Source organism: Phocaeicola sartorii JCM 17136 = DSM 21941 (genome assembly GCF_054653615.1).
The window spans coordinates 346,030-403,700 of record NZ_BAAIFW010000005.1; the positions used below are offsets into that span (position 1 = coordinate 346,030).

General features: G+C 44.0%; 47 protein-coding genes, 2 tRNA genes, 2 pseudogenes and 1 CRISPR repeat array (2 of these 52 only partly in view). Of the genes and pseudogenes, 24 read left to right on the forward strand and 27 right to left on the reverse strand.

What is annotated here, in order from left to right; translation table 11 throughout:
* From ACYQ0C_RS01600 to ACYQ0C_RS01610, 3 genes are all read left to right on the forward strand, one after another.
* Positions 1-898: the 3' portion of a RagB/SusD family nutrient uptake outer membrane protein gene (locus tag ACYQ0C_RS01600; protein ID WP_025076765.1), read on the forward strand. It extends 545 nt beyond the left edge of the window; 898 of the gene's 1,443 nt are visible here — the last part of the coding sequence; its start codon lies beyond the left edge, outside the window; it ends in the stop codon at positions 896-898.
* Between the two features lie 32 nt (positions 899-930).
* Entirely contained in the window at positions 931-1,968 is a 1,038-nt protein-coding gene (locus ACYQ0C_RS01605) for an alpha/beta hydrolase family protein (RefSeq protein ID WP_016275314.1), read from the forward strand.
* 236 nt (positions 1,969-2,204) lie between these two features.
* Complete coding sequence (locus ACYQ0C_RS01610) at positions 2,205-3,281, forward strand: porin (protein ID WP_016275315.1); 1,077 nt, start codon at positions 2,205-2,207, stop codon at positions 3,279-3,281.
* Positions 3,282-3,327: 46 nt separating this feature from the next.
* Here the strand turns inward: ACYQ0C_RS01610 and ACYQ0C_RS01615 are convergent.
* Positions 3,328-3,400, reverse strand: a tRNA-Pro gene (locus ACYQ0C_RS01615).
* Between the two features lie 126 nt (positions 3,401-3,526).
* Here ACYQ0C_RS01615 and ACYQ0C_RS01620 point away from each other — a divergent pair.
* Positions 3,527-3,599: transfer RNA gene (locus ACYQ0C_RS01620), tRNA-Phe, on the forward strand.
* A gap of 239 nt (positions 3,600-3,838) precedes the next feature.
* Here the strand turns inward: ACYQ0C_RS01620 and ACYQ0C_RS01625 are convergent.
* The 18 genes and pseudogenes from ACYQ0C_RS01625 to ACYQ0C_RS01710 form a co-directional block, all read right to left on the reverse strand.
* A complete protein-coding gene (locus ACYQ0C_RS01625; protein ID WP_159106251.1) occupies positions 3,839-5,497 on the reverse strand; it encodes a relaxase/mobilization nuclease domain-containing protein in 1,659 nt (552 codons plus the stop codon).
* A gap of 95 nt (positions 5,498-5,592) precedes the next feature.
* Complete coding sequence (locus tag ACYQ0C_RS01630; protein WP_025076763.1) at positions 5,593-5,973, reverse strand: hypothetical protein; 381 nt, start codon at positions 5,971-5,973, stop codon at positions 5,593-5,595.
* A 559-nt stretch (positions 5,974-6,532) separates the two neighbouring features.
* A complete protein-coding gene (locus ACYQ0C_RS01635; protein ID WP_025077229.1) occupies positions 6,533-7,945 on the reverse strand; it encodes a DUF3987 domain-containing protein in 1,413 nt (470 codons plus the stop codon).
* Positions 7,946-7,950: 5 nt separating this feature from the next.
* Positions 7,951-8,286 carry a helix-turn-helix domain-containing protein gene (locus ACYQ0C_RS01640; RefSeq protein ID WP_235783341.1) on the reverse strand — a complete coding sequence of 112 codons (336 nt, stop codon included), beginning with the start codon at positions 8,284-8,286 and terminating at the stop codon, positions 7,951-7,953.
* A gap of 160 nt (positions 8,287-8,446) precedes the next feature.
* Positions 8,447-9,394, reverse strand: coding sequence for a DUF6043 family protein (locus ACYQ0C_RS01645; protein ID WP_025077231.1), 948 nt, complete (start codon positions 9,392-9,394; stop codon positions 8,447-8,449).
* A gap of 554 nt (positions 9,395-9,948) precedes the next feature.
* Positions 9,949-10,992: a tetratricopeptide repeat protein gene (locus tag ACYQ0C_RS01650; protein WP_025077234.1), complete on the reverse strand. Its 1,044-nt coding sequence runs from the start codon at positions 10,990-10,992 to the stop codon at positions 9,949-9,951.
* A complete protein-coding gene (locus tag ACYQ0C_RS01655) occupies positions 10,989-11,579 on the reverse strand; it encodes a hypothetical protein (protein WP_025077235.1) in 591 nt (196 codons plus the stop codon). The genes ACYQ0C_RS01650 and ACYQ0C_RS01655 overlap by 4 nt, the downstream gene beginning before the upstream one ends.
* A 36-nt stretch (positions 11,580-11,615) precedes the next feature.
* Positions 11,616-12,584: a hypothetical protein gene (locus tag ACYQ0C_RS01660; RefSeq protein ID WP_025077236.1), complete on the reverse strand. Its 969-nt coding sequence runs from the start codon at positions 12,582-12,584 to the stop codon at positions 11,616-11,618.
* A 255-nt stretch (positions 12,585-12,839) separates the two neighbouring features.
* Complete coding sequence (locus tag ACYQ0C_RS01665) at positions 12,840-13,172, reverse strand: hypothetical protein (protein WP_025077238.1); 333 nt, start codon at positions 13,170-13,172, stop codon at positions 12,840-12,842.
* On the reverse strand, positions 13,169-13,816 hold the full coding sequence (locus ACYQ0C_RS01670; protein WP_025077239.1) for a DUF4304 domain-containing protein: 648 nt from the start codon (positions 13,814-13,816) through the stop codon (positions 13,169-13,171). Before ACYQ0C_RS01670 ends, ACYQ0C_RS01665 begins: the two co-directional genes overlap by 4 nt.
* A 76-nt stretch (positions 13,817-13,892) precedes the next feature.
* The gene (locus tag ACYQ0C_RS01675; protein WP_025077240.1) at positions 13,893-14,294 is read right to left on the reverse strand and encodes a hypothetical protein; all 402 of its coding nucleotides are present in this window, start codon (positions 14,292-14,294) and stop codon (positions 13,893-13,895) included.
* A 188-nt stretch (positions 14,295-14,482) separates the two neighbouring features.
* Positions 14,483-15,457 (reverse strand): virulence RhuM family protein/type II toxin-antitoxin system death-on-curing family toxin, encoded by a 975-nt coding sequence (locus ACYQ0C_RS01680; protein ID WP_123549772.1) that lies wholly within the window; start codon positions 15,455-15,457, stop codon positions 14,483-14,485.
* A gap of 53 nt (positions 15,458-15,510) precedes the next feature.
* Positions 15,511-16,947, reverse strand: coding sequence for a tyrosine-type recombinase/integrase (locus ACYQ0C_RS01685; protein WP_025077241.1), 1,437 nt, complete (start codon positions 16,945-16,947; stop codon positions 15,511-15,513).
* An 847-nt stretch (positions 16,948-17,794) separates the two neighbouring features.
* A complete protein-coding gene (tnpC, locus tag ACYQ0C_RS01690; protein ID WP_016275316.1) occupies positions 17,795-19,360 on the reverse strand; it encodes an IS66 family transposase in 1,566 nt (521 codons plus the stop codon).
* Positions 19,361-19,446: 86 nt separating this feature from the next.
* Complete coding sequence (tnpB, locus tag ACYQ0C_RS01695) at positions 19,447-19,797, reverse strand: IS66 family insertion sequence element accessory protein TnpB (RefSeq protein WP_011964763.1); 351 nt, start codon at positions 19,795-19,797, stop codon at positions 19,447-19,449.
* The gene (locus ACYQ0C_RS01700) at positions 19,785-20,186 is read right to left on the reverse strand and encodes a hypothetical protein (RefSeq protein WP_016274973.1); all 402 of its coding nucleotides are present in this window, start codon (positions 20,184-20,186) and stop codon (positions 19,785-19,787) included. Before ACYQ0C_RS01700 ends, tnpB begins: the two co-directional genes overlap by 13 nt.
* A 690-nt stretch (positions 20,187-20,876) precedes the next feature.
* A pseudogene (locus tag ACYQ0C_RS01705) lies at positions 20,877-21,398 on the reverse strand (ATP-binding protein); the annotation flags it as partial.
* A 206-nt stretch (positions 21,399-21,604) separates the two neighbouring features.
* Positions 21,605-21,781 (reverse strand): hypothetical protein, encoded by a 177-nt coding sequence (locus ACYQ0C_RS01710; RefSeq protein ID WP_244964617.1) that lies wholly within the window; start codon positions 21,779-21,781, stop codon positions 21,605-21,607.
* Between ACYQ0C_RS01710 and ACYQ0C_RS01715 the strand changes: the two genes are divergently transcribed.
* The 8 genes from ACYQ0C_RS01715 (at position 21,780) to cas2 (ending at position 29,604) form a co-directional block, all read left to right on the forward strand.
* Positions 21,780-22,001, forward strand: coding sequence for a phage integrase SAM-like domain-containing protein (locus tag ACYQ0C_RS01715; protein ID WP_025077040.1), 222 nt, complete (start codon positions 21,780-21,782; stop codon positions 21,999-22,001). The two genes, ACYQ0C_RS01710 and ACYQ0C_RS01715, sit on opposite strands and share 2 nt — an antisense overlap.
* A 63-nt stretch (positions 22,002-22,064) precedes the next feature.
* Positions 22,065-24,290 carry a CRISPR-associated helicase/endonuclease Cas3 gene (locus tag ACYQ0C_RS01720; RefSeq protein ID WP_016275318.1) on the forward strand — a complete coding sequence of 742 codons (2,226 nt, stop codon included), beginning with the start codon at positions 22,065-22,067 and terminating at the stop codon, positions 24,288-24,290.
* 48 nt (positions 24,291-24,338) lie between these two features.
* Positions 24,339-25,019, forward strand: a complete 681-nt coding sequence (cas5c, locus tag ACYQ0C_RS01725; RefSeq protein WP_016275319.1) for a type I-C CRISPR-associated protein Cas5c — start codon at positions 24,339-24,341, stop codon at positions 25,017-25,019.
* The gene (gene cas8c / locus ACYQ0C_RS01730; RefSeq protein ID WP_016275320.1) at positions 25,016-26,728 is read left to right on the forward strand and encodes a type I-C CRISPR-associated protein Cas8c/Csd1; all 1,713 of its coding nucleotides are present in this window, start codon (positions 25,016-25,018) and stop codon (positions 26,726-26,728) included. Before cas5c ends, cas8c begins: the two co-directional genes overlap by 4 nt.
* A 19-nt stretch (positions 26,729-26,747) precedes the next feature.
* Positions 26,748-27,608, forward strand: a complete 861-nt coding sequence (gene cas7c / locus ACYQ0C_RS01735; protein WP_016275321.1) for a type I-C CRISPR-associated protein Cas7/Csd2 — start codon at positions 26,748-26,750, stop codon at positions 27,606-27,608.
* 11 nt (positions 27,609-27,619) lie between these two features.
* Positions 27,620-28,285, forward strand: a complete 666-nt coding sequence (gene cas4 / locus ACYQ0C_RS01740; RefSeq protein ID WP_016275322.1) for a CRISPR-associated protein Cas4 — start codon at positions 27,620-27,622, stop codon at positions 28,283-28,285.
* Positions 28,282-29,304, forward strand: coding sequence for a type I-C CRISPR-associated endonuclease Cas1c (cas1c, locus tag ACYQ0C_RS01745; protein ID WP_016275323.1), 1,023 nt, complete (start codon positions 28,282-28,284; stop codon positions 29,302-29,304). The genes cas4 and cas1c overlap by 4 nt, the downstream gene beginning before the upstream one ends.
* Positions 29,305-29,313: 9 nt before the next feature.
* A complete protein-coding gene (gene cas2 / locus ACYQ0C_RS01750; RefSeq protein ID WP_016275324.1) occupies positions 29,314-29,604 on the forward strand; it encodes a CRISPR-associated endonuclease Cas2 in 291 nt (96 codons plus the stop codon).
* 170 nt (positions 29,605-29,774) lie between these two features.
* Positions 29,775-30,205: direct repeats of the CRISPR family, unit length 33 nt; unit sequence GTCGCACCTCATGTAGGTGCGTGGATTGAAACA.
* Between the two features lie 83 nt (positions 30,206-30,288).
* On the opposite strand, the pseudogene ACYQ0C_RS01755 reads toward cas2, so the two are convergent.
* Together ACYQ0C_RS01755 and ACYQ0C_RS01760 are read right to left on the reverse strand one after the other, a co-directional pair.
* Positions 30,289-31,151 (reverse strand): annotated as a pseudogene (locus ACYQ0C_RS01755) (PD-(D/E)XK nuclease family transposase).
* A gap of 224 nt (positions 31,152-31,375) precedes the next feature.
* Positions 31,376-32,890: an SLC13 family permease gene (locus ACYQ0C_RS01760; protein WP_016275327.1), complete on the reverse strand. Its 1,515-nt coding sequence runs from the start codon at positions 32,888-32,890 to the stop codon at positions 31,376-31,378.
* A 283-nt stretch (positions 32,891-33,173) separates the two neighbouring features.
* Here ACYQ0C_RS01760 and ACYQ0C_RS01765 point away from each other — a divergent pair, with 283 nt between their 5' ends.
* A complete protein-coding gene (locus ACYQ0C_RS01765) occupies positions 33,174-34,781 on the forward strand; it encodes an alpha-galactosidase D (RefSeq protein ID WP_025018371.1) in 1,608 nt (535 codons plus the stop codon).
* A gap of 84 nt (positions 34,782-34,865) precedes the next feature.
* Here the strand turns inward: ACYQ0C_RS01765 and ACYQ0C_RS01770 are convergent, their stop codons facing one another.
* From ACYQ0C_RS01770 to ACYQ0C_RS01790, 5 genes are all read right to left on the reverse strand, one after another.
* Positions 34,866-35,450 carry a nucleotidyltransferase domain-containing protein gene (locus ACYQ0C_RS01770; protein WP_016275329.1) on the reverse strand — a complete coding sequence of 195 codons (585 nt, stop codon included), beginning with the start codon at positions 35,448-35,450 and terminating at the stop codon, positions 34,866-34,868.
* A 52-nt stretch (positions 35,451-35,502) separates the two neighbouring features.
* Positions 35,503-36,156: a leucyl/phenylalanyl-tRNA--protein transferase gene (aat, locus tag ACYQ0C_RS01775; RefSeq protein ID WP_016275330.1), complete on the reverse strand. Its 654-nt coding sequence runs from the start codon at positions 36,154-36,156 to the stop codon at positions 35,503-35,505.
* A gap of 85 nt (positions 36,157-36,241) precedes the next feature.
* A complete protein-coding gene (locus tag ACYQ0C_RS01780) occupies positions 36,242-38,479 on the reverse strand; it encodes an AAA family ATPase (protein ID WP_016275331.1) in 2,238 nt (745 codons plus the stop codon).
* 17 nt (positions 38,480-38,496) lie between these two features.
* Entirely contained in the window at positions 38,497-38,805 is a 309-nt protein-coding gene (locus ACYQ0C_RS01785; protein WP_025077043.1) for an ATP-dependent Clp protease adaptor ClpS, read from the reverse strand.
* A gap of 247 nt (positions 38,806-39,052) precedes the next feature.
* Positions 39,053-39,739 carry a hypothetical protein gene (locus ACYQ0C_RS01790; RefSeq protein WP_016275333.1) on the reverse strand — a complete coding sequence of 229 codons (687 nt, stop codon included), beginning with the start codon at positions 39,737-39,739 and terminating at the stop codon, positions 39,053-39,055.
* A 239-nt stretch (positions 39,740-39,978) separates the two neighbouring features.
* Between ACYQ0C_RS01790 and ACYQ0C_RS01795 the strand changes: the two genes are divergently transcribed.
* From ACYQ0C_RS01795 to ACYQ0C_RS01835, 9 genes are all read left to right on the forward strand, one after another.
* Complete coding sequence (locus ACYQ0C_RS01795) at positions 39,979-40,689, forward strand: hypothetical protein (RefSeq protein ID WP_016275334.1); 711 nt, start codon at positions 39,979-39,981, stop codon at positions 40,687-40,689.
* A gap of 79 nt (positions 40,690-40,768) precedes the next feature.
* Complete coding sequence (locus ACYQ0C_RS01800; protein WP_016275335.1) at positions 40,769-42,991, forward strand: GH92 family glycosyl hydrolase; 2,223 nt, start codon at positions 40,769-40,771, stop codon at positions 42,989-42,991.
* 39 nt (positions 42,992-43,030) lie between these two features.
* Positions 43,031-43,606 (forward strand): RNA polymerase sigma-70 factor, encoded by a 576-nt coding sequence (locus ACYQ0C_RS01805; protein ID WP_016275336.1) that lies wholly within the window; start codon positions 43,031-43,033, stop codon positions 43,604-43,606.
* 29 nt (positions 43,607-43,635) lie between these two features.
* Positions 43,636-44,628, forward strand: coding sequence for a FecR family protein (locus ACYQ0C_RS01810; protein WP_016275337.1), 993 nt, complete (start codon positions 43,636-43,638; stop codon positions 44,626-44,628).
* Positions 44,629-44,645: 17 nt separating this feature from the next.
* Positions 44,646-46,928, forward strand: a complete 2,283-nt coding sequence (locus ACYQ0C_RS01815) for a GH92 family glycosyl hydrolase (protein ID WP_016275338.1) — start codon at positions 44,646-44,648, stop codon at positions 46,926-46,928.
* A 30-nt stretch (positions 46,929-46,958) separates the two neighbouring features.
* Positions 46,959-49,271: a GH92 family glycosyl hydrolase gene (locus ACYQ0C_RS01820; RefSeq protein WP_016275339.1), complete on the forward strand. Its 2,313-nt coding sequence runs from the start codon at positions 46,959-46,961 to the stop codon at positions 49,269-49,271.
* A 292-nt stretch (positions 49,272-49,563) separates the two neighbouring features.
* Positions 49,564-52,965 carry a SusC/RagA family TonB-linked outer membrane protein gene (locus tag ACYQ0C_RS01825; protein ID WP_016275341.1) on the forward strand — a complete coding sequence of 1,134 codons (3,402 nt, stop codon included), beginning with the start codon at positions 49,564-49,566 and terminating at the stop codon, positions 52,963-52,965.
* A gap of 23 nt (positions 52,966-52,988) precedes the next feature.
* Positions 52,989-54,761, forward strand: coding sequence for a SusD/RagB family nutrient-binding outer membrane lipoprotein (locus tag ACYQ0C_RS01830; RefSeq protein WP_016275342.1), 1,773 nt, complete (start codon positions 52,989-52,991; stop codon positions 54,759-54,761).
* Positions 54,762-54,805: 44 nt separating this feature from the next.
* Complete coding sequence (locus ACYQ0C_RS01835; protein WP_016275343.1) at positions 54,806-55,651, forward strand: endonuclease/exonuclease/phosphatase family protein; 846 nt, start codon at positions 54,806-54,808, stop codon at positions 55,649-55,651.
* A 109-nt stretch (positions 55,652-55,760) separates the two neighbouring features.
* Here the strand turns inward: ACYQ0C_RS01835 and ACYQ0C_RS01840 are convergent, their stop codons facing one another.
* The gene (locus ACYQ0C_RS01840) at positions 55,761-56,171 is read right to left on the reverse strand and encodes a hypothetical protein (protein ID WP_016275344.1); all 411 of its coding nucleotides are present in this window, start codon (positions 56,169-56,171) and stop codon (positions 55,761-55,763) included.
* A gap of 363 nt (positions 56,172-56,534) precedes the next feature.
* Between ACYQ0C_RS01840 and ACYQ0C_RS01845 the strand changes: the two genes are divergently transcribed.
* Both ACYQ0C_RS01845 and ACYQ0C_RS01850 read left to right on the forward strand, forming a co-directional pair.
* On the forward strand, positions 56,535-56,768 hold the full coding sequence (locus tag ACYQ0C_RS01845; protein WP_050582525.1) for an integrase core domain-containing protein: 234 nt from the start codon (positions 56,535-56,537) through the stop codon (positions 56,766-56,768).
* Positions 56,769-57,131: 363 nt separating this feature from the next.
* A protein-coding gene (locus tag ACYQ0C_RS01850; RefSeq protein ID WP_016275346.1) for a glycoside hydrolase family 97 protein crosses the window boundary here: on the forward strand, positions 57,132-57,671 show its 5' portion. 1,488 nt of this gene lie beyond the right edge of the window; 540 of the gene's 2,028 nt are visible here — the first part of the coding sequence; its start codon is at positions 57,132-57,134; its stop codon lies beyond the right edge, outside the window.

Consider the following 57,671-nt stretch of genomic DNA (forward strand, 5'->3'; position numbering starts at 1 on the left):
CCGTTCCACTGTCGCTCAGGCGTACGATTTTATGATAGAAATGCTGGAAGAGGCGGTCACATTGATGTCTGAAGAGAAAAATAACGGACGTATGAACCGGTATGCGGCCCGTGCGTTGCTGGCCCGTGTTTACCTGTATCATAATGACAACCGGAAAGCGTTTGATATGGCGGACCAACTGATAAAGGATGCGGATGCATCGGGAAGCTATGCTCTTTATCCGCATGAGAAATATGTGGCTGCCTGGTCGGTGGAAGCCAAGTTTGGTTCAGAATCGTTTTTTGAGATAGCCAATAGTGTGGATGATACTCCGGGACGGGATTCATGGGGGTATTTGTTGAACTGGTATGGCTATCAGAAGGGATTTGTCACTCAGAAATATGCGGAGCAGATGCTGGCTGATCCGGGGGATGTGCGCGGGCAGTTGCTGGAGGAGAATAAATATGCGGGAAAAACGGTATGGTGGTTGTACAAACTGAGAGGGACGGATCTGAAGACTGCACCGCTGGAATGTAACAATGTGGTCCTTCGCCTGTCCGAGGTGTATCTGATCGCCGCTGAGGCTGGTTGCAAGTTGGGCGGTGATGCTGCGGTTCAGGGACTTGGTTATTTGAATGAGATTGTGAAGCGGGGTAACCCCGATAACGAAGTGACAATGGCTGACTATACCTTGGACCGTGTGTTGGACGAGCGGAGCAAGGAGCTGGTAGGTGAAGGACATCGTTTCTTTGATTTGCTTCGGAATGGTAAGACCATCATCCGTAAGGGGGGATATCATCTGCCCAGTGTGGACGAAGAGGTGGATTGGGATTTTTACAAGTGTGTGTTGCCGATACCTGAGGACCAGTTTATCTTTAGCCCTGAGATGGAACAGAATTCGGGATATCCCAAGAATTGACACGCTATTAATCATTATTTAAATATATACGTATGAAAAACAGATTGGTAATATTCGTGGCATTTGTGTGCTGCTTGTGTACGATGCCCGGGATAGTACGGGCACAGTTGTCCGTTCATCAGTTTGACCAGCTGATGAAAAAGATTGATGATGTCCTGTGGTACGAGAAAGTGGGTGATATCGCTCATGTAGATAAAGTAATATTGTGTGGGCCGCCGCGTTGGAAGGAGTCTAATCCCACTTCGATGAGCGCCGGTAACGAACTTAAATTCAGAGCATACATTTTTATTCCCAAAAGCGTGGATGAAAACAAGAAATATCCGTTGATCGTATTTCCGCACAGTGGGGTACATGCCGATATGGACACCTATTATGCCCATATCATCCGCGAGCTGATAGCGCAGGAATACATTGTGGTAGCGGCAGATTACCGGGGAAGTACCGGATACGGAGCGGGAACATATAATAATATAGATTATGGTGGATTGGAAAACGAAGACGTGTACATCAGCCGTAACTATATGGTGGATAATTTTGATATTGTGGATGGTAACCGTGTGGGGATCATGGGATGGAGTCATGGTGGTATGATTACGCTGATGAATCTTTTCAATTATCCGGGACAATATAAATGTGGTTTCGCCGGTGTGCCGGTTTCGGATGTGATCATGCGTATGGGATATGCCAGCGACAGTTACCGCAAAATCTTCTCGGCCAAGAATCATATCGGGCAGACTGCCAAGGATAACATAGCGGAATATAAACGGCGTTCCCCTGTGTGGCATGCGGAGAAGTTGAAGGATCCGTTGCTCATCTACACCAATACCAGTGATGATGATGTGAATGTAGTCGAGGTGGAATCAATGATCCGTGCCTTGAAGGCGGAAGGCAAGAAATTTGAATATAAGATATTCGAACGAGCTCCCGGTGCGCATAGTTTTGACCGGCTGGACACGTATGAGTCAAGCAAGATTCGTCTGGACATTTATAAGTTCATGGGTCGTTATTTGAAGCCCAATAAGCCATTCGGCTCGGTGAAAGAATTGCGTAAAGCGGCTTATAAGTTCTGATAATTAACTTGGTGACAGGATAAAGGATGGTCGGTTGCTTCCTGTAAATGGGGCAACCGGCCTTTTTTATTGGCTTTTCGGATGGATAAAGATGAATGAATATTCATCTTGTATGAAAGATAAGCGGAAATATGGATAAAGTGTACGGATAATAAGCGATAATTAAACTTTTTGAATATCTTAGCAGCTTGTTAGCTTTCAGAACGTAGTTGTACATTGGTAATGAGAAATAGATTATGAAAAACACGCGCTTATTATTGGTTGTTTGGATGTTGTTCTTGGTTTTACCTCAGGGGTATTCACAAGAAAAAAAGGAAAATTCATCCATATTGGGACAAGTGAACGGCTTTTTGAGTAAACATGTGAAGTTGACTGCCTACGGTCAGTTCGGTTATAGTTATACGGACAGGAAAGACCTGGATGTGAGGCAGGCGGATAATCAGTTTTTTGGAAGGCTGGGGATGCTGATCCTTTCGGGGGATATCACGGATAAACTGTCGTGGATGGTTCAGTATGAACTGTTTACTTCACAGCTGCTGGAACTCTATGCTTGTTACAAACCGTATTCTTTTTTTCAGGTCAAGATAGGTCGGATGAAGACCTGTTTTACATTAGAGAACCAGATGTCACCTTCGGTTTATGAGACGGTAAACTTCAGTCGTGTGATTGAGCGTCTGGCAGGTTTCAGTGGAGATGTATGTGGGAACCAAGGTGGCCGTGATATGGGTTTGCAGGTGGGCGGTGAGTTGTTCAAGACCTCTTTCGACGATTATTTTCTGGAATATCGGGCAGGTGTATACAATGGTTCCGGACTCAGCATGAAAGATCATAATGATGCAAAGGATTTTGCCACATGGCTTACTGTGCAGCCTGTCAAGGGGTTGAAGGTGGGTGCGTCTGCCTATATTGGAAAATTGAATGCTGACTATACGGTGGTACATGATGAAACGGGGGAAGAAACTATTTATAATGCAAATATGAAGCGTAACCGCATGGCACTGAGTGCCTGTTATCAGACTCCCCGGTTGACTTGCAGGGGAGAATACCTGTGGGGAGAAGATGGTGCGGTCAACCGTCGGGGTTTTTATGCGTTAGGACACTGGTTTGCCGTTCCCTCCCGATGGGCGGTTGTGGCAAAACTGGAGCGCTATGAAGCGGATACGGCAGTCTCTGATTCCGAGATGATCTATACAATAGGAGGCGCTTATCATATAACGCCGAAAACGCGTATCATGCTGAATTATGCGCATTTTAATTATGAAAGGAATGCTTCAGTTAATGAACTTTGGGCGATGCTTCAAATAGGTTTTTGAGAAATAAAATAAGCCACTAATTATTAGCGGCTTATCCTTTACAGTGTCGGAATGAGGCGACTCGAACGCCCGACCCCTACGTCCCGAACGTAGTGCGCTACCAACTGCGCTACATTCCGTTTCTGTTTTGCGTGTGCAAAGGTAAAGCATTTTTTTGAAATCAAAAAGAAATTCGCAGAAAATTTGCAAAAAATTTGTAGAATCAAAAAATATACCTACCTTTGCAACCGCAAACGAGAGACAATGGTGCCATAGCTCAGTTGGTAGAGCAAAGGACTGAAAATCCTTGTGTCCCCGGTTCGATTCCTGGTGGCACCACCCAAGCAAAGATTAAATCGCTAATTCTTACAGAGTTGGCGATTTTTCTTTTAGTCACTACAGGGCGTAGTCACTATAATAGTCACTATCTAAATCGCTATAAACCACGATAAATCGGCTTGATTAAACTGTATTAAAAAGTAGCGTTTAATTCTAAACCCAATTAAATTCTACATTAAATTCTCTGCAAAATAATAGTGACTATCGGCGTGGTGCGCTGAGATAGTCACTATTTTATTTTACATTGTAAGTCGTGTGCCGGACTGACGGTCATCAATGTCGTCGTAGCGGGAGCTGTTGCTGACTTCGTGCTCGCGCTTGTAGCCGGAGGAGCCGGAACTGACATTGAGGGAAGAGAGTGCGTTGGCAAGGTTTAATGCGAACACTTGCGAGATTTCCGGGGAGTAGTCCTGTGGACGGGAAGGGAGAATACGGACTCCGGCTTTGGACTGGGTATTCTGCCTTATCCTCTCTTTAACCGCCTCGGCATCCTTTCGAGTAAGATGCAGCATGGCTATTGACATCAGGAAGTCTTGTCTTGCTTGTTCATCGGCATGTAGAGAGCGGAACTTGGCTTCCTCCTCCGGAGTTAATTCGATCAAAGGCATATAGCCGTCAGTCAAGGCAGCGCGGAGGCAATAGTTGCCGTTTCTATGTTTGACAACTGCCATACTCTTTATCCTCTCTTGATGGTTGTGTATAGGATAGCGCATGAGATATTCGGTCAGTATCTCCTCGGAGAATATCGTGGCAGCTATTGTCAGACCTACATCTTCGCGCTCGTCATCCTTTACGCCGTTATACCATGCGTACTGCCTCGGTGAGATTGGCTTGCTGTACGTCGAGCCGTCTTTGACATTGATGAGCATATAGTTCCCTATGCTGTCTTTGCCCACCTCGACAGTGAACAGGCCGCGGTACACGTCAAGCGGCGATGGTTTCCTCTGTGGCTTGATGGCGAAATCAACAAGCTCCGACAGTTTCATCACCTTGCTGCCGTCGAAGGCAATCTTTTCGGCATGGTCGATTATACTGTAGCCTCTCACCCTGCCGTCCTTGTCCTTCTGGAAACTGATGTCTATGCCAAACTTTGTCTTGAGAACATCAATGAGAGTCTGTATGCGCTGGCAGTTCTCCTCGCTCAACGGCTTGCCGTGGTTGTCAAGTATTTTGCGGATGTCGGTGTTCAGCTTTGCCTTTACCGGCTTTCGCTTCTTACCTTTTGACACTTTGACATTATCGACACTTTGACATTTTCCCTCGGCTATCTCGCTCTTGTATTTCCGGATTATGGCACGAAGCTGCGTAGCGCGGTCTTTGCGCTTGGGGCTGTTCCTGGTGATTCGATTGAGAATGTCGCCGATGGCGATATTTCCGGCATTGCCGCCACACTTGAACAGACGGTATCCGTCGAGCGATTTCTCTATCTTGTAGCCATGAGTCTTGACGATATTGGCAAACTGCCTCTCCGTTTCGTAGTCGTAGCTGAGAATCCGGTTAATATCTTTCTTGATGTCAGGAGATAGTATGCGGTTGGCACACTCGTTAAGCCTGTGCCTGTCCTGATGGTCAGATATGGCATAACCGTTTGGCTTTATTCTCGTCGAGAGAATATGCACATGGTTGTTGCCGGTATCATGATGGGCGTAAACAAAATACGGCTGATGGGCATATCCCATACCCACCATAAGCTCTCGCGCGAAGTCGGTGAGTTCTTCAGGCGACATGGCGCGTCCTTTCACAGATGCTGACACATGGAACTGGAAACGAGTCGTCTTTGTGTTGCCGTAAGTCTTAGAGTTTTCCTTCAGATACCTTTCGACTTCAGCCGAGGCATCAAGGCCGAAGCGGTGCAACGTCTCGACATTGTGACGCAACGCCTCGCTGACGTTCTCCATCGCCATAAGGGTTGCCACGCCATCAGCAATCTTCTTCTCGTTATATCGAGCGCCGGGGAAACCGCCGCCGGACACATCGTTGAGTTTCTTGACTATCATTTTCCTGATATTATCATGTTATAGAGGTATGTCAGCATCTGTTGGATTTTATCTGTACCCTCGCAAAACTGACCGAAGGGAAGAAGATCTGCCGCCCGCAACGAGTAAGGATTAATTTTCTGCTGCTCGTTGATGTGCTTTGCAACCTGATTGGTGTTGGTGCCGGTTCTTTCGATGAGCTTGATAGCGGACTTGATCAAAGCAATCATACGGGGATTGTCTCGGTCAGCCATCGGCTGCTCTTCATATTTGAGTGTGGCACAACGTACAAACGCACTCAGATTACCGTCGGTGTATCGGTCGGCTCTTGACTGCATTTCTGCGTGGGTCTGCGAATCGACACGTATTTTTATAGTGATGGATTTTTTATCCGGCATAGAGATTAACTTTTTAAGATATTATGGTTTGATAGATTGGTTGATTGAATATCTGATACAATGAAGACTATATGACTTGGTATAATGATTGCTTGATGATTTGATGAACTGATACCTTGATGATATAATATCTGGTTGTCTCGATTGTCTGATTATCCAATGCTCCATTACCCGATGACTTATTGTCCAATGGCTCATTATCATATTATCCAATGTATCGATTATCCAATGTGACGATGACCGATTAACCGAAGTATCACGGTTCATGATAAATGTGTTGCTTGATAATATATCAACCGCAGATTTTCAGTTTTTCATCATTCATTTTTCAGTCTATCATCGTTCACGGACAATGTATCATTAGATAAAAGACTGCGAGTTTCGAGCGGGATTGACCCTCACCTCGGGGAGGCGGGATAGCCGTTGTGGACACAAGCGGCATATCTTGCAAAGCAAGGTTTATACTCCAAATCAGGCGTGAGCAACCGGGGTATCTCAGTCAGTTCGACCTCGGTCGAAAATGTCATAATGTCAAAAGTTCATAGTGTCAGCGCATGGGTCATATTTTGCGATAGCAACCGTGTGACTTTTTCTTCACGAATCCTCGACCTCCGTCTCTTAGGAATCTTTTGACCGAAGATTCCGAGATTCCGAGTTGCAGGGCTTCCCGGACAGCTTCTGCCGTGGTGAACGAATCCCTGAGGTTTCCGAGTAACTCGGTGAACCGGTTGTCAAGGATACCGGTTTCAATCTCCGGTGCAATCCGGCTCTCCATGTTTCTGAAATATTCGGTGAGCCTGATGGCGAGTTCGGCAGTTCCCGGTTCAATTTTATCCATGCCCGATTCTCCACAGATACAGTGCATAATCTGTATGACCAGGCAGAAGCGGACGAGATAAGTTTCCAGTTTGCCACACAACGCCCTGACAGCATCCGAATCCGTTTCAGCATAAGCCTTGTTATTGACCTCGTCTTTCCATTGAATTACGCGGAGCTTTGCCTCTTGGGAAAACATTAGCTCTATTGAGGTTGCTTTTCCCTCTTGGTCTGTTGAAGGAGTGACTGTTACCACCTTTCGGATAATTCGCCCCCATTCTTCAAGAACGCCGTCAGGCATGGCGGTGTCATTCCACGATGGCATCTTGTCAATTTCGGGATAGACTTTCAGGAATCGAGATGAAAAGCCGTTCATCATGCGCTTGCCGCCGAACTGTTCGTCCAGGCGCCCCGGCTGAGTAGAGCCTATAATCGAACAGTAGGGATTGGCGAGGAAGATATGTTCGTTGTTTGACTTTCGGCTGTACTTGAAAGGCGTGCCGCTGAACAGACTGAGAAAGTAGCTCTCGTCTGAACCATTATAGCGGTTGAAATTGGAGAGGAGGCTGTCTATCTCATCCTTGTAAATCAGCACTCCGCGCGGATTGTCGCGCAAAGCTCCGATAAGAGCCTCTACGGTGGAATCAACCACTACATGACATTTTCGCTGAGGCATCTTCATTTCTTCAGGTAGAGAATGTTTCTCACGCTGCTTTGCCGACATGCGTTCCCATTGACGGTAGGTTTCCATCTCCTTGCAGTAGATCATGTCATACTTTCCGTCGAGTTTGAGAAGAGGTGTGACCGCCTGTTGCAATGGCGGAGTCTTGCCGCAGCTCGGCGAGCCTACAAGCACCATGTAGATTATCGGTCGGCTTACCCATCCGGTCATGAAGCGGACTGACCAAGTGTTGCCCATAGCAGCCGCGAATACTGTAAGGAAAGAGGCTGCAGTGAAATCGACATTATAGTTCTCGTATTCTTCAAGAGTCTCGATTATGTCGCGGATTGCTTTCGGAAATATCTCCAGAGGGAAAGAAGGAGTTTCGGTAGTTTTACCGGAATCGCTGGTAAAGGCAATGCTATCCTCCTCGATCAATCCACATCCGGCTTCCAACGGAAAGCGTGGATGGTTATAATAGCCATTCGCTTTCATGATGCTCAGATATTGATGTTACGTTGTCCGAGGGCTTTGCGTACCTCATATTCCGGGTACATAATCTTGTTGCCGGTCTTGACAGGTTTGAGGATACCTTTATTTGCCCAGTGCCAGAGTGTGGCATCGCATACGCCAAAGAGTTCCTTTACCTCGGCTTTGGTGAGCATACGTTCTTTCTTGGCTGCCTCGACCATCGAGCCGAGTTCATCCTTTGCGCGGCGGATCAAGTCCTCCGAAAATGCTTTGAGGTCTTCGGCGTTCATCTCTACCTTGACATGGGCCCGACCCTCATTGAGCATATCTAATAAATCTCGCATTTTTGTTTTGATTGCCGACATTGTTCGACGCTTCTACTGGCGGCATAAGACAGAAACGCCACCGCTCCGAAATGGAACGATGGCGCAAAAGTATAGCGTAATTTCTTGGATTAAAAAGAATTGATGGTTCGTTAAGTTCGCGAACTATAAAACGAATCAAACGAATCGAAAAGAGGCTATTTCAGTCTACTCCATCTGGGTCAATTCGTAAAACATCGGTCTTTATAGAGTCAATAGCGAAGCGATGTTCTGGCTCGTCTTTGATAAATCGCTTACGATTGGGAGATAAATCTTGTAGCGTGTTTACGCTCTTCTGCACCTGACGCTCGCCGACGATTTTGCATTCAGGGAATGTGGCGGATAATATCTCGACAAATCGTTTGACAGGTGTTGACGGATCCAGCTCGCCAGACTCGACAAGTGCGACATATAAGTGCGCTATGTCAACGCCACGGATATGTGTTTCTATCCATTTGCCAATGCGCTTAACAATCTCACTGCCGTGAGATGCCAAAAGGGAAAGAAGGTCATGAGATAATTCTGCGTTTTCTGTAATTTTAGCAGTCGGTTTAGACTCATCAATACCCTCCAACGCCCAATCAGCCAAATTGCCGTTATCTACACTCATGCGATAATCAAGATACTCCTTCAAATCCTTGCGCGAGCGTCGTTTATCCTCTACCTCCCTCGCAAGAAATGTCTTCATGAACTTTGCAAGCTGCCACTGGTACTGTTTGTTGTCAATCAACAGTGCTGCGTCTTCAATATTATCTATCATCATTTCAGAAGAGCGTCCATATTTGAGCCATGTAGCAAAAGGCAGCCGATATTTGGCCCATTCGCTTCCTTCGGCATGCTCGCCAAATATTCTCTCAGCAAAATCCGATTCTTGAAGAATCTTCAAAAGCTCATCCAAGTCCAGATTGTCAAGGTCAATCATATTCTCCAATCGCTTCTGAAACTCCGGCGATGCAAGAAATGCGGCTGCACCCAACAAAAACACCTCCAGCGAGTCCGCTTCGCCCATCGCCGCAGCAAGCTCTCCATATTCCTGCGGATGCTCCTCCATCCACATCTTCAAATCAATCTTTCCATCCTGACTGCCTAAGTTATCTTGCTGATTTTTCATAGTGAAATTTCTAATTCATAAAGTAATAACGCGCAAAGGTCAAAAAAAGATAATAGTACTTTGAACGAAAACAGCGACAACACATAAGTTCCGCCAAGCAGTGCAGTATCTTCAATCCAACCCTCGGACAAGCAACACCCGACCATGAGAACGAGCAACGCTCCCCGCGCAATCCAAAATACATCCAATTTATGTGTCATAGTCGTTTTGAAATAAGCGAATAAATTTTCGTCACAACAATGTATGGGATAATTGAGATTAACGAATACATTATCAAAAATAATATCAGGTAATCTGAGTTGTGGATTTATTTAGATTGGGTAAAAGAAAACAGATTGCAACAGATAAGCTGTTAGCTATCCAGACCGACAAAGAAAGTCTGATAATACTTTTCCTAAACCACTTAAATGCAATGAATCCACTCAACAAACTACATAATAGGAATATAAACGTATAGTATATGTCCCATTCCATATACAACATACTATAACCTGTTCCTACTGAAACAAAAGCTTCAAAAGCCTCAAATATCCAAAATCGCTTATCGGTCAGTTTCATGGTCGGATAAATAGATTATTTGTCTTGACAATGTTTTCAACTTGCAGCTTGGGCAGTTCAGTATGAACGTGCATATAGAAGTCATACCCGAAATCGACATAGAAATTATGTGCATGATTGGAAAATGTGGCATAGCAACATTCACGCAGACAAAGTCGGAGATAATCTGCACATTGGGATATGTGTACTCTCAATCCAAGCCGGATATTCTTGGCTGCATCAATTAAGTTTCGGTTAATAGGATTCTTTTTAGCATCAAGTATAATGTCATGTGGCTCACCTTCGAGATAATCAATTATCAGATAAGAGCACCCCGATTTTCGTGCCAGTTCTATTGCTGAATCTATATAGCATTGTTCAATTTTGAGATATTCGGTGGAAGTCAAAACATCGTCATCAAACGACTTTCCAATATCTGAAACTGATGTCCATTCATTTTTAATATAATCGCCTTTGATATATAATTTAGGGCAATATTTAGAAATGGAATAATCCATCTTGCTATTGCCTATGTTAACATCCAAAATTCTAAGGTGATTATCAACTTGACGAATAGAGAAATCACTGTATAACCCTCGCCTCCTAAGACTCTTGTGGCGTAGGAACATATCGCGAGCCTCAATACTATAGCCTTCTTGCTGGAAAACAACAGCCCTCATATATAGGCTGTCATTCAATAAAGAGTCAGCCCATCTTTTCCCCTCGCCGTGTTCATAATTTGCAAGAAACATAACATCGCAGGCTATGATGGAATCAAACAATTCAGCCGCTTCTTCCAATTTGTCGTTTGCAGTTAATGCACAGCCATAGATATATCTTACCCAATAGTCTGTAGGAGCGATGTCATACGCTTTATGTGCATGGGTGAGTGCTTCATCATACTTTCCTAATTGATAGCAGGCAGACGACAGCTCGGCTAACAGATAATATTCATTCTGCATGTCCGCCAATAACTTACGAAGATATATACGAAGCCTCTTAAAATCACCACTTCGTTTGCAGCTGTTAATTACGCTTTGAATTTTCTCTTTGTTTTTCATAGCCAGTTGTTTTTAAGGACGCGACGTGAATAAATCGGGGCGTAGAAGAAGCAGAACCATACGTTTAGCAATATGTATCCGGGCGTGTCTTGTTTTATAGCAATCGCTATATTACGTTGGATGAACACAGAAACAGCGATAATCAAAGCGATATAAAATATACCGCCTATTTTCGAGTCAATCAGTGGCGTATAGAATACCGCCGCTAATGTATATAGCAGCCAAAACAGTTGCACATTGCAAAGGAATAGATAGACCTTGCGCTTTGGAAATGTCTCCGATTCCTGTTTGCCGTCTGCCTTGCCGCTCAGGAAATATAAACTCAGGAAGGGATTGACAAAGAAGTTTCCGCAGAGTATCAATGATAGATACCTGCCACCGTATCGTACACGGCTAATACGGATATTGGCAAACAACAATCCCATCGCCGAAGCCATAAGCAGTAGCTGTGCTACTTTAGCCACATAGGAATGCAGCCACAACTCACGGTCAAGCCAACCGCCACTTATTCCGACAATAAGGACGGCAGCGTAAAACAGCAATAGAAAATTGCCGACAATGGCAGTGAGATATAAAGACTTTTTCATTCAAAACCTACGGTTAATGCTTTAACGGTATAATCTTCAATTCACAAGTAATTGGGTTAAAAGCCATTTATTCTTCTGTTTGGAAAACTCAAGAAAATATAAGCGATTATTATCCGGATCCGATATGTTCTCACAGATAACAGTATCGGATATGTGCATAATTTTTGTCTGACACCTTGGCTTGAGTCTGTCTATGTTTATACGATGAAGCATAGTAATGACATCTTTATCTTCCCAAGAATAATAGGCATCGTATTTGTCGCCATCGTGAGGAACCTGAACATTGATTTTAGAATCGTACAGTACCAATGACTTTGCTAATCTCTGTTCTTGAAAGATTGTATCTGAATGAAATTTATCAATGAACTGCAAGAAATCTTCCGGTTGTTTATTTTCTGTATTTAATGCCATTTCTAATGATGTTTCTTTGTCTGGGTTTATGTCCTTTGAATTAGCTTGGATGATTGAATATGCAAAAATGATAATAAAGCCAATAATAACCGCAAAGAATATGCTCGCCACATATTTGTTATTGTTGTGTGAAGACTGGCGGTCATAGAAATCTGAGCCGCCGAATTGCTCAATGGCATTGATAACATTTTTATTGCGGCAGTACATTCCGGATAGTCTGACCAAAATACTCTTTGGGCGCTTAGCTTCGGATAATAATGTTATGTCCAACTCTCTGTAAAAGAGGATTCCACCTACATAGGAATGTCTATAGCATACGGCGCATTTCGCTATTTCAGACCATTTCAGAGTAACGGTTTTGCTCCATTCTTTATATGCAATTCCATTGGCATCCACCCTAAGAAAGTCACGACCGAATCGGAAATATTTGACGACATATACCAGTATGAATATTCCGAAAAATGATGTACCAACGATTGCTCCGACAGGCCAAATATCAGAACAACCCCAATAGATGTTGAAAGCCAAACAGACAAGGCATAAAAGAGGAAACGTAAACGCCTCTTTCGCCGTATAGCAATCTTGTGATTTCATCGCTTACCTCCTTTCCGCCAAATGGCTATAAACAGAAATAGAGCTAAGGCATAATTTGCGAACACAAGATGCCCCGTATTGTTTATAGCGTTCTGTAAATGAATCCGAAGAATCTCAATAGCATCCTGAATATTTCTTCCCGAATCAAAATAGAATGATATTGGGTATTCGGTATAAAAAATGTAATTGGTAATATTTAGAATTGCCAAAACCATCAACACTACAATGCCTACTATCTTCTGCCACTTTTTCATACTATCTTCCTAATAATGAACTAATGACTAATTTTATGCTCAGTATCACATTGGCAATCCCGACAATTACCAGTCCTAACGCAAACCCAATCTGTGGTGAACCGACGGCTATCAACATACCGACATAAATCATACACGCTAATGCACAAATCATCAGCATGATTCGAGATAATACGCGAACCTTATGATTGCGATTGTCATACATACAGTCGCAAATAATTACAAGTATGCCCGTAGCAGAGATTGGAGTCCAAACAAAAAATCCAAACACCAATAATATGATGCCTTGAAGAAGCCACCAAATTTTTATGCTTGTATCAAACCATGTTTTCATTGCTTGCCTCCTTTCCGGTAGATACATTGGTTGGGTATGACATCGGACTCGGTGTTGTAACGGGCAAAGAATGGCTGGATATATTCGTTGAGGTCGCGCTCTATTTCGCTCCATAGTTTCATGACATCCGTGCCTGAGGTAATGCAGTACCATTTATCCTCTTTGACCGGAAGCAAGTCGCCGATTCTCTCCCGAATAGCACACTCATACTCCTTAGGGAAAGTAGGGATAATCCCGGTTTTCTTGAAATCCAGACTTTTGAGCCAAAAAGCATCGGTAAATATGCCTACGTTCAATGTGAAGCGGATTTGATTGGCATCATTCCATTTATCATTTTGAATGTTCACACAATAACCTATCGAACCATTGCTTTTGAAGAAATGATTGCCTCGTTTCTTGAAATCATTATCTTTCAGATAATCCGTTATCTTTTCAAATACGAAAGTGCGTTTGCCTTGGATGTCCATTTTCGGTAATTTGTGCCTGTCTATTTTGATTGGAATACCCAATATGAGCATGACGATCGCTCCGAATACCGGAGTTTGCCATGATATAGTTTGCTCGGAAGGATTGGAGCGCCATCCCGTTACGATGCTTGTCGAATTGAAATCAGCCACAAACATATAGATTCCTATGCCAAGCATTATAGCCGAGCATATCATCAGGATTATGAATCCTTGTCGCTGAAATCTACTGATGTGGCGATTCATACGCTAATAATCATTGGCTGATCGCTGTCGAATTATATAGATAACCGATATACAGTCCAATAAAGAAAAGTGTCGCAGATAGAATTGGATAAATCACTGCGAGTCGTCGATACACAGAAATATTATAGACATCATGCTCGCAGATTATCGCTCTATATCGTTTCTTTCGCAAAAGCAACCACCATAAAGCGGCGAGTTCGAGAATGAACATGGCTGAAATTAATATTTTCACATCAAATTTCTTCAAATCAATAATATCTGTAACATCAGCCGAAATCATTACAAAACCGATTATCCCAAAAATCGGACACAGGACACTGAGCACAGCCAACAGAGGAACGAAGAATCCATCCTGTTCCTGTCGCTTCTGCCACCAATAATATTGGTAAAATAAGGCTCTTAGCAGTTTCATTTGAGTCTATTATCTGTAATTAAGCAAAGTTACAACTAATAATCGACATTCGGTGTGACAAATGTCCCAAACGAGTATGAAAATCAGCGCGGAGATTAGCCGTTACATAATCATTCAGCACCGACAGGTCAATCCTCGGCATGAAGTCGTTAAGCCGTACATATTTTGGGTGTTGTTTCGTCTTATCCTCAGTTGTTCTTGTTGATTAGGTTGACGATGACTTTTACCATTGTGTCCTTTTCCTCGGTGCGGCTTTCTGCTATCATAAGGGTAAGGGCGACGAGGGTGTTGTCGGCAATGCGCTTGGAGCCGTCTCCGTTGTAGAGAATGCCGTTGCCGTTGAGAAACCACAGGAACAGTGTGGCGGCAATGCGTTTGTTGCCGTCGCTGAATGAGTGGTTTTTGGTAACAAGGTACAGGAGCATGGCAGCTTTTTCCTCCACTGAGGGATATAGGTCAACGCCACCGAAGGTCTGGTAAATCTGACCGATGGAGCTTTTGAAGGAATCGTCCTTTTCGTTGCCGAACAATGTGCTGCCACCGAATTTCTCATGTAACTCGCGGATGACTTCCATGGCGTTTTCGTAAGTGGCATGAAACGACTCTTTACCGGTGGTGTCCTCGATCTTCAGTTCCTGATAGTCGTAGCGGTCAAGAGTGTCGAGGGCGTATGTGTAATCGACAACAACATCGAGCAATGAACGGCTGTCCTCCGTAAGCCTTTCCTGATTCTGGATTGTGCGGCCGAGCACTTTTATCAACTGACTAAGCTCGTCATATTTCTGTGCAGCTATCCGCTCGTTTATGACATAGCCTTGAAGAAGATACTGCTTCAATATCTTATTTGCCCAGATGCGGAATTGAGTACCACGTTTGGATTTAACGCGATAGCCAACAGAGATAATAACATCAAGGCTGTAAACCTGAGTCGGTTTGTACTTCGACAGAGTATTATGCAAAATTTGCATATTACTCTCTTTCTCCAGCTCGCCTTCCTTGAAAACATTAGAGATGTGGCGGGCAATAACTGACTGATCTTTGTCAAAGAGTTCGGCCATCTGCCCTTGGCTCAGCCATACGGTATCATTCTGAACTGTCACATCAATCGACATATTTCCGTCCGGCGCCTGATAGATTACGAGCTGTGAATTATTTGTTTCCATATTCAAAATTACAATTTATATTTTGATTTGTAGCTGTTTCCGAGTAATAATAGTCAAAATACTTCGGATTTTGCGCCATTAGCGATTGCGTCTATCTCGTCGGCGATTTCGTCCGAGGAGAGTTTGATATAGTCCATAAAGGTCTTTTGTGTCTTGTGGCCGCTGACGTGCATCATCTGTACTATGGAGTATTTGTGGGTTAGGTACATGTTGGTGATTCCGCTACGGCGGGCTGTGTGGGTTGTCACGCACTTGTAGCGAGGCATTATCACCTCTCCCTTTTCGTTGTGCTCGACAACGAGCTTGCCGTCCTCCACCAGTTTCTTCTGCTTTTGAGTAAGTTTGGTTACTACCATCTTGGCTAAGTCGGGCACTTTATCGGACAACTCCTTCAGAATCTCCTTTATGTAGCGGTTGAGTATCACGTCAACAACATAAGGGAGATTGTAGTTGTATTTTTCGCATATAGCCTTTAGGTTGGGATTCATTATAGGAATCTTTACCTCGTTGCGGGTTTTCTTCTGAATGAGGCGTATTACCGGTGTTCCTTTGGCAGTAGTGGTGAAACAATCCTTGTCAATGTCGTTGTAATCGCTCACGCGTTGACAGGTGTAGCACCCGACAAGAAATATATCGCGCACCTCTTCCTGCTTGCCTGATAGTGGCATTTCATACAATGCCTGAAGCTCTGCTTCGGTAAGGTATATTTCAATAGCCTTGTCTTTCTCTTCAATTTTCTTTTTTGCGAAATATTGCAGGGCGCGGTCATTGTTGTGTATTCCGTCGGCATAGGCATAGCTGATGATTGCTCGTAGATCGACCAGGTATTTATTCTGCGCAGTCACCATATAATCTTTCTTCTCCATAAAGTTTAGGAATTTGGTGACGAATGCACGGTCTACATCATGCCATGTGTAGCGATGCTTTCTGTCAAACAGGTCATATAGTTTCCGAAAGCTATTCCATGCCTTCACAGTGCCTGGCGCGTATCTGTCATGACCATTAAGCCTGGCACCGCTCTTGATTTCATTGCAAAATCGGTCTATGAAATTCCATATTTTGGCGCGTTCAGCATCGATGCCCTCCTTTATCAGGCGCTCCTGCTCTTCCTTTATGCGTTCTTCCTCGCGTTGCCGTTCCTCCTCTTCACGCTTAGCTTTCATTATGGCTTCTGCTTTCTTCGGATTGGCGATAGAGAGGATCTCGGCCTCAACATGTGACTTATCGAAAGACATGCCCTCGACTTCCGACTTTACTACCAGTTCAATCCTATTGAGCGAGTCGTGTAGATTGAAGTTCGCCCTTTGATGTCGCATCCATTTTTCAGGACACGACAAAGCCTCTTTCCACTCTGCAACATTCACACGTATCTGAGAGGAAAAGAGCGTATCGACTTTGTGTTTCTTGTTCTGCACCCTAAAGAAAAGAGTTGCGATTTCGTTCTTCTCGTCCTGCTTGCGGATGAAGAACCGGGAAAGAGATTTTGCCATAGAATCCAAGGTTCGATTCCTTATGAATCGGACACTGCAAAGTTAGTGACTTTTCCTGAATAGTCACTACAATAGTCACTATAATTTCTAAAACAGCCGCTATCCGCCTAAATTGAAAATTGTTTAATTCGGCTTAATATCAGTATATTAGTATATAATTAAATTTAATCCGATTGATAATAATTTAATATTTATATTGCTGGTGGCACCACAAAAAGACTTTTAACTTTTAGAAAACCCCTTGAATTAGAGATAGTTCAAGGGGTCTTTTTTTACTCTCGCTACGCATTTATTACATATTTGGTTCTTGAAAGATTCTTTGGTTTTCCGGACGATTCCCGACTGTGGTAAAAAGCTCAAGACATTTTTAAAAAAGCTCAAGGTCTTTCAGGAAAAGCTCCTGCTCTTTTTTGAAAAGTTCTTGATCTTTTTAAAAAGCGTCTTTGTCTTTGATGGGGGATTTTATTCTGCTATGACCGTGTAGTCATTACATTACTAACCTTCCGGCTTACACGTTAGTACGTATAATGCTACACGTTAGTATGTGTTGCGTCTCACCATAGTACGTGTTTCATCCGCACGACAGAGGCTTCAAAACAACGTCTGTTCCTTGTTGAAAAACAACAGGACATTTTGATGCTTTTCCACTCGTATTGTATATACATGGCAAAACACCTTATTTTTCTTTCAGAAGTTTCAGCCTCCCCGCAAACGCCCTGTTCATCGGCTTTTCGGCTGAAGGATATGCACGATAAAATCCTTCAGCCGGAAAAGATCTTTCAGCGTGGCGTAAGCGTCTCCGCGATTCTATATAGTTTGCTAAAATAAAAAGGCTAATGCTCCCTTTTTATCCATTAGCCTTTTTCCATCTGTCAGGAAGCAGTTCCCTGTATTTTTCAAGTGGTGTGTTTGGTTGCCATTCAGCTGTTCTGTTTATCACATCCGTGAGATACTCAAACAGATTCACTTTATGCATCCTACAGGTGAGTGCTATCGTGTAGAGTATGGCGCCCCGTCCGGCTCCCTTATGGCTGCCGAAGAACAATGAGTTTTTTCTTGATAAGGATATGTACCGGTTCATCCGTTCAACTATATTGTTGTCCAGGTAAGTGTCACCATAATTAAAGATGTCCACCACGGCATTCCACTCCTTGCGAAGATAGGTGATAGCTTCTTGTAGTTCGCTCTTTGGTAATAAATCCCCCCGCTCTTCTATTTCATCAAACACATCTTTTATTTCTCCGAGTATGTCCGGCGCATACTTTTTTCGATGCATAAGATTCTGTTCTACCGTCCATCCGTCAACCCCAACTTTATGCTTATGCTCGTTTTGATAAAGTGTGTTTATCAGCTCCACGATTCTTTTTGCATCCGGATCATTCTCACCGCAATCTATAAATTTCCGTTTTATATGTTGCAGGCACGGGATGCGTGTGATATGGGGATAAGCATCGCTTTCGAGCTTCCGGTAAGGTGAGTAGCCGTCGCTTTGTATGATACCTTTGCAACTGCCCAATTCGTTAAGAATAACTCTTTCAGACCGGGAGCCGTCATCATAGAGCAGGTATATCATCCTGGTGTTTATGCCCACAACCACCCAGAGGTATCCCTTTCTGACTCCTTTTCCCTTGCTGTTCTTTTCCGGGACGAGTATTTTGTAATAGGTTTCGTCGGCTGCCTTATAAGGATCACTCAAAGCCGTCTGCCGGATACACTTATAAAGATTTTCGAAGAGGCCTGAGGCTTTTTCTATCAACTTATGAGCCGTAGGTTTCTTCAGCGTAAAGCCATGACTTTCGAAGTAGTTGATGATTCTTTCAACTGGCAGCGATTGTATATAACGCAATTCCATCAGCCCGGCAATGAATGAGCCGTCATAGCTGGAATTCAAGAAAGCCGAGACCGGGGTCTTTCCCTCAAAGAGACGACCGTCTTGCGCATAGGTGTGTATCTTGTAGACGTGCTTGATGAAGCGCATGGGTACACATTCATAGCGGACGCATATTCTGGGAGTGGTAGTAAACAACCGGGCTTTATTGATGTCAAAATCGGGATCATCAGGATAAACGACATGTTCTTCTTCCTCCATCTCATAATGCATGTCACGTCTGGCACCATTGTTCTTTCCGGCTTTACGCTTATCCGCTTTTTCAGCTTCTCTCTTCTGCCGCTCTTCTTCGGACATGGCAGGTTGGGGAGCGTGTTGCTGTTCGGATGTGTTGGATACAAGTTTGGCGAGCCCCTTGGCAAGGCGCTGTTGTTTGCTAAGAGATTCGCCTTTTTGAAGGAGTGCCTCTTTAAGGGAAGAGACCTCCTTTATCAAATTATCTATCTGGTCCAGGAGTCTGTTGTTGTCATCCCGTAATTCCCTGATCTGCTCCTTCAATAACTCTATGATCTCATCCTTTTTCATGGCATAAAGATACGAAAAATCAATGAACTGACCAAAACATTCGGGTGGTAATTTAAAATCAAATAGCTAATATACAGTATATTACATTAGATTCTGAAACGTTTTCGCAACCGTACAGACTTCAATGACACTCCATTTAAGATAAAAGACAAAACCTGATAAGAGATCTCATAATTGCCTGTATGGGGGTTAAATGTCGGCAACTCAAAACTTCCACCTTCCAGACGCTTGTAGTACAAAAGAAAGCCGTCACCATCCCAACGCAGTATTTTTACACTTTGCCGGTTTTTGCCAAAGAATAAAAATATATCTCCGGAAATGGGGGACAACTCCTTCATTTGAGAGCGTATGATTTTGAATAGACCGTCAATGCCAAGGTTCATACGAACAAAGCCCTGGTACAGATAGTATCGGTTGGCTGATGTTAGAGAATACATGGATCCCCCTCCTTTCTTTCGTAATCGCGTAACATTTTAATAATACCCCCGGGAGTGGCCCGTTTGACTGAAATGGTCGTTCCACTGTTAAACGTGATTGTGATCCCGGAAAGACTGAACTCTTCTTCCGACGACATGGCGGGGGCTATTTGAGTGAACGCAGGAGAGGTAGTGGTCAGTGGGGACGGCTCAACGCCGCCATAATAATCACGAACCACATCTGCCTTAGCTTGTTTAACGCTATAGCCCCGTCGGGACATCCAGGAACTCATACCTCCAAAAGTGGTATGCTGCTCGCGGCAAACATCCGCTAAAGAACAAGTGTAGTCTACTTTTAAGACTTCTTGGAAACGTTTCCAAGTTCTTCTAAATCTATTTTCTAAATCCATAATGCTGCATTTTTATACCTCGCAAAGATATGAGAGCTAAAAACGGACAGCAATATAGAATCGCGGAGACGCTTACAGCGTGGCAGGGTAAGCGATGCCATATTGTTTGGTTCTTTATCGGGGTTCGGATTCACCTTTATACATTTATTGACCACGGCTGAAAGAAAGAACTGCGCGGTTGAAGGATCTCAGCGCATCAATCTGTCAGCCGAAAAGCCGATGAACAGGGCGTTTGCGGGGAGGCTGAAACTTCTGAAAGATTTTTTGGAACATTCTTCAAAAGAGGGGTATTTCTCTTCAAAAGATGGATAGGCATATCAAAAAGACGGTAGAAAGACTTTGAAAACTTGTCGCAAGATGTTGCAATTCTTGTCGCAAGTTTCTCGGAATCTTGTAGCAGGATTTGCAGATTCTTGGTATAGGAATATCTTGTTTGATTTTATAGCTGTCCGGTAAAGATGAAGAAGCGTTTACCAGGCATTGAATAAAAACGCAGGGCTCAGATTTATATCAAGATAAACCGAGCCCCGAAACTCCTTCTATTTGTAGATGAGCGTTGCAAATATACACCGATATATTTGAATATGCAACATTTTTTGCACCGTGATTGTTTAATTAAATCGTGATATAAATTAATACCCCTGCTACAGCTAGTGATAGGGGATAATTTTATTTTACCCTTTTAATTCTTTAGTTTTTCTTAGACCTTAACTTGCACATACTTTCACCGTACAACTCAATGGCATGGGCCGTATGAATGATTCGGTCAAGGATGGCGTCGGCTATTGTCGGATCACCAACCTTGTTACACCAGTTGGACGATGGGTACTGCGAGGTTATGATAGTGGATTTCCTTTCATGCCTGTCCTCAATAATTTCGAGCAGGATGGGACGTTCCTTGACATCAAGAGGTACAAGGAACAGGTCATCAAGGATGAGTAACTGACAACGCTCAATCTTCTTGAACTCAGTTTCAAGTGTTCCTTTGACTTTGGCAACCTTCAGTGCGCCAAGTAGTTTTGGCGCATTGGCATAGAAAGTACGGAATCCCCTTTTGCATGCCTCGTGGCCAAGGGCACATGTCAGATAGCTTTCCCCCGTACTTGAAGAACCGGTAATGAAAAGGTTCTGCTCCTTATGTACAAAGTCAAGTGTGGCGAGGCATTCCATCTGATTGCGCTCTAGGCCTCGGTTTGTGGCATAGTCAATCTGTTATTCATTTGTATAGATTTTATTATTATCCCTTATATCAGGACTCGGGTTCTCAAATCTACAAAAAAAACTCTAACGACACTTGTACTAAGTGGTTAATGTTATTTTGACCAAAAGGGTCAAAATAGAGTGGCTTTTCCAATCTGCTTTCAATCGGCTCACGCATCAAGTGGGACAAGGAGAGGTTGAATAAAATCATATACACGTTATCCCAATCCGGCACATTTGTAACGGATGATATAGTCATACTCTTTCATGAAAACAAGCAAGATTTGTCGTTTAACGCTTGCATCAGCCAGCAGATAGCAAAACTGAAACGCTTGGGGAAGATACGCACCTCGGAAACCTATATAGCTGCCCCTCAGAAGTTTCAGCGGTTTCATGAATAACAAGGAGGTCTTGTTTGACCAGCTCAATGCAGATTTGTTTGCAGAGTATGAGGCTTATCTGAAAAGCAGGGGAAATACGCCCAATACTATATCTTTCTACATGTGTATTCTGAAAGCTATTTATAACCGTGCGGTGGAGGACGGGGCAACTGCTGTTCGTCAAATCCTCCATGATTTTATCGGTAGATCTTTATATTCAAATAAAACGTTTTAAATTAGTGAAATTGGAAATTATTTGCTAATTTTGTATAGCATGATTTTAATGGACCATTATTAAATGGTAGCAGAAAAACGATTGATATCCCATTTGTATCAAAGTAAAGAGGATGGGAAGTGGATAATACAGTCCAATGAAGAACACCAAAAAGGAGTCGCAAAAATGGCAGCTTCTTTTGCTAAACGGTTTAAACTTCCTTCTTGGGGATATGTGCTTGGTTTGCTTCATGACAAAGGTAAAGAACGTGCAGCATTCCAGCAATATATACGTAAAGTAAACGGCTTGCCTACAGATGATAAAAAGCACTATGATGATCACACTCATGCTTTTGTGGGTGGAATACTGGCAAATGATCTTATGGGAGAAGATATCTTCAACCTTCTTGTTAACCCAATAATTTCCCATCATACAGGACTACATGATTATGTGAAAGCAGAAGATATCTTGCAGGAAAAGCAACTGCCCGAAGAAATAAGCAAGGATAATCTAAATATAGATATACCCTTGTTATTTAAAGAGTTTCTTGAATCACCTTTTTCTAAATCCAAAGTAGATCGAAAACACTTTCATCATCTGTCTCGTATGCTCTTCTCCTGTCTTGTGGATGCAGACTGGCTTGACACAGAGAAATTTATGGATTTGGAATCATGGCGGAAAAGAAGATGTTCTTCTACGATTGCCGATTTGTTACCGAAGTTGGAGGCGTATTTGCAAAAATTGCAATTGAATGCAGTTGATACGGAAGTGAACCGCATTCGTAGGAAAGTACAAGAACAATGTAGCAAAACTTCTTTGGGTGAGAAAGGATTCTACAGCCTTACGGTGCCAACAGGAGGTGGTAAGACACTTTCTTCTATACTATGGGCTATGAAGCATGCTGCAAATCATAATATGAATCGCATTATCATTGCCATTCCATATACCAGCATTATTGTGCAGACGGCAGGTCTCTTGAAGGAAATTTTCGGTGAAGAGAACGTATTGGAACACCACAGTAATTTTAATTCGGATGATATTAAAAATGAGGAAGTGCGCGAGAAAGCGAAGCTGGCTACAGAGAATTGGGATTATCCCATTGTTGTCACTACCAACGTGCAACTTTTTGAATCTATGTTTAGCAATAAATCTTTCGTTTGTCGCAAGTTGCATAATATAGTGAACTCTGTTATTATATTGGACGAAGTCCAGATGTTGCCGACTGATTTTTTACAACCGATAGTCGATGCGATGGTGGCATACCAAAAAATGTTCGAGGTATCTATATTGTTTACAACAGCAAGTCAGCCGGTACTTTGCGGTTTGATAGAAGGTGTGAACCCTAAAGTTGGATTTAAGGGAATAGAACATATTATGGAAATTGTTCCGATAGAATTTGCGTTACATGACAAACTTCGTCGTGTGAGATTAGAAATAGATAACATAGGGAAAACATACGATGAAATAGCAGCAATGGTGTCCGAACATGATAAGGTATTGTGTATTGTGAATACCCGTGAGGATGCTAAGAAACTGTATGATCGCTTACCTGACGAAGGAGTAAAAATTCATCTATCGAGAATGATGTGTCCTGCTCATATCAGTGAAACGATATGCAAGATAAAAGCTTTGTTGAAGGACGAAGCATATCCGGTTGTAAGAGTAATAGCAACCCAACTCGTAGAAGCAGGTGTGGATATAGACTTTCCGGTTGTATTCCGTCAAGAGGCAGGGCTAGATTCTGTATTGCAAGCGGCGGGAAGATGTAACCGTGAAGGGAAAAATAGGATTGGCCACACATTTGTATTCAGCCTTTCTGCAGAGAAGCGCATTCCATTTGGTTCAATGGCGGCAGCCAACAATGCACGACTGAATTTGCCAACAGACAATGATTGGTTTGCCCCTTCTACAATGGAAAAGTATTTTAAACAGCTTTATTGCAGGAAGGCCACATTCGATAAAAAGGATATGAAACACTATCTTTACAAACTTGATGAGCTATGTTTTGAAACTGCATCAAAGGAGTTTAGGCTAATTGATGACGATGGTATGAATGTCATAGTAAACTGGGAAAATAGTATGGAGCTTGTGGAAACTTTGAAAAAGTCAGGTTGTACATATCCATTAATGAAACAACTGGCCAAGTTTACTGTAGGCGTTCATCGCTCGGATTTCAGTCAATTGGTTAAATATGGTGCTGTTGAAGAAATATTGGAAGGTATATATGTACTGCTGGACAGGGAGCAGTATGATAGTGTTACGGGGCTCAGCCTTGACAACCATTGGATGGAGGAGATATTAATGATATAAAGACGGAACCGGAAGAACTATTGGAGAACAATGAAAGTAATGAATAATATGGAATATACAGATAAAGAATATTGTTTGGAAATATGGGGGGGCTGGGCTTGTTTCACTCGTCCTGAACTGAAGGTAGAGCGCGTGAGCTATGATATCATTACGCCATCGGCTGCACGTGCCGTTTTTGAAGCTATACTTTTTAAATGTTATGCCATGCGTTGGCAGGTCACTAAAATTGAAGTGCTTAACCCTATTAAGTGGACTACCATCAGGCGGAATGAAGTGGGAGCAGTCGCAGGTAAGTCTCCTATTTTCATTGAAGATAAGCGACAGCAGAAGAATTCTTTGCTTTTGCAGAATGTGCGTTATCGAATACATGCTAAATTGGTATTTATTCCGGTCAAAGATCGCCCGAAGGAAGCTTTTGTTAAACATCAACCAAGTAATGATGAGAATCCCATGAAGTATTATCAAATGTTTGAACGTAGGGCATTGCAAGGACAATGCTTTACGCAGCCTTATTTGGGTTGCCGCGAGTTTGCTGCAAATTGGAAATACATTGATAATATGGATAATCTTGAGCCGTCTTTGCCTGAAGACAGAGATTTTGGCATAATGCTTTATGACATGGATTTTGAGAGGAATACACAGAAACCGGATGCCATGTTTTATCATGCGAGAATGAAACAAGGTGTAATTGTCGTACCAGATAGAGAAAGTGAGGAGGTATTGAGATGATATTGAGAGCATTGTATGATTACTATCATCGAAGTGGGGATTTGCCGGCTTTTGGAATGGAATTGAAAGAGATTGGTTTTATCATTGTCATTGATAAGTGTGGTAACTTTCTACGTTTTGAGGATAGACGTATAGATAAGAAGTCGGCACAGCAGTTTCTTGTTAAAAAGAGTGTAGGTCGGTCAAGTGCCCCCGTTGCAAACTATCTGTATGATAATAGCCAATATGTATTTGGCTACTCTGACAAAGGGAATATGGAAAGTATGCGTAAGTATTTTGACACATTTAAAGCAAAAATCAAAGAAATCTATAACATATTCTCAGGCAATGAGGCCATAAAGGCTGTTTATGCATTTTATCAACAAGAGCCTTCTGCTATAGTCGAAATTATGCAAAATGACCCTCTTTGGGTAGATATTGTCAAGAATCTCAATAAAAAATATTCTACTTTTTCTTTTTTGATAGAAGGAGATACGGAAATAGTGGCTTCCCAAAAAGGGTTAATTAACTTGGAATGTAATGATGAGAAAATGACGGGAAAGCTTTGTTCGGTAATTGGTAAATATTCAAAGATAGTAGAAACTACAACTGCTACAATGATACCGGGAAGTAGTCAGGCTACAGCAAAACTTGTTGCATTTCAGATAAATTCTGGATATGATTCGTATGGAAAGTCGAAGGGGCATAATGCTCCTATATCTGAAGAGGCGGAGTTTGCATACACTACTGCACTGAACCATTTACTGCGTTCTGACTCTCACAATAAGTTTATGGTTGGTTCACGCACTTTCCTTTTTTGGACCTCTTCCAATAGTGAGGCTTCAAAGTTGTCTGAAAATAGTTTGTTCGCCCTATTGGGACGTGCCGATGATCCTAATAAACGTATAGAACTGGTACGTCGTACATTCATGTCCATTTATAACGGAACGCTATCCGCAAACAAAGATGATAAATTCTTCATATTGGGTTTAGCACCAAATTCGGCCAGGATAGCGGTAGTATATTGGAATGAGTTGCCTTTACGTGAGTTTGCCAGCTTGATCAGCAAGCATTTTACAGATATGGAGATTGTTGATACTCGTAAAGATAAGAAACCGTATGTGGGATTACACTCTATTCTTGGAAACGTTACTCTGGGAGGAAAGTCAAGTGATGCTTCCCCAAATCTCCCAGATGCTGTAGTGAAGAGCATTTTTCAAGGATTACCATATCCGGCCTCTCTATTCCAAGCATGTATTCGCCGCATACGTGCAGAACAATCTGTTAACATTGTGCGTGCAGCTATCATTAAGGCATATCTTAACCGACTAACCGATAATAACAATAAAAAAATAGATATTATGTTAGACAAAGAAAATCAAAATCAAGGGTATCTTTGCGGTCGCTTGTTTGCTGTCCTCGACAAGATACAGGAGGATGCGAATGGTATCCATTCTATCCGCGAACGCTACATGAATTCTGCATCTGCAACCCCTGCTATGGTATTTGCTACTATCCTCAATCTTTCGGGTCATCATTTGGAAAAATTGAATGCTGGTGGACAGGTTTTTTATGAGAAGCTAAAGCAAGAGATTATTTCAAAACTGGACGCAAACGGTTTTCCTGCACATCTCGATCTTCAAGACCAAGGTCGCTTCTTTGTGGGATATTATCACCAGCGACAAAACTTTTTTACGAGTAAAGAAAATAAAGAGACAGAAGAACAATAACAATTAAAAGAATACAATTATGTCTGAAATTAAAAATAGAATCGATTTTGTTTACATGTTCGATGTAAAGGATGGTAATCCGAATGGTGATCCGGATGCAGGTAATCTTCCTCGTGTAGATGCGGAAATAGGTATGGGGCTTGTTACCGATGTTTGTCTCAAACGTAAAGTACGTAACTATGTGCAAGTAGCGAAAGAGCTTGTGGATGGCTATGATATATTTATTAAAGAGAAAGCCATTTTGAATGACTCAATTGATGCTTCTCATAAAGATGAAAGTGTAAAAGCTAAGATAAAATCTGGAGACAAGACAGAAGCTGCACGTATGGTTATGTGTCGTAATTATTACGATGTGCGAACTTTTGGTGCTGTTATGTCAACTGGTAAAAATGCAGGTCAAGTCCGTGGCCCAATTCAATTGACTTTTGCCCGTTCCGTAGATCCAATAACTGTAACAGAACACTCTATTACCCGTATGGCGGTAGCAACAAAGCAAGAAGCAGAAAAACAGGATGGTGGCAACCGGACAATGGGACGTAAATCTACCGTACCTTATGGTCTCTACATCTGTCATGGTTTTATCTCTGCCAACTTGGCGCAACAGACAGGATTTTCAGAAGAGGACCTTTCGTTATTTTGGGAAGCTCTGAAAAATATGTTTGATGTAGATCGTTCGGCGGCACGCGGATTGATGAGCGCGCAAAAACTAATTGTTTTCAAGCATGATTCTGGATTAGGAAATGCCCCTGCCAACAAGTTGTTTGACTTGGTCAAAGTGGAGAAAGTCTGTGACGGGGCACCGCGTTCATTCACCGATTATTCGGTTACGATAGACAAGGAGCGTGTTCCATCAAATGTTACTGTTGAGGAACTGATATAAGTAAAAAGTATATGTATAGTGAAGACGATATGCTCATGTTGTCGGGGATTCAGCACTTCAGGTTCTGTCCCCGACAATGGGCTTTGATACACATAGAGCAGCAATGGGATGATAATCGTCTCACCATCGAAGGACAGATCCTGCACAAGCATGTAGATGATCCGTTCTATAGGCAAAAGTGTGGTGACCAGATAACATTACGTACAGTAAATATTGCTTCGCATGAACTTGGTCTTTATGGCATTTCAGACGCCATAGAGTTGCTTCCGTCTTTATCTTTTGAAGACACAATTCAGCATCCCAAGTATCCGGGGCAATGGAAGCCGGTGGTTGTGGAGTATAAGCACGGCAGACCGAAAAGAAATGAAGTGGATGAAGTGCAGTTGGCGGCACAGACAATGTGCCTTGAAGAAATGTATGATATCCATATACCATACGGTGTGTTCTTTTATGGAGAGCTTCGTCATAGGGTGCATGTGGATATAACTGATGAGTTACGGGATATTGTCAAACTATGCGCCTGGGATATGCACGAGATATTCAGTAAAGCGGTTATTCCGAAGGCTGAGTATGGTAAGTCTTGTGACAAATGTTCATTGAAAGATACTTGTATGCCAACGATGGTAAAGAATTGCACTACAGTGGATACATACCTTAATAAAAATTTGTACAGATGAGAAAATTGTTGAACATTCTATATGTGACGACACCGGAAGCGTATCTTAGTAAGGATGGGCTAAATATCGTAGTGTCGGTCAAGCAAGAGGAAGTGTTCCGTATTCCTGCTATAAATATAGAAGGTATTGTGACGTTCGGATATATGGGCGCAAGTCCCGGCGTGATGAAATTGTGTAGTGACAATGGTATATCACTTACATTCCTTTCTCCTCATGGTAGATTTATCAGCAGGGTACAAGGTGCGACGAAAGGGAATGTACTGTTACGTAAGAAACAGTACCAATTGTCGGATGATGAATCTTGGTCGCTGCATGCGGCACAGCTGATGATTGGTGGTAAGATTCAAAACTATCGTAATATATTGAGGAGATATATTCGTGATTATGGAGCGAATGAAAACATTAGTCGGGCGGTACATGTGTTGGAACATGCCAAGCGTGAAGTTTTGGCGGCTCAAGATAAGACGACATTAATAGGGTATGAAGGCATGGCTTCTAATGCTTATTTTGAAGTGCTGCCTGTTTTAATACTTAACCAGAAGGCTGATTTTTCATTTCATGGTCGTAATCGCCGTCCTCCTAAGGATGCGGTAAATGCCATGTTGTCGTTTGCTTATACTTTGATAGCAAATGATGTTTCTGCCGCACTCGAAACAGTTGGTCTTGATCCATACGTAGGATTTCTCCATACACTTCGTCCGGGACGTACGTCCTTAGCGTTGGATATGATGGAGGAATTGCGTGCCTATCTTGGTGATCGTTTTGTCTTGTCGTTGATCAATAAAAGGCAAATAACGGTTAAGGATTTTTTGTTTCAAGGCGATAATGGGGTTGTTATGACAGATAAAGGGAAAAAAACGTTTATTTCTGCTTGGCAGAATAGGAAACGCGAGGTGATAATTCATCCTTATCTTAATGAAAAAGTAGAGATAGGACTTTTGCCTTATGTGCAGGTTATGTTGTTGGCAAGATATATTAGGCAAGATATTGATGATTATCCGGTATTTATAATAAAATGATTTACAATTATGTACATTCTTGTGGCTTATGATGTGGATACTACGAGCAAAGAAGGGGCTCGTCGTTTACGGTGTGTGGCTAAAGCTTGTGTCGATTATGGACAAAGGGTACAGAACTCTGTCTTCGAGTGCGAGGTGACAGAAGCGCAATATTGTCTCTTGATAGAACGAATCAAGGATATTATTGATATGTCTCTTGACAGTGTTAGATTTTATATCCTCAGTAAAAACGAGAATAAAAGGGTCGAAGTGATAGGTGCTGAGACTGCTTATAAAGTTAATGATGCTCTTATTATATAATGTATGCGAATGTGGAGTATTGCAAAAAAGGTAGTATTTTCGCAATACTTAATAGTCAGTAGATTAGCTCGTTTATAAAGTCAGTCACTGTTATTAAGTTGAAATAAAAATAAAGATTCGCATGCAGATAGAGTTAATTCGTTGATTTATAATATGTTATTCGGTGTGGTGTCGCACCTCATGTAGGTGCGTGGATTGAAACTATTACATAATCCATTAATGCTGCAGGTGCATATGTCGCACCTCATGTAGGTGCGTGGATTGAAACTTCTTCCACCGAACCGGAAAATGAAGACATTAACGTCGCACCTCATGTAGGTGCGTGGATTGAAACATTTGTCAATAAAGACATATTGGGACCTAAGTTTGTCGCACCTCATGTAGGTGCGTGGATTGAAACAAAAGTTATGCGTTACGGTACCCAGGAGCAGGAGAGTCGCACCTCATGTAGGTGCGTGGATTGAAACAGTAACAATGTACTTAAATCATACAATGATGAAGGTCGCACCTCATGTAGGTGCGTGGATTGAAACACCAACACGTCAGATATAACCGTAACGATGCCGGAGTCGCACCTCATGTAGGTGCGTGGATTGAGACGATGAATGCAGATAAGATACAAATTAGCATGGGGTTGCACCTTATGTAAGTGCGACGAACTGGGACTGGATATTATTTATATTCTTATAGCTTTTCAATTTCTTCTTGAAACAATTCTGTAGCTTGTGAAATAATATCAATGGCTACTTCTGATTTTTTCAAGTTTTTTAGTCCTTTTTTCTACCTTTATTCAATCCCTTCTGCCCTTCCTTTTTCACGTTCAGTATTGATACTATCACGGAGAATAACAATGTTATCCAAGTGGCGGTAATAGCCGGCAAGCTTCTTCTTGGCCATGCTATCCAGTTTTAATCTCTCACGGGCCTCTCCAAGACCGGGGCTGTAGCAGTGGAAGGTATTTCTCGGTATTCAGGTAGTAGATCCATTCTTCCAGAGGGCTTCTGGCTACCTGATTGAAACCGTTCACTTTCAGGATATAGTATTCGGGATATAAGTCGCTGACCGTATCCGCCTTGAATGTCTGTTTCTGGAATAGGGTGAGTTCATGAAGATTATTAGTGTGGATTCCTGAATTCCGTCTTTCCATGATAAACGAAGTCCCTGCCATCTCCTAAAGAAAAATAGACTGTGTTGGCGCTGTACACTTTGCGGACTTTATCATATTTCTCCCCTCTGTTGATATACTCAGTAACCAGTTTGGAAGTACCGAACAACATGCGCTGGAAATAGGCATATTCATTATTGTTCTGTACCTCTATCAATACCAGCTCACTCCTTGGATTTTTCGGCAAGCATATTCACACGGTTATATTTGTCATATTCATCCTTCTGATTGCTTTCGTTTTCAGGAAGTCTCTGGATAATGATCTCTTTACCCAATAATGTAGTAAGTAAACCTTCCAGAACACTGAAGTTGGCCTTGTTTCTGAGCAGGCATTTCATGGCCCAGTTAAACGGAATATCTGATTTTTATTGTTGCTGTTCATAAACAGCCTGACATATCGATTACGACGAAGATAAATAAAAAGATTCAGGATAGCAAAAGTGGCAGTATTCTCTCTAATGTTATATCACCAAAGGGTAACCTTTCCCGATGAACTTGGATCTGAATTAGTAGTCTCAAGAGCTTTTTCAAAAAAGATAACGGCCTCTCATTAAAAAAGCGGTTGCCCTAATTGACAACCGCTTTCTCAAAATATCATCATCGGAATTACAAGAGTCCGTTGGAACCAAGGATAATCAACATCGTATATCCTAAAACAAGTCCGATAGCTCCCATTATCAGTCCGACTTTTTCCATATCCTTTTGTTGAATCATACCTGTAGCGTGAGCCAAGGCGTTGGGAGGGGTGGAAATAGGAAGAACCATGGCCAGAGAGGAGCCGACAGCCACTCCTATCAGCAGAGTCTCCACACCACCCAAGGAGGATAGGTTTTCGCGCATACTGATTCCGGCTATGGCAAGAATGGGAACCAATAAAGCAGCGGTAGCCGTATGCGAGATGAAGTTTGCCATGGCATAACAGATCAATCCTGAGCCCACAATCATCAGCACAGGTGGCCAAGTGTTAAACGGAATGGATTCAATCATGTGCTGTGCAAGTCCGGTTTCTTGCAGTGCGACGCCCAGCGCAAAACCTCCGGCCACCATCCAGAGCACACTCCAGCTAATCTCTTCCAGGTCACGTTTCGTTATAACCCCCGTGACGCAAAAAACGGCTACAGGAATCATGGCCACTACATTGGAGTTTACACCGGTGAACTTGTCAGACATCCACAGCAATACGGTTACGGCAAAAGTGACATATACCAGAATGGAACGCCAATCCTTTTTGGCCTCTCCGTCTATTTGCAACTCAATAGTTTTCTGCTTGAAAGGAAACAGACGCAGCAAAATGAACCATGCGATAAATAATACAACAATCGTATAGGGCATCATAAATCCCATCCATTCACCGAAACCGATATTCAGATCCAATCCCTCTGGGTCATTCAGATATTTCAAGGCGATAGCGTTGGGAGGGGTCCCGATTGGGGTTCCCATACCACCGATATTGGCCGCTACAGGAATGGACATGGCCAGACCGATCTTCCCTTTTCCGTCTGCTGGAAGAGACTTCAAGACAGGAGTGAGGAAGGTAAGCATCATGGCAGCGGTAGCTGTATTGCTGAGGAACATGGAGAAGACGGCCGTTACCATAATAAAGCCCAACAGGACATAACGGGACTGGGTGCCGAAAGGCTTTAGCATGACACGGGCCAGCAACACATCCAGCCCGCTTTTAGTAGCGGCAATGGCCAGAATGAATCCGCCGATAAACAACATGATGATAGGGTCGGCAAAGCAGTGCATGATGGATTTGTATTTCACAGTATGCCCCAGCTCCCCGGCGGGAATACCTTGGATAAAAAACCATAGGCTGCTGTCGGAAACCGTCAACAATAACAGAACGACAATTAGCACGGAAGTAGTCCATGCGGGAACAGCTTCGAACACCCACATCAAAGTGGCAAAAACAAAAATGGAAATCAGTCTCTGTTCTATGACTGTCAGTCCTTCTATACCGAAGGTCTCGATAGGCAGACACCACAATATGAGGGAAAGGGTAATGGCAACAGCCAGCTTCACACCTCTGCCTACTGTCTTGTTCTCAGCCAGCCGTCTGGCTTTCTTCAAATCCTGATAGGCTTCAACCAACTGGAAGCCACGAAAAATCTTGTACATAGTATTAAATTTAATGAAAACGGGGGCAAAGGTAATACATTATTTTGATATAATCCATGGTTATGCCAATATTAAATGCTTGATTGTATATGGCAGACTCAAATACGGCCGGAGGTTACGACTGGTCTTTGTCTGCCGAAAAATTCCGGGATAGTATATGGTGAGGTAAGAGTTTTTCGTTATCTTTGCTTCCTGCATGATAAAACTGATATTGTTATCCTGTTAATCTTTAGAATCATAAGATACCTTCTTGATGGTCTCTTTAAGTGAAAAATAAGAATTGATGAATATGAGAAATTGGCTTTTGACTTTAGCTTTCGGCCTGTGTTCCGGCGCATTCGCCCAGCATACAACTGTTTTTGAATCCCCCGTTATGGGGTGGAGTTCATGGAATACCTATCGGGTTCATATCAATGATACCTTAATAATAAGACAAGCGGATGCCATGGTGCAGAAAGGGCTGAAAGACGTGGGCTATTCCTATGTGAATGTAGATGACGGTTTTTTTGGATGGCGGGATGAAAAAGGAGTGATGCAAACACATCCCGAGCGTTTCCCGAACGGATTGAAGGGAGTGGCGGATCATATTCATTCGTTAGGATTGAAAGCCGGCATTTACTCGGATGCGGGAAGCAATACCTGCGGTTCTATCTGGGATAAAGATGTGAATGGCATAGGCTCCGGCTTGTATGGACATGAGTATCAGGATGCCACGCTGTATTTCAAAGAGTGGGGATTTGATTTTATCAAGATTGATTATTGCGGAGCCGGTCAGGAATTGAATCTGGAAGAAGAGAAACGATACACTGAGATCCGTCAGGCTATAGATAATTTGGGGTGTGGGCATGTTTCCATCAATATCTGCCGTTGGGCTTTTCCGGGTACTTGGGCCGGAAACCTTGCCCGTTCATGGCGGATCAGTGCGGATATCCGTCCGGAATGGGGGTCGGTGAAATACATCATCGGTAAGAACCTTTATCTGTCTGCTTATGCTGGAGAGGGTCATTATAATGATATGGATATGTTGGAGATAGGCCGGGGGCTAAAACCCGAAGAGGAAGAGGTGCACTTCGGCATGTGGTGCATCATGAGTTCACCTTTGCTGATAGGATGTGATCTGACCACTATCCCGGAGGCGTCATTAAAGCTGTTGAAAAATAAAGAACTGATAGCTTTGAACCAAGATCCTTTGGGATTGCAGGCATACGTGGTTCAGCATGAAAATGAAGGATATGTGTTGGTGAAAGATATAGAGCGGAAGCGAGGCAATGTGCGTGCGGTTGCCTTATATAATCCTTCGGATACGATTTGTAACTTTACGGTCCCGATGGATATGTTGGAATTGGGAGGAAGGGTCAAGGCACGGGATCTGGTGAAACAGCAGAATCTGCCGGAGATAAAAGAGGGTGTTCTGCATCGGAAACTGCCTCCACATAGTGTACTGATTCTACGTATGGAGTCCGAGAAAAGATTGGAACCGGCTGTCTATGAGGCGGAATGGGCTTATCTGCCTTGTTTCAATGATTTGGGAAAGACACCGAAAAGCATCGTGTATGCTCCGTTACACGAAGCGTCCGGAGGTATGAAGGTAAGTTATCTGGGAGGTCGGAAAGAGAATTTTGCAGAGTGGAAAGAGGTGTATAGTGAGCAAGGCGGTGAGTATGAGATGACGATCCGCTATGTGCCAAAGGCGGACCGTAAGCTGGAAGTCTGTGTGAATCATGAAAAAGCGATTCTTCTTGATTCGTTGTCGGCGGATGAGACTCAAAAGATAGCTTCGGTTACTGTTCCAGTGTATTTGAAGGCAGGAAATAACAAAGTGCGTATGGGAAGTTCATTTTGCTGGGCTCCGGATATCGACTGTTTTATATTAAAAAAAGTAAAAGAGTAAGGTGAAGATAATCGCTATCTTTGTGCCCCCCCGGTTTAGCCGGGAGCACAAAGATATGCGGATATTACGGTATCGGAAGCTGATTTAAGGCATCCATTCTACTACTCCCGTAACAGGATGCTGCTTTCTCCATTCTTTGAATTCGCGGTAATTACGAACTCCGTCCTGGATGACAGCCTGATAATATTCCACTCCGATAATTTTCTCGGTTTCTGGTGTCTCGTATTTTAATCTCAGAATGGTTTCCCGCATTTCATCGGTCATTATTTCCGAGATGCGTCGGGCCACCTTTTCAAAATAACCGTCATAACGCGAGCCTTCCCGGATGTGGATCATATCTATCTGCCACAGTTCGTTTTCTTCGTTCTGATACCATGCGTGCCATTCCACACATTCTTCGGCAGTGTGCAGCAGGTTGGCGCACTCTATTTTTTTGACGGACGGGTTTTCGGCCAGTCTGGCCATGGCCAGAAAGCTGTCCCTCAGGGTTAAGGGTGATGAATAAATGTGGAAGTCAATATCCCGATGTTTCATCAGTAATCCTGTACTAAGAGAACCTACCAGATTGATTCTTGCACCTGCATTTTCCCATATTTGGATGAGGTTCGTGTTTTTGATAACTTGCCAGGCTTTTTCTTGGTTTTGTCTGGCGATGTCGAGAATATTCATACTTTATTTTTTAGTGTGAGTTTGCAAAAAGAAATGTAGTAAGGAAGAACAATTACAGCGTTTCAAAAGGTTCCTGCACATACCTCATATACTCTTCATAGTCTATATATCTTCCACCCATTGATTTTAAGTGGGGTGTTTCAAACTGACAATCGATCAAGGTTCCTCCCAATTTCTGGAATGTTTGTGCCAGATAGATAAGCGCCAGTTTCGATGCATTGGGGACTAGAGAAAACATGCTTTCACCAAAGAAACACTTTCCCAAAGTGACTCCATAGAGTCCGCCGGTCAGGCAGGACCCTTCCCATACTTCCACACTGGCTGCAAAACCTTGCTCATGCAGGCGGGTGTAGGCTTTCATGATATCCTTGCCCAACCATGCTCCTGCTTCTTCCATCCGCAGATTGCCGCAGGTTTGAATCACTTCATGGAATGCCCGGTTAAAACTGATTTCATATCGTCCTTTGTTCATGAGGGTACGCATGGAGTGAGAAATATGAATCTCGTGGGGGAAGATCACAAATCGTTTCAAGGGGCACCACCATTGTATCTGTTTCTCACAGAAGGCATACCAGGGGAATATGCCATTGGAATAGGCAAGGATGAGGCGGTCCACGGAGAGGTCGCCGCCCACTGCCAATAGCCCGTCCGGATCACCATAGTGAGGGTCGGGGAAAACAAGTTCTCGAGTTAGTTGGAAGACCATAGTGTTTTTTATTGGTTGGATTCATATAGCGTTTTTTATAGGGGCGGATCTGTATGTCTGCCCCTGTACGGAGGAGTTGCCGGTTTCATTCAGACTTGTTCTCTTTGAGCATTTGCAGCTTCAGTTGCCCGTTCTCTGCTGTCACTACTGTTTTTCCTCCTGTTTTTAATGTGCCGAATAGGATTTCACGCATAAGCAGCGGTTTCAGATGTGAGGCAATTACCCTGTCCATTTCTCTGGCACCATATTCTTTGGTGAACCCCAGCTTCAGCAGATGCTTATAGGCTTCCGGGCTGAGTTCCATTCCTACATGACGTGCGGACAGCTTGTTTTTTAGTTCGCCGAGTTTCTTGTTCAGGATGAGGGAAGCCATTCCGTAATCCATATCATGGAAAACGACTGTTGCAGACAATCGGTTGATGAATTCAGGTTTGAAGGTTTTCTTAACCTGTTTCAGCATGGCCTCTCCGGCAGTAACTTGTCCGCCGAAACCTATGGAGGCTTGGTGCGCGAATTGTGCTCCGGCATTGGAGGTCATGATAAGTATAACATGGCGGCAGTCTGCTTTCCGTCCTTTGTTATCCGTCAGTACGGCATAGTCCATGACTTGCAGCAGGATATTGAACACATCGGGGTGTGCTTTCTCTATTTCGTCGAGCAGTAACACACAGTTGGGAGTTTTGCGGATAGCATCTGTCAGTAGTCCGCCGTCTTCATAACCTACATATCCGGCAGGTGAGCCGATGAGTTTGGCCACTGTATGCTTTTCCGTATATTCGCTCATGTCGAAGCGCTGCAGGGCGATGCCTAGTTCGGATGCCAGAACTTTGGCTACTTCCGTCTTTCCTACGCCGGTGGGGCCTACGAAGAGAAGGCTGGCCAGTGGCTTGTTTTCGTCCAGTAGCCCGGCTTTGGCCATTTGTACGGCTTCCACCACTTGGCAGACGGCTTCTTCCTGACCGTATATCTTTTCGCTGATGCGTTCATGCAGGGTTTCTAATGCGGCATTGTCTTCTTCCTTCATGGCAAGCACGTCCACTTTACAGATACGTGCCAGTATATCGGTTATCAATGTTTTGTCCACCGTTTGTTTTTCTGTATTTGTGGGGTGGATTTCACGATAAGCCCCGGCTTCGTCCACCAAGTCGATGGCTTTGTCGGGCAAAAAACGGTCGCTGATATATCGTGCGGCGGCTGTGACGGCATATCTTATCGCTCCTTCTTCATAAACCACTCCATGGAATGTTTCGTACTTTTCTTTCAATCCTTCCACTATGTGGATGGTTTCCTCGATTCCGGGTTCCTGTATGTCAATCTGCTGGAAACGCCGTACCAATCCTCTGCTACGCGAAAAATAGCGGTTGAATTCTTCGTAAGTAGTGGAACCGATAAATCGGATCTCTCCTCCTTCCAAATAAGGCTTGAGCATATTGGAGGCATCCATCGAACCGTCTCCCGTCCGTCCGGCGCCTATCAGGTTATGTATTTCATCTATATATACGATGGCGTGTCCTTCTTTCCGAATTCCTTCCATAATGGCTTTCAACCTTTTCTCGAACTCACCCCGGTATTGCGTACCGGCCAATAAGTTGCCTAGATCCAGTTCATAGATATGACAACCTGTGAGGCGTTCGGGAACATTGCCCGCTTCTATACGTGCGGCCAGTCCGTAGGTCAGTGCGGTTTTTCCCACTCCCGGTTCGCCCACGTGCAGAGGGTTGTTCTTTTCTTTGCGGCAGAGAACCTGAATGGTGCGTTCCAATTCCGCATCCCGGCCTATAAGCGGATTCCGGTCTTGCAGACCTTCATTGAGACAGGTGACATAGTTGCGCCAAGGTTCGTTTTTCTCTTGCTCAGAGGAAGTTTCCTCTTGCGACTGATTCATGTCGTAATTTGAAATGAGGGAGCTGAGAAACTCCGGCATGTCTTCGCCCACTGTTTCTTTTAGCAGATAGCCGGCCCATGAATCTTCCAGTTGAAGCATTCCTTGTACCAGATGAGGAACATCCATTTCTTCTGCGCTTGAATGACTGATTGTCATATAGGCATATTGCAGTAGCTCGGAGAGTTGGCCTGAAATTTCCAATTCATATTCTATATCTTGAGGAACTCGTTCCACTTCTTTCGACAGATACTCGGAAACAGACTGGGACAGTTCTTCCGGGGTGCAAAAACACTCTTCCAGTGCTTCTTGAAAAGGAACTTGTTCCAGCAATGCGCTCAATAAGTGTTCGGGCGTGATAAATTCATGCCGATATTGCATGGCATGGCTCTGCGCGGAGGCGAAAGCGTAGTTCACCGAATCGGTATTTGGTATATCCATATCTTATGTTTGATTTTTTATTCTTCTTCCGGTGTAACCGTGAGTCGGAGAGGGAAACCCTCTTCACGAGCCATACGGGTGGCTTTTTGTACTTTTGACCGGGCGATATCATACGTATAGATGCCTACTACGGCCGATTCACTTTTGTGTACCTGCATCATCAAAGCTTCTGCTTCCATCGTTGATTTGAAAAAAACGGTAGTTAATATCTTCACGACAAATTCCATTGTAGTAAAGTCGTCATTGAAAATAGTAACTTTGAAGCGTCGCGGCTCGCGAAGGTCTATACGTTCTTTTTCTTTATAAGATAATTGTTGTTGTTCCATATTGGTAGTTGTCATACGTACTTATGGCACAAAGGTAGGGAAAGTATTGGAAAGGTAGGGCAGGGAAGAGATGAATTTTGTAGACGGATGGTCCGGAGCTGATGCTTTGAATACCTTTCATACCCGCCTGCCATCCTTAAGCACCCCTATACAAGATGTTTCTCCGATTGCCTTTAGCCCCCCCGGTATTTGTCAATATAGGGGGCTAAAAGCAGGGAGGTCTGGTATTCATTATACATGAAGACTCTTATTTCTTTTTGGCAGCGATAGCTAGTAATACTCCCAGTACCACCCCTAGAATGGCAGCAAATAATACCCGCATGTCCGGAGGAAGCAGGAAGGTGATGGTGTGGGCCGGATACCAGAACAAAGGGATGGTCTTTTTGAATACAAAGCTCCAAAGTACCGCCCAATTCAATCCGGTGAAAATACGTGTCATGGGAATGGGGGTGATGAGTGCCTTGATGGAGCCGCCACAATTCCCGATGTGCGTGTCTGTTATTTTATGCAGTGTCATGAATACAGGAGCGAATATAGAGTTCATAGTAATGGAAATAGCCAGTGCGACCAGAAATTTGGCTGGACAGAAATCTCCGTTCATCAATGTGGAGGCATGTTCCATGCCCATATATTCCAAGAAAATCGGAGTGCCTTTTGAAAAAATAATCATAGCCATATTGATACCCATGCCCAGCAAGCCCCATACCACCATTCGTGGAATGATGCCAAAGGTTTTGTTGTGATATACTCCTGTGCTGATACGAAGCCCGAGCATTTCACCCAGAGTGGCCAGAATGGCGAACTTCATAAAACTCATGACCATGCCATGGGTTGCATTGAACGATTGGTACCATTCATAAATGGCATCACTGATAAAAAATGGCAGGAACAATGCTGTTACAAACAAAAGGAACAGAATATCACTCTTTTTCATAGATAAAAATGTGTTTTTCATTAATATTTGCGACAAACATACGAAAAAACTTCTAAGTTTCTAGCAAAACGGCCATTTAAATTCGGGTAGTGGAGGGGTGGTATATTAAGAATAAGGTTGCTTCCGGACGATTTGTAGGTATAATAGGGTCTGTGATTAATAATTAGAGGGATTTTCATTTGTTATCCAGCCATAATCTTTTATCTTTGTTTCCCATCATGGAATAAAACAAAAAAGTTATGAAAACAAGAGGATGGATTTTAACTGTGATTTGTAGTGTGTTGTTATTGGTGGCGGGTATTACTTTCGTGTCAATGGTGTTTGCCGGGCAACCGGCTTTGGCGAATGAATCATTGTGGTGGTGGGCCTTGATAAACCTCGGTGTGATGGTTTTGTTATTCGGATACGGTGTGAGGCGGGGAATTCAGATGCTGCGTATCTTCAGCATACCGGAAAGTAAACTGACACGGGAGCCGGGTGTCGTGGTTTGTGATTATAATATCAGTTTGAAAAAGTATGCTTTGTATAAATTGTGGGACATCCGTCACTTCAGCTTCTCTTTGTTGTTTGTCATTTATATTTGTATCGCTTTGTGTACGGGGCATTATATTGTTCCCGAAGAGCAAAGTATGTTCAGCCCGTTGCTGATTGGCTTCTTGTGCCTTGTCTATATTCTGATTATGCTTCCTGTCAGGCTGAGTAAGATTTACAAGCGGAGTATTGCAGGGCAAACTTGGGTGGAAATCACTCCGGAGGGATTGACGTATGATAAAACAGAACTGAGACAGACCATACATTGGGGAGAGATAGCGGGCATAGCTCTTTATAAGACTTATGGCTTCCTGTATGATGAAAAAGGGGGTGAATTCTTGATTGTGACTTCGGATGAAAAAGTGAAAGAGTCTCTTCTTTACTATTTAAATGCGAAAAAAATAATGAATCAGGACTAAGTGTTTTTCCTCAGAAGGTTGTTCATATTATTATAATGTGTATTTTTGTAACAAAGTAATAATGAAAAACCTCTTAAGTATGAAAACACCTGTTCTCGCGCTGTTCATTTCTTTAGTGGCATTGGGGGCTTGTATGTCCAATCAACAAACCCGGCCGTCAACCGATTATACCCAATGGGTGAATCCGTTTATCGGAACCGATTTTACCGGCAACACTTATCCGGGAGCGCAAGCGCCTTTCGGAATGGTGCAATTGAGTCCGGACAATGGTTTACCCGGATGGGACCGTATTTCCGGTTATTTTTATCCGGACAGTACGATTGCCGGATTCAGTCATACTCACTTGTCGGGGACGGGAGCCGGAGACTTGTATGATATTTCTTTCATGCCTGTCACTTTGCCTTATCAGGAAGCGGAAGCGCCATTGGGCATTTATTCCAAGTTCTCTCATGCGGATGAGGAAGCTTCAGCCGGTTACTATCGCGTGTTGCTGAAAGATTATGATATCCATGTGGAACTGACTGCTACAGAGCGTTGCGGTATCCAGCGTTATACGTTTCCCAAAGGAGAGTCGGCTGTCTTTCTGAATCTGAAGAAAGCGATGAACTGGGACTTTACCAATAATTCTTATATTGAAGTGATTGACTCCTGTACTATCCAGGGATATCGTTTTTCTGAAGGATGGGCAAGAGACCAGCATGTATATTTCCGTACCCGTTTCTCCAAGCCGTTTGCTTCGGTGGAGATGGATACTACTGCTGTTACTTTGAAAGGTAAGCGTGTGGGTACGGCTTATATCGCCCGCTTTAATTTTGAGACGGAAGAAGGAGAGCAGATTGTCTTGAGTACGGCCCTCTCGGGAGTGAGTATGGAAGGTGCTGCTAGAAATATGGCGGCTGAGGCTCCTCACAATGATTTTGATAAGTACTTGGCTGAGACTAGAGACAATTGGAACCGCCAGTTGGGAAAGATAGAGATAACAGGTGACAACAAGGATGATAAGGTTAATTTCTATACCGCATTGTATCATACCATGATTGCCCCGACTATTTACAGTGATGTGGACGGGGCTTATTATGGCCCCGATAAGAAAATTCATCAGACGGATGGCTGGGTGAATTATGGAACCTTCTCATTGTGGGATACGTATCGTGCCGCACATCCGTTGTTCACTTATACGGAGCCTCAGCGTGTCAATGATATGGTGAAATCGTTTATTGCTTTTTATGAACAGAACGGACGTTTGCCGGTATGGAATTTCTGGGGAAGTGAGACGGATATGATGATTGGCTATCATGCTGTACCTGTTATTGCCGATGCTTATTTGAAAGGTATTGGTGATTTTGATGCTGAGAAGGCATTGGAGGCTTGTGTGACTACTGCTAACTTGGATAATTATCGTGGTATTGGCCTGTATAAAAAGTTAGGATATATACCTTATAATATAAAGGATGAATATAATGCGGAAAATTGGTCGCTTTCTAAAACGTTGGAATATGCTTTTGATGATTATTGCATTGCCGAAATGGCTCGTAAAATGGGTAAGACTCAATTAGCGGACGAGTTTTACAAGCGTTCTCAGAATTATCGCAATGTGTTTAATCCGGCGTCAGGCTTCATGCAGCCGATAGATGATAAAGGAGTATTCCAGCCTGATTTCAGCCCGGATGATTATACTGCTCATATTTGCGAAAGTAACGGCTGGCAGTATTTCTGGTCTGTACAGCAAGATATCAAGGGGTTGATCACTCTGGCCGGTGGCAAAGATCGTTTTGCGGAAAAACTGGATAGTATGTTTACGTATATTCCGGCTGGAAAGGACGATTTGCCTCTTTTCAGTACAGGCATGATTGGTCAGTATGCTCATGGCAATGAGCCTAGTCATCATGTCATTTACTTATATAATAAGGTGCGCCAGCCTTGGAAGACTCAGAAGTATGCGGCGCAGGTCATGCATGATCTCTACTTTAATGCCCCCGCCGGATTGTGTGGTAATGAGGACTGTGGACAGATGTCCGCCTGGTATGTATTCAGTGCCATGGGATTTTATCCTGTCAACCCGCTCGGTGGTGAATATGAAATTGGTACGCCGTTGTTCCCCGAAATACAGATGCACTTGGATAATGGAAAGACTTTCACGGTATTGGCCCCGGGGGTAAGCCGTGAGAATATCTATATCCAGTCGGTAAAAGTGAACGGACAGCCATACGATAAGAGTTATATCACACACGGACAGATAATGGACGGTGCTACTGTAGAATTTGAAATGGGGGCGGAACCGGGAAAAATCTGGTATAGATAGAGATTGAGAGAGGGATGGATTTAATGGAGTGTGTCATTTATGAACGAGGAACTTGATGCGACTTACAAAGCGGTCTTCCGTCAATGCTACCCGAAACTGTTGTTCTATGCTGTACGTCTGGTCGGTGACGAAGAAGCCGAGGACATAGTGCAGGATGTCTTTGTGGAGTTGTGGAGGCGGAAGGAATCGGTCGTCATAGGAGAGCAGATTCTTGCTTTCCTTTATCGTTCTGTATATACCAAAGCTATAAATTTACTGAAGCATCAGGCTATAGAGAATAATTACAGCGCGGCAATGATGGAAATCTATGAACGGAAGTTACAATATTATCAGCCGGATCATGCTGAAGTGATTAGAAAGATAGAAGATCAGGAATTACGTCAGGAAATTTATGGAGCAATCAATGAATTGCCGGATAAATGTAGGGAGGTGTTTAAACTGAGCTATCTTCATGAAATGAAAAACAAGGACATAGCTGAGACTTTAGGCATTTCCCTGCGTACTGTGGAGGCGCACATGTATAAGGCTTTGAAGTTCTTGCGCGAACGTCTCAGGCATTTATTGCTGTCATTGATTATATTTTCAGCAAAACTGCTAAGTGTTTTTATGAGTTGAACTGTTTACTATATGAATAGGGAAAAAGAATGAGTAAACTTAATGAAGATATTATTATCAGGTATTTGGAAAACCGATGCTCGGAGGAGGATTTTGTTCTTATCAATGAATGGATGAAGGAATCTGACGGGAATGCCGGAGAATTGTTCCGCATGGAGGAGATTTACCAGTTGGGGAAATTCCCTTTTGAGAAGGATGATCTGGTAACAAAAGCCGAGCGCAGGCTGGGTAGAAGACTGGAACAGGAGAACCAAAAGAAACAAAAGGTGTTCAAGCTTAGGAATATGTTGCGTTATGCGGCTGCTATAGTGGCTGTGATGGTGCTGGCAGCGGGCTTGACCTATTGGTTCCGGGATAAAACGGAGGAATGGGTGGTGGCATCGGCAGCGCATGGACAGGTGCGTGAGATGTTGTTGCCTGACGGAACAAAAGTATGGTTGAACCAGTCGTCTGTTTTAAAATATCCGCGGGCTTTTGAAGGAAAAGAACGTCATGTGTACTTGGATGGAGAAGCTTATTTTGAAGTGGCACGCAATCATGAGAAACCTTTCACGGTAAAAAGTCCGGCGATGGATGTCAGGGTCTTGGGAACCTCTTTCAATATAAAATGCCGCCCGGATAACAGTTTTGCGGAAACGACTCTGGTAGAGGGGGAGGTTGAAGTAAAAGATAAGTCGGATAAAGGAAGAATTGCTTTGTTACCGGGACAAAAGGCTGTATTGAACAGGGTGACCGGACGGATGCAGGTGAAGCAGGTCGACCCCAAGATGGAAATAGTCTGGCATAATGACTTGATTCCATTTGAAAAGTCATCTATTTTCCAGATTGCGGCAGTCTTGGAACGGTTCTATGGGGTGAAGATTATCCTTTCACCGGATGTCGATAGTACGAGCACTTATTCAGGTGTGTTGAAAAAGAAAGATAAGATAGAGTCTGTGCTGAACTCTTTACGTAACTCTATTCCTTTCAATTTTAAGAAAGTGGATGATAACAACATATTTATCTCATCGGAAACGAAATAAATTTTAAATAAAGAACTATGAAAATCAACATGCTTTTAAGCAGCTGTCTTTTTGGACTATTGTGTCTCACCGCATGTAATCCGGAGGGTGGCGAAGTGAATGATTACACCCGTTATGTGAATCCTTTTATTGGCACAGGCGGACACGGACATACTCATCCGGGTGCAATGGTACCACACGGTATGATACAACCGGGACCGGACACTCGCATTGACGGTTGGGATTCCTGTTCCGGATATTATTATGAGGACACCACCATCAATGGTTTTGCCCATACGCGCCTTAGTGGCACAGGTTGTGCGGACTTCGGAGATTTCCTGTTGATGCCTACCGTAGGTGAACAACGTACTGAATTTTTGGGCACAGAAAGCCAGAAGCGTCCTTTCGCATCCGCTTTCTCTCATGAAAAGGAGCAGGCGGAGCCGGGATATTATTCTGTCTTTCTGGATACATACGGGGTAAAAGCCGAACTGACCTCGACAGAGCGTGCCGCCATGCATCGATATACTTTCCCTGAGAGCAGGGAGGCTGGGTTCATTTTGGACATGGACTATAATATTCAGCAGCAAATCAATCAAGTGATGGAAGTGGAGGCAGTGAATGATACCGTCTTGCGTGGGTACAAGCGCAGTGCCTATTGGGCATACCGGCAGGATCTTTATTTTTATGCCGTATTCTCCAAACCGTTCACTCATACTTTATATACAGATACCGTTCAGGAAAACGGCAAGGAGATTCCTGTATGTAAAATGCTTTTGCACTTTGAGACAGCGGAAGACGAACAGGTGCTGGCCAAGTTCTCTATTTCTTCTGTGGATGCGGACGGTGCTTGTAAGAATCTTCAGGCTGAGATGCCCGGTTGGAACTTTGACGGGGTGCGTGCCGATGCTAAAAAGAAATGGAATGAATGTCTGTCAAAGATTGCAGTCAAGACCCATGATGAAGACCAGCGTACCATTTTCTATACAGCTATGTATCATGCTTTCCTGAGCCCCAATTTGTTTACAGATGTGGACGGGCGTTACTTGGGAATGGATTTGAAAGTGCATACTACCGACAGGAAGCATCCGGTTTATACTATTTTCTCTTTGTGGGATACGTTCCGTGCCTTGCATCCGTTATTGACGATTATTGATCCTCAGCTGAATACGGAGTTTATCCGTTCTTTGATAAAGAAACATCAGGAAGGCGGCATCTTTCCGAAATGGGACTGTGTGTCCAATTATACCGGGACTATGGTGGGATATCATGCGGCTTCGTTGGTAACCGATTCTTATGTGAAGGGATACCGCGACTTTGATGTGCAGGAAGCTTACAAGGCATGTCTGCGTGCGGCAGAATATGACACGACCGGTATTGTAGCTCCCGGTTGGCTGATTCCCTACGTTATGCCCAAAGCACGTTATTATAAGAATACACTTGGCTATATTCCATGTGACCGTGAGAATGAATCGGTGGCGAAAGCATTGGAGTATGCGTATGATGACTGGTGTATCTCCGTGCTGGCAGACAGCTTGGGAGATACTGAAACAAAGGAGAAATATGCCCGTTTTGCAGATGCTTACGAATTTTATTTTGACCCAGCCACCCGTTTCATGCGCGGACTGGATAGTAAAGGCGAATGGCGTACTCCGTTCAATCCCCGTTCTTCCAATCATCGTAATGATGATTATTGCGAAGGAACGGCATGGCAGTGGACTTGGTTTGTTCCGCATGATATCCCGGGACTGGTGAAGTTGATGGGTGGGGAGGATGCTTTTGTAGGAAAGCTGGATTCCTTGTTTACGGTTTCTTCCCGGTTGGAAGGAGAAGCTACCTCTGCTGATATCACAGGACTGATAGGACAGTATGCACATGGCAATGAACCGAGTCACCACATTACTCACATGTATAACTATGTGAACCATCCGTGGCGTACTCAGGAGCTGGTTGACAGTGTATTGTATAACCAGTATTTCAATGCTCCTGACGGTTTGTCGGGCAACGAGGATTGTGGCCAGATGTCCGCATGGTATATTTTGAACTCCATGGGCTTCTATCAGGTATGTCCCGGTAAGCCGGTTTATTCTATCGGCCGTCCGTTGTTTGAGGAGGTGACGATCAACCTGCCCGGCCACAAGACTTTCGTTATCCGCACCCACAATAACTCGAAAACCAACAAGTACATCGAGTCGGTTCTGCTGAACGGAAAACCGCTGGATGTTCCTTTCTTTACCCATGATGACTTGGTGCAGGGAGGAACGATGGAGATAACCATGAGTCCCGTGCCGACAGAGTGGGGAAAACAGAAACATCATTAAAAAGTATAACTTAACCCAAATAACACTATCATGAAAAAACTATTTCTATCAGTTGTAGCCCTGTGTGTCATGTTGTTTGTGCAGGCAAAGGACTATGTGGACTATGTGAGTCCGTTGGTAGGCACGCAGTCTTCCTTTGAACTCTCTACCGGAAATACGTATCCTGCCATAGCCCGCCCGTGGGGCATGAATTTCTGGACTCCCCAGACCGGGAAGATGGGGGACGGATGGCAGTATGTATATACGGCTAATAAAATCCGCGGCTTTAAACAAACCCATCAGCCCAGTCCGTGGATCAATGACTACGGTCAATTCTCCATCATGCCTGTAACAGGAAAACCGGAATTTGAAGAAGACAAGCGTGCAAGCTGGTTTTCTCATAAAGCCGAAATTGCGAGACCTTATTATTATAAGGTCTATTTGGCCGAACATGATGTCGTGACCGAAATGGCTCCTACGGAACGTGCCGTAATGTTCCGCTTCACTTTCCCTGAGAATCATTCATACGTGGTAGTGGATGCTTTTGATCGTGGTTCGTCTGTCAAGGTGATTCCCGGAGAAAACAAAATTGTGGGCTATACTACCCGCAACAGTGGTGGCGTTCCTGCCAATTTCAAGAATTATTTCGTGATAGAATTTGATAAACCGTTTACTTATGAAGCCACTTTCTCTAATGATATAAAACCGGATAAACCGGATGGAAGCGTTCCTGTGACTTTGAAAGAGGGCAAACTGGAACAGACAGGTTTCCACACCGGGGCCGTTATCGGTTTCAAGACAAAGAAAGGGGAAGTGGTTCATGCCCGTGTCGCTTCTTCCTTCATCAGTCCGGAACAAGCCGCCCGGAATCTGAAGGAACTGGGTGGCGACAGTTTTGAAGTATTGGTGCAGAAAGGAAAAGATGCGTGGAATGATGTGTTAGGCAAGATCGAAGTGGAAGGTGGGAACTTGGACCAGTATCGTACTTTCTATTCCTGCTTGTACCGTTCTTTGCTGTTCCCGCGCAAATTCTATGAGCTGGATGCCAACGGGAAACCGGTTCATTATAGCCCTTACAATGGCGAGACACTCCCTGGATATATGTACACCGATACAGGTTTCTGGGATACATTCCGTTGCTTGTTCCCTTTCTTGAATCTGATGTATCCTTCTGTTAATCAGGAAATACAGGAAGGATTGGTCAATACCTATAAGGAAAGCGGCTTCTTCCCCGAATGGGCCAGCCCCGGTCATCGTGGTTGTATGGTCGGCAATAATTCAGCCTCGATCTTGGTTGATGCTTATCTGAAAGGAGTACGTGTGGAAGACGTGGAAGCACTATACAAGGGACTGATTCATGGAACAGAAGCGGTACATCCTGATGTTTCTTCCACCGGACGTTTGGGATATGAGTATTATAACAAGCTGGGGTATGTGCCTTGTGATGTGAAGATTCATGAGAATGCGGCCCGTACATTGGAATATGCATACGATGACTGGTGCATTTATCAGTTGGCGAAAGAACTGAAGCGTCCCAAGAAAGAAATCGCACTCTTTGCCAAGCGTGCCATGAATTACAAGAACCTTTTTGATTCGGAAAGCAAGTTGATGCGTGGCAAGCAGAAAGATGGTAAGTTTGCTCCTAAGTTCTCACCGTTGAAATGGGGAGGTGACTTCACCGAAGGTAATAGCTGGCACTATTCCTGGTCTGTATTCCATGATCCTCAGGGATTGATTGACCTGATGGGAGGCAAGGAGGTGTTTGTTTCCATGCTCGATTCTGTCTTTTCGGTTCCCCCTGTTTTTGATGACAGCTATTACGGACAGGTGATTCATGAGATCCGTGAAATGACAGTCATGAACATGGGCAACTATGCACATGGAAACCAGCCTATCCAGCACATGATTTATCTGTATGACTATGCAGGCCAGCCCTGGAAAGCGCAATACTGGTTGCGTGAGGTGATGAACCGTATGTACACAGCCGGACCGGACGGATATTGCGGTGATGAGGACAATGGTCAGACTTCGGCATGGTATGTATTCTCCGCATTAGGGTTCTATCCGGTATGTCCCGGCACGGATGAATATATTCTGGGTGCTCCGTTGTTCAAGAAAGCGACTCTGCATTTCGAGAATGGTAAGGATTTGGTGATAACCGCACCGGATAACAGCGATGCCAACAGATATGTGGAGGAGATGCGTGTAAACGGAAAACTCTATACCAAGAATTATTTGAAACATAACGAACTGTTACAAGGCGGTACTATCGACTTCAAGATGACCGGCCGTCCGAATATGCAGCGTGGAACACAGGAAAGTGATTTGCCTTATTCGTTTTCTAAAGATGAAATAGTGAAATAAAAGTTTAGCCATGTACTTCTCTCTTGTGAAGAGGGATTTGAGGGGGGGGATGTTCTCTTGGGGCAGTATTGCAAGAGTACATCCCCTTTTTGTATTTAAGTATTTCCTTGATTGGCTAAAGTCCGATGATATCACTACTTTTGCCTCTTCTCTGCTTTTGAGGGGAATATTTAGAAAAAAGTATGAGGTTTGAGTAAGTGTTTTCTTCCGGCTGCCTGTTTTTATTCTCGAAAGGGGAATAAGAGCCCCTTCACTGGAGAAAAACAAGTCAGTGTTAACTAATTTATAAATTATGAAAGGCAATCAATTAATGAGAAAGCCCAAATTGCTCAGGGCGCTTTTGATTCTTTTGTTTGTGGCCGCACCCATACAATGGACCCGCGCACAAATTGTTCTTTCCACTCCCAAGACAACCCTTGGAACAGTGATCAAGAACATTAAATCACAGTCTAACTATCAGTTTTTCTATGATGACAAACTGGCCGAAACACCGGTGAATGCCATTGATGTGAAGAACGGTTCGTTACAGTCTGTACTTGATGCGGCTTTGCAGGGCAAAGGAATTACATATAAGATAGAGGATAACATTGTCTATCTTTCAGCACCCGGAGAATCTCAAATACCTCAACAGACAGGACAGGAACGCACAGTGACCGGAACAGTGGTGGATGCGACAGGCGAAGCCTTGATCGGTGTGAACGTACAGGTGAAAGGAAATCCCACAGCCGGTACGATTACAGACTTTGAAGGTAACTATTCGCTGTCGGTTCCCGGTAATGGCGAGGTGGTGTTCTCATACATTGGTTACCGTTCGGAGACATTGAAGCCCGATGGCAAGAATGTGCTGAACGTAACCATGCAGGAAGATACACAGCAGATTGGCGAAGTGGTGGTAACCGCTTTGGGCATCAAGCGGGAGAAGAAAATGTTGGGGTATGCGGTTCAGGAACTGAAGAGTGATGAACTGAACAAGACAGGCGACCCCTCGGTAACCAGTGCCTTGCAGGGCAAGGTGGCAGGCCTTCAGATGAACACCTCGGCTACCGGTCTGGGCGGCTCTACGAAGATCACCATCCGTGGCAACTCTTCGCTGACAGACAACAACCAGCCGTTGTGGATTGTGGACGGCGTTCCGTTCAGCGACAATAGTACTTCCGACGCATCCCGTTATGGGGGGGTAGACCGTGGTAGCGCCTCTATGGACATCAATCCGGACGATATCGAGAGCATTTCCGTCTTGAAAGGTCCGAATGCGGCGGCTCTTTACGGTTCGCGTGCAGGTAACGGGGTGATCTTGATTACCACGAAAAAGGGAACTAAGAAAGACGGGTTAGGAATCCGTTATAGCGGTAATTTCACTTGGACGGCCATCGGCGAGACATTGGATATGCAGCGCCGTTACGGACAAGGACATATTGATACCAAAGATGCCGGGACTGCGGTATATGACAAAGCCGACAGCGGAAACTGGGGACCGGTATTGGATGGAAGCCTGAAACAGGCTTGGAACGGAGAGACTTACGCTTACTCCAGCTATGGGGATAAGTTGAAAGATTATTTTGATACCGGTTTCTCGCATACGCATAACGTATCTGTCAGCAACGGTACAGAGAAGTCACATTTCCGTACTTCGTTCGGTTACTCTGATAATGATGGCGTGTTCCCCACAGAAAGCCTGAGTCGTGTGAATGCCGACCTGAATGCAGGAACGGAACTGAACAAGTGGATGTCTATGGACGGAAAGATCTCTCTGTCACGTACCAAAGCCGATAACCGTCCACTGTATGGTGACTATGGCGCTATCGCCCAGTTGATGCGGATACCCAACAACGTCCGTTTGGATGACTTGAAACAATATTCGGATGCAACGCATGCACATGTAAACTGGACAGGTCCTACTGCCAGCATCCGTAACCCTTATTACGTATTGCATCAGCGTCAGAACTCGGATGAACGCTGGCGTGCTTTCGGATATTACGGCATGAAGATCAATTTCACCGACTGGTTGCACCTTTCTGCCAAATATGCTTTTGACTACTACCGCACCAGGGTGCAAAGCACCAATGCGGGTGATGGAATCAATGGAGAAGCCAATACGTCCATGATTACGAATGATTCCATGGATCGCAGTGAGGAGAACTTCTTCGAATCCAATGCCGAAGTCATTTTGATGGGTGACCGTCAGTTGACGGACAACTTCCGCCTGGGCTTCAACGCCGGTGCTAACTTTATGTACCAACGTTCGGAAACGTTGGGCGTGGGCGTAGGCAACATGGTGGACAAAGGCAACTGGATGCTGAACGCGGCCAATTTGTTGAGAACCGGTAAGGAGGATGGCTACAAGCGTGCCATGAACTCCGTGTTCGGCTCTGTACAGATGGCGTGGAAGGAATACCTGTCTTTGGATCTGACAGCCCGTAACGACTGGTCATCCACTCTTCCGTCAGGCAACAATTCTTTTTTCTATCCGTCGGCCAACCTCAGTTTCGTCGTGTCAGACTTCTTGCGCTCTATCGATAAACCCTTGCCAAGCTGGGTGACCTTTGCCAAGGCACGTCTGTCTGCCGCACAGGTAGGTAAGGACACAAGCCCTTATCAGTTATACAATACCTACTCTTTCAAATTCGATAATGGCGTATTGACTCCGACCAAAGACAATGTGAAGATGAACGACCGGTTGAAGCCTGAAATCGCGACCTCTTACGAAGCGGGTCTGGACATGAAGTTCCTGAACAACCGCCTGGGATTTGATTTTACTTACTATTACAGCAAGACCAAGAACCAGATTATGAAAGTGCCCGCAGCAGCTCCCTGGAGTGGCGGACAATGGGTAAATGCAGGTATGGTAACCAATCAAGGGGTGGAACTGATGTTGTATTCCACTCTGGTAGAAACGAAAGATTTTGCTTTCGACCTGAATGTGAACATGGCTCACAATGTATCGAAGGTGAAAGAACTGGCTCCGGAAGAAAATGTGAATTATATGTTCTTTAACGGTGACGGAAACTTTCCTGTAAAAGTAGGTACACGTGCCGGACACCAATTAGGCGAGATTTATGCCACATCGCTTTATAAGCGCAATGAAAACGGCGATATCATCGTCAATGAGAATGGGTTGCCCATGACCGTGACCAATGAATCCGAATATGTGAACAAACCGATTGGTAATATCCAGCCAAAGCTGACCATGTCCGTGTCTCCTACCTTTACTTATAAGGGGATTACCCTGTCGGCACTGTTTGATATGAAATTTGGTGGTGATATCTTCTCTTATTCCGAGATGCTGGCTACCGGAAACGGTTTGGCCAAGCGTACCTTGAACCGTGGCGAGGAAAACAACTATATGATGGTATTCCCCGGTGTGACAGAATCAGGAGAGGTGAATACAAAACAGGTTTCCGCTTCAGAATACTATGGCGCATTGCAGGCTGAGGATTTCATCTACGATGCTTCATTCATTAAACTGAAAGAATTGTCAATCGGCTATTCATTCCCTTCATCCATGCTGAAGAAGACTCCTGTCAATTCGCTGAATGTGTCATTTGTGGCACGTAACTTGTGCTATCTGATGAAGCACACACCGGGTACCAGCCCCGAAGGCGGTTATGACACCACGATGTTCTCACAAGCCATTGACTATGCATCGCTGCCGTTCACACGTACGTTCGGTATTTCTATCAACTTAGGTTTCTAATTAATTAAAAGGAAAAACTGATTATGAAAATCAAATTATATAAATCCGTAGCCTTATGCTCGTTGCTGGCTCTGGCCGGATGCCATGATTTTGAAGAATTGAACACCAATCCTTACGCACCGATTTACGACCCCACAGTGGAGCATGTGTCGGCCGAGGGCATAGACATTGATTATACCTTGACAGAACATGCCATGGCAAGTTTGAAAGGGATGGAAGGCGCTATCGGAAGTATTTTCGCCAACTTCACTTACGAAGGTCCTTACAATGATTATCAGGTGACGACCAATCTGACTCATGATATCTATGCCGGTTATTGGGGAAACAATGTCAGCGGTTTTGTGAACCAGGCACCTACCTATTCTTATACGGACGGATGGTCGGCCAACCGCTGGAAGCATTTCTATGATGACCGCAGCACTTCGGAATACAGCCAGTTGGTCAAGACATTCTATTTCTGTAATAAGGATTATTACCATACGGCATTCTATATCACCCGCATCTATTATGCTTTCTTGTTGTCCATGCAGACGGATACTTATGGTGATATCCCCGTTGCCTATTATGTAAAAGGAGCGATGCCTCCGGAAGAGAATGTGGCTTATACACCTCAAAAAGAAGTTTATAACATCCTTTTCCAGCTGTTGGACCAGGCAATCACAGCGTTGCATCAGGAAAACCTTCCTGCTGTCAGCCAGTATGACTTAGGCGATCATGACAAGTGTTATGGCGGTGATGTGGACAAATGGCGTCGTTTTGCCAATACGCTGCGTTTGCGCCTTGCTTTGCGTGTTTCCAATGTAGATCCGGCATTGGCCCGGACTCAGGCTCAGGCAGCTTTGGCAGATCCTGCCGGTCTGATGCAAAGTCAGGATGACAACATGAAGCAGACTCCGAAACGTCAGTACATTGCCGGCGGTAATGAAAACATTTATGCCTTGTTGTTCAGCTGGACCGGCAATGCCGTATTATCCAAAGAAATGGAACGGGCTTACAAGAATCAGGCGTTGAAAGAGGATGCGGCACCCGATGCAACCACTACTTTCAATGAAAATTCGGCAAACTGCTATCTCGACCCCCGTTGTGAGGTTTTATGGTTCCGTCCTACTCCGTTCGATTCGTTGACTGCCAGCCCGCTTCCCATCGAGAATCCGAAGAGAGATTTCAACGGGGTGATGAATGGAGAAACCAACGTAGGAGGTTCTTACCTGAACAGATATTCTGCCAACCGTTGTATGCTGTCATCCGATGCCATGAACAAGAATTATTGGTGGAATCTGGCTCGTGAAATTGTCTGGATGGGGTATGCTGAAAGCTTGTTCCTGAAAGCGGAAGCGGCATTGCGCTGGCCGTCATTGGTGGATGAAACACCTGAGTCCCTCTATCTGAAGGGCATCAAGGCGTCCATGGATTATTATGAAATTGATTCGGACAAGGCCCGTGAATACATCAGCCATCTGGATGGCGTGAAGGCTTTTGCCGGTGGCAGCAAGGAAGAACAACTGGAACAGATTATTACCCAGAAATGGATTGCCGTTTTTCCGAATGGAAATGAAGGATGGGCGGAAGTGCGCCGCACCGACTATCCGCGTTATCTGCTGGCTCCGGTTAATGGAAACAATTCCAACGGTGAAGTGGGGGCAGGCAAGCTGATCAAGCGCATCAACTATCCCAATAGCGAGTCCCGTAACCCGAACAAGCCGGGCGATGTGAATCAGGGCAGCCGCGTGTGGTGGGATGTGGCCGATACGATGAGTGATAACGGTCAGTGGCATACACCGGATAATTTCCGCTAGAAATTGCTATCTTTGTATCTCAGAGAACTTAAAAAAGAAACAAAATGAAGCAAATTCTAGTTTTATTGGCAGCCGTTCTGTTGTTGGGCGGCTGTGCGGAAGAGAAGAAGACCGATGTGCGTTGGGCTACTTTCAATATCCGTTATGACAATCCGCAGGACAGTTTGAACAATTGGCAATACCGGAAAGACCGTGTATGCCAGTTTATTAAAGATCGTGAGCTGGACATAGTCGGTATGCAGGAAGTCTTGCATAACCAGTTTCAGGACCTTCGCGCCGGCTTGCCCGAGTACGACGGAGTCGGTGTGGGGCGTGATGATGGAAAGACCGCGGGTGAATACGCGCCGATATTCTATCGGAAGGACAAATACGAGGTGTTGGATTCCAATACTTTCTGGCTGGCCGAAAATCCCGACAGCGTAGGAATGATGGGATGGGATGCGGTTTGTGTCCGTATCGCCACTTGGGCAAAACTGAAGGACAAGGACACCGGAAAAATATTCATGGCGGTCAACACGCATTTTGACCATATAGGTGAGGAGGCCCGCCGTCAGAGCGCATTGCTCATTATCCGTAAGATAAAAGAGATCGTAGGCGACCGTCCCGCAGTGGTTACGGGCGACTTTAATGTGACCGATGCGAGTGATGCATACGAAACTATCACCACTAACGAGTTTGTGCTGAAGGATGCTTATAAGACGGCTGCCAGTGTGACCGGTGTGAATTATACTTTTCATGATTTCGCCCGTATCCCGGCAGAAGACTGTGAAAAGATTGATTTCATCTTTGTCACTCCGCAGGTGCTGGTAAAGAGTTGTGAAATACCGGCTGAAGTGCCGGAAGCTTTGCTTTCCGACCATAATCCTCAGTTGGCCGACTTGGAATTCTGATTTTTTTAATAGGTGAACTTACGTCGGTAGAGTCTTTAAGTGGGGGCTTTATCGGCGTTTGTTATAGTAGATTCTTTCTCCTGATTATATTTCCCTGTTATATCTATCATTATAGTTTTTCCGTGTTCGTTATATTCTTGTTAAAGAGATGATAGCCGACAAAGGCTAATATCATAGAAGGTATGAAACATACAACAGCAATCAGGAAAACAAAAACAACGCACATTTCAAGGTAGTCTATCCAATTCAAAAGTCCACGAATTAATCCATCTATCATAAGGTAGGCGAATAGCAAGAGAATGAATATGACTTCATAGATTAACCCAAATGCAAACCAGTGTTTCCCGTTTGCAAAAGGCCAAGTAATAGCACTGGTTATACAACACCAGCCAATAGTAAATAACACTATTTCACTTGTTAGGGATTTGCCAAAGATTGTCAGCTCAAGAAGCATCAATACTCCGGCATATAAAATGGTAAACCCCTCAAACTTCCAAAATCGTTTATCAGTCAGTTTCATAGCTTGCCTCCTTTCTTCCAAAGGTAGATAACAGGAATATTATTGCATCGATAATTAGCCAAAACAAGAAATCCGACATCCGATAAGGCGCGATGAGAATCTGATAGCACTCGGTCAATGGAAGGGCGATCTTTTATATACATAGTTTGCATAAATGACGACCCGTAAATTACAAAATTCACAATCTCCAAAACAACAAGTGCTACTAAGCCCGATATCTTCTGCCACTTCTTCATACGCCTACTATTTTTGTCCGTGTCCCAAAATTACTACAATTCTCTCTAAAACCGTTATGTTGCTATGTGAAAAGTGATTGAGCCAAACGAAAAAACTGAAATCATATCACTTTCTTGGTGCGTTTCTGTGGCTGAGCGTGTAAACAACACGATCAAGAATGAACTGCTGAAGGATATGGATTTCTTCTCCATAAAGGAAGTACGGGAGGCCGTAAAGGGGGCGGTAACGTTTTATAACAACGAGCGTCCACACATGAGTCTCGATGGCATGACACCTGCCGAAGTAACCCTCTGCAAGGGAGAAATCAGAAAAATGTGGTGCAGCTACCGAGAAAAGGCTCTGAAAAACTTGATGATATAGACCGAAGTGCTTAGATAAAGAAATAACTCTTGAAAGAGTCAACTGATATTATAACTAAGTATTAACTCCGTCAACCATCCTTACAAGTAAGATGAAGGAGTAGTCAACCTAAAGCGTTAAACTACACAGGAATCCGGTTGCGGCCCGCCAGAACTACGGTTTCATACAAACGGAACCAAAGTTACATCCCGATGAAACTAAAGTTTCAACCTGACGGAACCGGTTGAAACTCCTTGTCCGTGTACGCGGTACAAGCGGATTGCAATTCATTCCTTCCCACATGAAAAATAATTTTCTTCCTTCGATAAGTGTAATACCTTACTTAATTGTTTTATATTTGTATCATTAATCCCTTTTAATCGTATGAAGACATACAATTACTATGTATTATTCTTGTTAGTTGTGTTTTGTGGGTGTTCCCGTCCCACGGAATTAACATCGCCGGATGGCAATATAAAGTTAGTGTTCAACCTCAATGAGGCAGGAGCGATGACCTATGGAGTCTCTGTGGGAGGAAAACCGTTCATCACCCCCTCCGTTATGGGCTTTGAAGGTCGTGATGGGGTAAATCTGTCCAAAGGATTCCGGATAGAAAATACTGAGTTTACCACCAAGGATGAGATCTGGACCCAGCCTTGGGGAGAGAATAAATCCATCCGGAACCATTATAACGAAATGGCCGTGCGCCTGAAAGATCCGGCGGATACACAGCTGACCCTTCGTTTCCGTGTGTTCGATGACGGGCTGGGCTTCCGTTATGAATATCAGGTGCCCCGGGTGGACAGTGTGTTCGTGACGGACGAGCTTACTTCCTTCAATCTGGCGCAGGATGGCAAGTCATGGTCTATTCCCGCCAGCTTCGAAACCTACGAGTTGCTGTATCGCACCCTGCCCATCAGCAAG

Bases quoted from the DNA above. Each gene is read 5' to 3' on its own strand.
- ACYQ0C_RS01605 (WP_016275314.1), top strand. From the start codon at position 931: ATGAAAAACAGATTGGTAATATTCGTGGCATTTGTGTGCTGCTTGTGT.
- ACYQ0C_RS01610 (WP_016275315.1), top strand. From the start codon at position 2,205: ATGAAAAACACGCGCTTATTATTGGTTGTTTGGATGTTGTTCTTGGTT.
- ACYQ0C_RS01625 (WP_159106251.1), bottom strand. From the start codon at position 5,497: ATGGAGAACGTCAGCGAGGCGTTGCGTCACAATGTCGAGACGTTGCAC.
- ACYQ0C_RS01630 (WP_025076763.1), bottom strand. From the start codon at position 5,973: ATGCCGGATAAAAAATCCATCACTATAAAAATACGTGTCGATTCGCAG.
- ACYQ0C_RS01635 (WP_025077229.1), bottom strand. From the start codon at position 7,945: ATGAAAGCGAATGGCTATTATAACCATCCACGCTTTCCGTTGGAAGCC.
- ACYQ0C_RS01640 (WP_235783341.1), bottom strand. From the start codon at position 8,286: ATGTCGGCAATCAAAACAAAAATGCGAGATTTATTAGATATGCTCAAT.
- ACYQ0C_RS01645 (WP_025077231.1), bottom strand. From the start codon at position 9,394: ATGAAAAATCAGCAAGATAACTTAGGCAGTCAGGATGGAAAGATTGAT.
- ACYQ0C_RS01650 (WP_025077234.1), bottom strand. From the start codon at position 10,992: ATGAAAAACAAAGAGAAAATTCAAAGCGTAATTAACAGCTGCAAACGA.
- ACYQ0C_RS01655 (WP_025077235.1), bottom strand. From the start codon at position 11,579: ATGAAAAAGTCTTTATATCTCACTGCCATTGTCGGCAATTTTCTATTG.
- ACYQ0C_RS01660 (WP_025077236.1), bottom strand. From the start codon at position 12,584: ATGAAATCACAAGATTGCTATACGGCGAAAGAGGCGTTTACGTTTCCT.
- ACYQ0C_RS01665 (WP_025077238.1), bottom strand. From the start codon at position 13,172: ATGAAAACATGGTTTGATACAAGCATAAAAATTTGGTGGCTTCTTCAA.
- ACYQ0C_RS01670 (WP_025077239.1), bottom strand. From the start codon at position 13,816: ATGCTTGGCATAGGAATCTATATGTTTGTGGCTGATTTCAATTCGACA.
- ACYQ0C_RS01675 (WP_025077240.1), bottom strand. From the start codon at position 14,294: ATGAAACTGCTAAGAGCCTTATTTTACCAATATTATTGGTGGCAGAAG.
- ACYQ0C_RS01680 (WP_123549772.1), bottom strand. From the start codon at position 15,457: ATGGAAACAAATAATTCACAGCTCGTAATCTATCAGGCGCCGGACGGA.
- ACYQ0C_RS01685 (WP_025077241.1), bottom strand. From the start codon at position 16,947: ATGGCAAAATCTCTTTCCCGGTTCTTCATCCGCAAGCAGGACGAGAAG.
- tnpC (WP_016275316.1), bottom strand. From the start codon at position 19,360: ATGAAAAAGGATGAGATCATAGAGTTATTGAAGGAGCAGATCAGGGAA.
- tnpB (WP_011964763.1), bottom strand. From the start codon at position 19,797: ATGTATTCTCTAACATCAGCCAACCGATACTATCTGTACCAGGGCTTT.
- ACYQ0C_RS01700 (WP_016274973.1), bottom strand. From the start codon at position 20,186: ATGGATTTAGAAAATAGATTTAGAAGAACTTGGAAACGTTTCCAAGAA.
- ACYQ0C_RS01715 (WP_025077040.1), top strand. From the start codon at position 21,780: ATGAATAACAAGGAGGTCTTGTTTGACCAGCTCAATGCAGATTTGTTT.
- ACYQ0C_RS01710 (WP_244964617.1), bottom strand. From the start codon at position 21,781: ATGAAACCGCTGAAACTTCTGAGGGGCAGCTATATAGGTTTCCGAGGT.
- ACYQ0C_RS01720 (WP_016275318.1), top strand. From the start codon at position 22,065: ATGGTAGCAGAAAAACGATTGATATCCCATTTGTATCAAAGTAAAGAG.
- cas5c (WP_016275319.1), top strand. From the start codon at position 24,339: ATGGAATATACAGATAAAGAATATTGTTTGGAAATATGGGGGGGCTGG.
- cas8c (WP_016275320.1), top strand. From the start codon at position 25,016: ATGATATTGAGAGCATTGTATGATTACTATCATCGAAGTGGGGATTTG.
- cas7c (WP_016275321.1), top strand. From the start codon at position 26,748: ATGTCTGAAATTAAAAATAGAATCGATTTTGTTTACATGTTCGATGTA.
- cas4 (WP_016275322.1), top strand. From the start codon at position 27,620: ATGTATAGTGAAGACGATATGCTCATGTTGTCGGGGATTCAGCACTTC.
- cas1c (WP_016275323.1), top strand. From the start codon at position 28,282: ATGAGAAAATTGTTGAACATTCTATATGTGACGACACCGGAAGCGTAT.
- cas2 (WP_016275324.1), top strand. From the start codon at position 29,314: ATGTACATTCTTGTGGCTTATGATGTGGATACTACGAGCAAAGAAGGG.
- ACYQ0C_RS01760 (WP_016275327.1), bottom strand. From the start codon at position 32,890: ATGTACAAGATTTTTCGTGGCTTCCAGTTGGTTGAAGCCTATCAGGAT.
- ACYQ0C_RS01765 (WP_025018371.1), top strand. From the start codon at position 33,174: ATGAATATGAGAAATTGGCTTTTGACTTTAGCTTTCGGCCTGTGTTCC.
- ACYQ0C_RS01770 (WP_016275329.1), bottom strand. From the start codon at position 35,450: ATGAATATTCTCGACATCGCCAGACAAAACCAAGAAAAAGCCTGGCAA.
- aat (WP_016275330.1), bottom strand. From the start codon at position 36,156: ATGGTCTTCCAACTAACTCGAGAACTTGTTTTCCCCGACCCTCACTAT.
- ACYQ0C_RS01780 (WP_016275331.1), bottom strand. From the start codon at position 38,479: ATGGATATACCAAATACCGATTCGGTGAACTACGCTTTCGCCTCCGCG.
- ACYQ0C_RS01785 (WP_025077043.1), bottom strand. From the start codon at position 38,805: ATGGAACAACAACAATTATCTTATAAAGAAAAAGAACGTATAGACCTT.
- ACYQ0C_RS01790 (WP_016275333.1), bottom strand. From the start codon at position 39,739: ATGAAAAAGAGTGATATTCTGTTCCTTTTGTTTGTAACAGCATTGTTC.
- ACYQ0C_RS01795 (WP_016275334.1), top strand. From the start codon at position 39,979: ATGAAAACAAGAGGATGGATTTTAACTGTGATTTGTAGTGTGTTGTTA.
- ACYQ0C_RS01800 (WP_016275335.1), top strand. From the start codon at position 40,769: ATGAAAACACCTGTTCTCGCGCTGTTCATTTCTTTAGTGGCATTGGGG.
- ACYQ0C_RS01805 (WP_016275336.1), top strand. From the start codon at position 43,031: ATGAACGAGGAACTTGATGCGACTTACAAAGCGGTCTTCCGTCAATGC.
- ACYQ0C_RS01810 (WP_016275337.1), top strand. From the start codon at position 43,636: ATGAGTAAACTTAATGAAGATATTATTATCAGGTATTTGGAAAACCGA.
- ACYQ0C_RS01815 (WP_016275338.1), top strand. From the start codon at position 44,646: ATGAAAATCAACATGCTTTTAAGCAGCTGTCTTTTTGGACTATTGTGT.
- ACYQ0C_RS01820 (WP_016275339.1), top strand. From the start codon at position 46,959: ATGAAAAAACTATTTCTATCAGTTGTAGCCCTGTGTGTCATGTTGTTT.
- ACYQ0C_RS01825 (WP_016275341.1), top strand. From the start codon at position 49,564: ATGAAAGGCAATCAATTAATGAGAAAGCCCAAATTGCTCAGGGCGCTT.
- ACYQ0C_RS01830 (WP_016275342.1), top strand. From the start codon at position 52,989: ATGAAAATCAAATTATATAAATCCGTAGCCTTATGCTCGTTGCTGGCT.
- ACYQ0C_RS01835 (WP_016275343.1), top strand. From the start codon at position 54,806: ATGAAGCAAATTCTAGTTTTATTGGCAGCCGTTCTGTTGTTGGGCGGC.
- ACYQ0C_RS01840 (WP_016275344.1), bottom strand. From the start codon at position 56,171: ATGAAACTGACTGATAAACGATTTTGGAAGTTTGAGGGGTTTACCATT.